Here is a 56,049-nt window from a genome sequence, read left to right as displayed (position 1 = left end):
CGCTCAGGCCAGGGCGCTGCCGGCCGCCGCCGCGGCAGCGGCCGCGTCCAGGGGGCCGAGCGAGCGGGCCTGCCAGCCGTTCGCGCCGCAGCGAAAGTGCAACGGGTGTGCATTGGCCAGAAGGGCTGCTTCCAGCGGCACCGACAGCAGCGCAGCCAGGACGTAGAGCGAACCGCCATGGGCCACGACCAGCACCGGCCCTTCTCCTTCGAGCGCGGCCCCCAGGGCCTCGCGCTTGCGGTCGATGAACTGGGCCAGCGTCTCCCCGCCTTCAGGGGCGCAGTCCCAGTCGATGTCGGCCGACGAGGTGCCGATCAGCGCGCCGAAATGCCGCTCGCGCAGCAGGGGCTGGGCCAGCGGTTCGAGCTTCAGCCTCGCGGCCACGGTCTGGGCCGTGTGCAGGGCGCGGCGCGCGTCGCTACAGACGATGCGGCGGATCGGCTCGCGCGCCAGCACCGCCGCGGCGGCCTCGGCCTGCTGCTCGCCCAGCGCCGACAGCGGCTCGTCGTAGCTCTGGAAGATGCGCAGGGCGTTGCGGGGCGTCTGCCCATGGCGCAGGAAATAGAACTCGCCGCATCGCGGCTGCAGCGGCCGCGCGCAAGCCAGTTCGATCAGGCGCTCCAGCCCGCGGGAGCGTGGGGGAGCCGTTGCGGCGCAAGCGAGGGCAGGCGTGTTCATGGAACCTTGATGGGAGGTGGAAGGCGGTTCAGCCGGGCTGCGCCGCGCGCGAGAGCACGCGCACCAGGTCCGACTGCGTGAGGATGCCGACGGCGCGGCCGTGGGCATCGACGATGGGCAGGTGGTGGTGGCCGGCTTCGGAAAAAAGCGGGATCAGCTCGACCACGCGCTGTTCGGGCCGGGCCGTGCTCACGGCGGCGCTCATCAGCTGGCCGACCACCTCGGGTTTGCGGCTGTGCGTGCGCCGGCTCGGCCGCAGCAGCACGCGCAGGCGCTGGCCCAGGCCCTCGACGCTGCGGTGCTCGCCCATCGAATGGCGCATGAAGTCGGCCAGCGTCACGATGCCGATCAGGCGGTCGGCGCGGTCGACCACGGGCAGCGCCTTGATGCGGTGCGTGCGCAGCAATTGCCAGGCTTGCGACAGCGGCGTGCCGAACTCGGCCTTGACCAGCGTGCGCGACATCACGTCTTCGCAGCGCAACTCGCCCAGCGTGCGGTGCCAGGCGGCCAGTTCGGCTTCGCGCAGCAGGCCTTCCAGGTCGTCGCGGCTGATGTCCAGCACCTGGTTGTAATGGGCCAGGGCGGCATCGAAGTCGGCACTCGTGAAGCGGCTCGCCGGCTGGCCCGGCGCGGGCGCGGCGGCGCGCTGCCGGTGCGGGTAGGCCCGGCCCGTGAGGCTGTTGTAGACCACGCCGGCCAGCACCAGCAGCAGCGAGTTGCCGAGCACGGGAAACAGCGCGAAATGTGGATCGCGCACCTGCATCAGCACGATCAGCAGCGCCGAGGCGCCGCCCGGCGGGTGCAGGCAGCGCAGCGCGAACATCAGGCTGATGGCCAGGCTCACCGCCGCCGCGGCCGCCAGCGCCGGGTCGGGGATCAGCGCCACGCAGGCCATGCCCACCAGCGCCGACAGCGTGTTGCCCCCGATCACCGACCAGGGCTGCGCCAGCGGGCTGGCCGGCACGGCGAAGACCAGCACGGCACTGGCACCCATGGGCGCGATGAGCCAGGCGACTTTGCCCATGTCCCCGGCCCGCGCGGCCAGGGCGTGGCTCAGCAGCGCGGTGAAGAACAGGCCCAGCCCGGCGCCCAGCGTGGCGCGCAGCCGCTCGCGCGTGTCCACGCGCAGCACGGCGGGCAGCAGCGACACGAAGGCTTCGCGCAGCCGTTGGAGTCGGGGGACGGAAGGGGAGGCCGGAGGAGGGCTCACGCGCAGGCAGGAAAGGGATCGCAATGCGCGGCCCGGGAGAAGCGAGGGCCGCGGCGGCATGCGCGCGGCAGCCCTTGGCGCACGAAGCCGGCACGAAGCCCTGGTGCGGCCCGGCCGCAAGCCGCCAGTCTAGGCCGTGCACCGTTCCCGTGCACGTGCGCGCGCGACAGACCCTACAGCTTGGGGATGCGCAGGGTCTTGCTGATCATCAGCGTGCCTGACAGGGCATAGAGCAGCGCCAGGGGATGCAGCGTCCACGGGCCCAGCAGCCAGCCGCCGCCCCACACTGCGTCGCCCAGCCGCCCCTGGGCCGCGGCCCAGGCCAGCAGGCCGACCAGGGCCACGCTGGTCGGGATGGGCGTGCCTTCGAAATACTTCACCTTGTCGCCGCCGGCAGAGAGCGTTTCGGCGGTGACGTTGAAGCGCGCGAGCCGGCTCACGCCGCAGCACACGAAATAGATCAGCAGCACGGCGTCCCAGCCGCCGCGCAGCCCGGCCGCGAAGCCCAGCGCCGCGGGCGCGACGCCGAAGGAGATCACGTCGGCCAGCGAGTCCAGCTCACGACCCAGCGGGGAAGAGTTCTGCCGCCAGCGCGCGATGCGCCCGTCCAGCACGTCGAAGACGAAGGCGGCCGGCGCCAGGGCGGCGGCCAGGTAGAAATGCCGCAGTTCGCCGCTCGCGACGAAGGCCATGGCCAGGAACACGGCGCCCACGCCGCAGGCGGCATTGCCGAGCGTGAAGAAGTCCGCGAGGTGGAACTCCCGGATCATCGTGAAATGGCGGCGCGGCGCGGGGGGCGAGGGGTCCGTGTGCGGCATGCAGGAATTGTGCAGGGGCGCGGGGGCGGCGGCTGTCATCGCAGGCCGCGTGGGCCTGCCGGCCGGCCCGCAGGCCCATTCCCGGCGCCGGGCGTCGAATGCGCGGCGCCGCGCTTCAGGCGGCCCGGGCGGGCGCCGGCCGCTGCCGCTGCGCCTCGTGCCCGCGCACCAGTCGGGCGAAGCGCGGCAGCAGGCTGGCCGATGCCGGTGTGTCGCCCACCTGCGGCGGCGCGGACGCATCGGCGCCGAGCCGGTCGACATAGGCTTGCATGGCCGCCGCGCTGAACTCGGGGTGGAATTGCACGCCCCAGGCCCGCGTGCCGACCCGGAACGCCTGGTGCGGCTCCCAGTCGTTGGCGGCCAGGGCGACGGCGCCGGGCGGCAGGCGCAGCGCGCTTTGGCGGTGGACCACCTGGACGGGGAAGCCGTCGGGCAGGGCGCCGAACAGCGCATCGCCGTGCGCCGCGGGCAGGCGGCGGACCTGCACCGTGCCCAGCTCCAGGCCCGTCGGGTGGTCGCCCGCCTTGCCGCCCAGCGCATCGGCCAGCAGCTGGTGGCCATAGCAGATGCCGAGCACGGGCACGCCGGCCGGCACGGCAACGCGCAGCCAGGCGGCCACCGCCTCGCTCCAGGCTGCGCGCTCGGTCACCATGGCATGCGAGCCGGTCATCACCACGCCGGCCACCTGCTGCGGATCGGGCAGCGCGTCGCCGCGCCGCGGGTCCAGCACGCGCAGCGGCAAGCCGGCGGCGGCCAGGCCGCGCGCGATCCAGTGCTCGAAATCGCCGAGCGCGCGCGCGGCCTCGGCCCAGGTATCGCCGAGCTTGAGGATCAGGAAGGAACGCGAAGACAGGTCGGCCGCGGATGCGCCGAAAGGAAGCGAGGAAGACATCCCGTGATGATGCCTTCTTCGCCGTCGTTGGCCGGACCCGCCGGTGATTGCGCACCGCGGCGGCCTGGCGCGACAGGGAGGGCGCCAGCGCGCCAGGCGAGCGCGCAACGGTGCGCGATCGCGCAGCCCGCCCCTCGCAGGCCGCGCGCGGGCGGCCTCAGCGCAGGCCGAAGAAGGAGAGGATGGCTGCGATGACGACGACCAGGCCAACGATGTAGATCACGGTATTCATGCTGAGTAGCTCCTAGCGAAACGAGTGCCCTCAGTGTGGGCCTACACCGGCCGGCGGACCCGTCGGAAGCGCGCCCCGGGCGCTGTAGGACGTGCAGGGCCGCAGGCAGCGGACGCAGCCGACCGGGCCGGGCCGCGTGCGCGCCGGCTCAGCGCGACGGAGCGGCCGGCGACGAAGGCGCGCCCGGGGCTGCCGATGCGGCCGCCTGCGCCGCGGCCTGCACGTGGGCAGCCACCTCATCCACGCAACGTTCCCGGGCCGCCGGCATGCGCGCGGCCGAATCCGGCCCTTCGGGAAACCAGCCCGGCTGGCTGCGCGCCGGTCGCGCGGCGGCCAGGGCCGCGACCAAGGCCCGGGCCGCCTCGGGCGGCAGCGCGGCGCGGCTGCCGTCGGTGCGCGCCGTGGCGCCGTGGCCGCGCTGCTCCAGCGCCAGCAGCAGGCGCAGTTGCCAGTCGGCCATCAGGTAGAGCGCCGGATCTTCGACCTGCAGCTCCCGCAGGCCCTGCCAGCGGCTCTGCAGGCGCCGGCCCAGCGGCCCCCAGCCCTGCGCCAGCGTGCCGCCGATCAGCCCGCCCAGCGCCATGCCGGCGCCCAGCGACAGCCCGGCGACGGCCAGGTCCGCCGCGGCGCCGACCGCCGCACCCACGGCCGCCCCCTGGCCCAGGCGCACGCCGGTCTGGCGCAGCGCCTCGGGATCGAACAGATCCATGCCTTCACGGCCCTGCAGCGCGGGCAGGGGGGCTTCGGCGGCGTCGCCGGCACGAAAGCCGTGCAGGGCCAGCAGTGCATCCACGGCGCGCTGGGCATGCGCATGGATCTGCGCGCGCAGCGCGGCGACCTGCGCATCGCGCTGCGCGGGCTGCTGCATCAGTGCCTCGGGCACGCGGCGGCGCAGGGCGGCGCCTTCGACCAGGCTGGCGGCCAGCACGCGGCAGGCAGCCTGGCGGCGCGCCTGGGCCTCGCGCGCCAGATGCGCGGCCACGTCACGCAGGGCTTCGCGGTGCGCGGGCAGCAGGGTGCCCAGGTCGTGGAACAGCTCGCGCTCCGCGCCGGTGAAGGGCGCGGCCGCGTCGAAGCGCACCACCGCGTGCAGCCCGGCGTCCGACAGCAGGGCGCGCCATGCCGCCTCGCGGCTCGCGCCATCGCGCACGAAGTTCAGCACCGGCATCACCGGCCGCGCGCAGGAGCCCAGCAGCTCCAACTCGGCGTGGTACTTGGGCAGCACGGGCTCGCGCGTGTCGATGACCAGGAAGGCCGCGTCCACCGCCAGCATCTGGCGCAGCACTTTCGCTTCCTGCTCGAACACGCCGTGCGCCTCGGGCCCGGCCAGGAAGGCGCGGATGCGCTCGGGCCGCGTCGCCCCGGGCAACTGCGCCACATGGGCGAGCAGCGTCACGGCATCCTCGAGGCCGGGCGTGTCGTAGAAGCGCACGGCCGCATGCGGGCGGCCCTGCGCGTCCTCGGTGCGCAGGTCGATGGCTTCCACATGCCGGGTGGTGCCGGGCCGCTCGGACACCTCGCCGAAGTCCGCGCGCCGCGTGAGTGTGCGCAGCAGCGAGGTCTTGCCCGCGTTGGTGTGGCCGACGACGGCGATGTGCAGGGTTTCGCGCATGGCGGGCAGTCCGGGGTTCAGGAGGCGTTCACGCGTGGGCCAGGGGATCGCGGCGCGCGTCGTCCCAGGCGACGAAGCTGTGCACCTCGGACAGGCCGAGGTCGGCGAGCCAGCGGCGCCAGCGTGCGGCGCCGGCCGGTTCGGCGGCCGCCTGCGCGCCCTCCGGGGTGTCCGCGGCCGGTGGTGCGCTGAGCCACAGGCGGCATTCGCCGCACACGGGCAGCAGCTCGCGCAGGAAGCGCTCGGTGCCGCGGTCGGGGCTGGAAGCGGCCGACACCGCCAGCAGCAGCAGGCGCGGGCGCAGCTCGGCCAGTTGCTGCAGCAGCTGCTGGCGTTCGGCGGCCGTGCCGGCGATGTGCGCCACCAGGTGCAGCGGCGCGGGCAGCGGCTGCGGCGGCCAGGGCTGCTCGGGCGGCAGCTCGAAGCCGACCACGGCCCAGCCGGCGCGGGTCTCGGCGGCCAGGCTGTGGCGCGCCAGGTCCCAGTCGTGGCGCACGGTGTCGGCGTCGACCACGGTGGCCGGCGCCAGGGCATCGAGCCGCGCGATCAGCTGGCGGTAGTAGGGCAGCGCCAGGTCGGGCCGCAGGCGCGGGCGGCGCCGGCGCCACACGGCGGCACAAAGGCCCAGGGCCAGCAGGCGGGGCAGCAGCCCGTACACCGCCACGCAGCCGATCAGCCACCAGGCCAGCTGGCGGTCGCGCGCCGTGTTCGCGGCAGCCTCGCCGCCGGCCTGCAGCAGCGCCGCATCGGGCACCGGCAAGCCCAGCCAGCCGGGCAGGCGGCCCAGGGCGTGCACCGCCCGGCCCAGGGTGTCGGGGGTGAGCAGCGTGCTTTCCCAGCCCAGCGTGTAGCGCCTGAAGCCGAGGGCGAAGAGCAGCGCGGCGATGGCCGCGACCAGGCTCACCGCCCACAGCGTGTGGCTGGCCAGTCCGCCGACCCAGGGCAGCAGCCGCGCGCGGGCCAGCAGCGCCAGGCCGCCCTGCAGCAGCGCCTGCGCCTCGGCGCCGCGGCCCAGCGCCAGCCGCGCCGTGAGCCAGGCCCAGAGCCGCGCCGCACCGCCCCCGCCGGCCGGGCCGGCGCCGGGCCACAGCAGCGCGATCAGCCACGCGAGGAAGGTGAGCGCGTGGGCGCCCAGCAGCGCCACCAGCGCGCCCAGCACGTTGATGCGGCGGTCCTGCACGTCGACCACCGCGCCGGCCAGCAGCGCGCCCGCGAGGCCCATGAGCAAGCCCACCAGCAGCAGGGCCCAGGGCGCGACGCGGCGCGCGCGCATCAGGCCGGCCTGCAGGCCCAGCCGCTCGCCGAGCACGGCGGCGCGGGTGGCGATCTGCGCGCCATGGCCGGCGCCGCCCGCGCCCGCGGCGCTGGCCTGGCGCATCGCGTCGTGGTCTTCGAGCGGGCCGCGGGCTTCGAGCACGCGCACCGCTTCGCTGAGCCAGGCCCGCGCCGCGGGGCCATTCAGCGCTTTGTCTTGCTCACGCCAGGGGCTGCTGCTCAATCTCTGCCTTCTCCGGGAAGGCCGGCTGCGGAACCACAGCCGGCCGCGGCGAATTATGGCGGCCCCTTCCGGCCGCCTCCGCCGGTCAGCCGGCCTGGATGTGGCGGCCGATCTCGGGCCAGCGCCGGTGCAGCCCCACCCAGGCCGCCAGGCCCACGCCCAGCATGCCCAGGCAGGTCAGTGCCATGGCCAGGGTGGAGTGCATGACCAGCGGTGCGATCACGCCCGCCACCAGGCCGTTGGCCGTGGCGCCGATCACGGCCTGCAGCGACGAGGCCATGCCGCGGCGCGCCGGGTGCAGGTCCAGCACCAGCAGCGTGACCACCGGCACCATCAGCGCCCAGCCGAAGGCGAAGAAGGCCAGCGGCCACAGCGCCCAGGCCCAGTGCGCGGCGAACAGCGCATGGGCCGCCACGTTGAGCACGGCGCTCAGCACCATGATCAGGAAGCCGTCGCGGATCTGGCGCTTGGGCGCCACCTTGCCGGCCAGCCGGCCGCTCGCCCACGAGCCCAGCATGATGCCGCCAATGTTGAGCACGAAGAACCAGAAGAACTGCGTGGGCGCCAGCCGCAGGTGCTCGCCCAGGAAGGCCGGCGCGGCCAGCACGTAGAGGAACATGCCGTTGAAGGGCACGCCGCTGGCCAGCGCCAGCAGCAGGAAGCGCGGGTCTGAGCATAGCTGCCAGTAGCCGCGCAGCAGGTGGCCGACCTGGAAGGGCTGGCGCTGGCTGGCGTGCAGCGTCTCGGGCAGCATCTTCCAGTTGAAGGCGAAGAGCAGGGCGCCCACGCCGACCAGGAACCAGAAGATGCTGTGCCAGCCCGCATGCACGAAAAGCAGCCCGCCGATGATGGGCGCGATGGCCGGGGCGATGCCGAAATAGATCGTCACCTGGCTCATCACCTTCTGCGCCTGGGAGGGCGGGAACATGTCGCGGATCACCGCGCGCGAGACCACGATGCCGGCGCCGGTCGACAGGCCCTGCAGCGCGCGCCAGGCGATCAGCTGCGTGGGTGTCTGCGCCACCGCGCAGCCGATGGAGGCCAGCGTGAACACCGCCAGCCCGACCAGGATCACCGGCCGGCGGCCGAAGCTGTCCGACAGCGCGCCGTGGAACAGGTTCATGAAGGCGAAGCCGAACAGGTAGGCCGACAGCGTCTGCTGCATCTGCACCGGCGTGGCGCCCGTGGACTGGGCGATGCCCGCGAAGGCGGGAATGTAGGTGTCGATGGAGAAGGGCCCCAGCATGCCCAGCAGCGCCAGCAGGACGGCCAGGGCCCAGCGCGGGGCTTGCCAGAGTTTGTCGGCGTCGGGATTCATGCAGGAAGGCGAAGGCGTGGGCGAAGCCGCCGAGCCTAGCAGAGGCCCGCGAAGCGCGCGCCGGTGCCGCCGCCGCCGCCACCTGGCTGGAGCCAAGAAAAAAAGCCGTCACTCCGCAAGGAGCGACGGCTGGTGCCGGGGGGGCGTTGCGCGCGTGGGCCGCGGGGGCGCGCGCAACGCCGGCCTGAGGCCTTACAGGCTGTCGATGAAGGAGCGCAGCTTGTCCGAGCGGCTCGGGTGCTTGAGCTTGCGCAGGGCCTTGGCCTCGATCTGGCGGATGCGCTCGCGGGTGACGTCGAACTGCTTGCCGACTTCCTCCAGCGTGTGGTCCGTGCTCATCTCGATGCCGAAGCGCATGCGCAGCACCTTGGCCTCGCGCGGCGTCAGCGAGTCGAGGATGTCCTTGACCACGTCGCGCAGGCCGGCCTGCATGGCCGCTTCGATCGGCGCCGTGTTGTTGGTGTCCTCGATGAAGTCGCCCAGGTGTGAATCGTCGTCGTCGCCGATCGGCGTTTCCATGGAGATCGGCTCCTTGGCGATCTTCATGATCTTGCGGATCTTGTCCTCGGGGATCTCCATGCGCTCGGCCAGGATGGACGCATCGGGCTCGAAGCCGAACTCCTGCAGGTGCTGGCGGCTGATGCGGTTCATCTTGTTGATCGTCTCGATCATGTGCACCGGGATGCGGATGGTGCGCGCCTGGTCGGCGATCGAGCGGGTGATGGCCTGGCGGATCCACCACGTGGCGTAGGTCGAGAACTTGTAGCCGCGGCGGTATTCGAACTTGTCGACCGCCTTCATCAGGCCGATGTTGCCTTCCTGGATCAGGTCCAGGAACTGCAGGCCGCGGTTGGTGTACTTCTTGGCGATGGAGATCACGAGGCGCAGGTTGGCCTCGATCATTTCCTTCTTGGCATCGCGCGACGAGGCCTCGCCCTGGTTCATGCGCTTGTTGATTTCCTTGAGCTCGGCCAGCGGCACCACCACCTGGGCCTGGATGTCCATCAGCTTTTGCTGCAGCTCCTGGATCGGCGGAATGTTGCGCTCCATCACGGCGCTCCAGGGCTTGCCGGCGGCGGCCTGCTTTTCCACCCACTTGAGGTTCAGCAGGTTGGAGGCAACCTTGTTGCCGTTCTTGTCCACGCCCGAGAAGTCGGCGATGAACTGCTCCTGCGGGTAGCCGCACTTGTCCACGATGATGCGGCGCAGCTCACGCTCCTTCTTGCGCACGTCGTCCACCGTCACGCGCAGCATGTCGCACAGCTTCTCGATGGTCTTGGCCGTGAAGCGGATGGTCATCAGCTCGTTGGACAGCGCTTCCTGCGTCTTCAGGTACGCGGGCGAGCCATAGCCTTCCTTGTCGTAGATCTTGTGGATCTTCTCGAACAGGTCGGCCATGCGGTCGAAGCGGGTGAGGGCCTCGTTCTTGAGCTCTTCCAGCTTCTTGGTCAGCGCCTTGGAGCCGCCGTTGCCGTCGTCATCGTCTTCCTCGTCGAACTCGTCGAAGTCTTCCTCGGCCACATAGTCGTCGGCCTCGTTGGGGTTCGAGAAGCCGTCGACGATGGTGGAGATGACCACCTTGCCCTCGCGGATCTCCTGCGCCATCTTGAGGATCTCGGCGATGGTCGCGGGCGAGGCCGAGATGGCATGCATCATGTCCATCAGGCCGCCTTCGATGCGCTTGGCGATCTCGATCTCGCCCTCGCGCGTGAGCAGCTCCACCGTGCCCATTTCGCGCATGTACATGCGCACGGGGTCGGTGGTGCGGCCGAATTCGCTGTCCACGGTGGACAGGGCGGCTTCGGCTTCTTCCTCGGCTTCCTCCACGGTGGCGGCCGTGGGCGTGACGTTGTTCTGGAACAGCGTCTCGGCGTCGGGCGTCTGCTCGTACACGGCCACGCCCAGGTCGTTGAGCATCGTGACCACGACTTCCATGGTCTCGGCGTCGACCAGCTTGTCGGGCAGGTGGTCGGAGATTTCGCCCTGGGTCAGGTAGCCGCGGGTCTTGCCCAGCGTGATCAGCACCTTCAGGCGCTGGCGGCGCTTGGCCATGTCCTCTTCGGACAGGACGGTCTCGTCCAGGCCGAATTCCTTCATCAAGGCGCGTTCCTTGGCCTTGCTGATCTTCATGCGCAGCGGCTTGGCCTTCTCCGGGGTGGCTTCGGCCGCCGCCGCAGGTTCTTCCTCGGCGAATTCGGCCTCGACGTCGGAGAAGTCCTCCTCCGGCTCCTTGTCCTCCTTGGCCTTGGGCTTGCGGCCGCGCTTGGCGGCCACGGCCGTGGCGCCTTCCTTTTCCGCGGCGGCAGCGGCCTTGGGCGGGCGGCCCGGCTTCTTCTTGGCAGGGGCGGCGGCCTTGGCGGCGGCGGCAGCGGCCTTCAGGAATTCATCGGCGGCATCGAGTTTCTTGGGCACGGTCTTAACGGTCTTTGCAGAAGAGGCGGGCGCGGTCCGGGTGGCCGCGTTCGCCGGGGTCTTGGTCGCCGCCGCAGCAGCAGCGGCTTTCCTCACGGGTTGATCTGCGGCCTTGGCGCTGGCTTTGGGGGCGGACTTGGCTGCTGGCTTCTTGGAACTGGGCATAAGACCTCATTGATCAAGAACGACGGACGAGCGGAATCACGGGCGCCCCTCCCGCACGGGGAAACCCTGCGGGGCGGCGCAAAGCAGGCAGAAACGGACACGGACGAAGGCGGGGCCTGCGGCCCGGCGGGGCCACGGGTCAGCCTTCGCAGCAAGATGGGCGGGCGAACATTTGGTGTGCGGTCCTTGCGGAGATCCCTCGAAACGAGGGTGCCCTGATCCTGTGTCGGGATGCTGCGTCCTGTGCTTGGACGCCGGGCGGGGCCGGAGGTGCCGCTGTCGCTCTTGCTGTTGGCGTAACAGGCAATTATAGCCGCGAGCGGACGTTTCAAGGGTGCGGCCCCCGAAGAGCGGCTCGAGCCGCCGCGCAGGGCGCGGGTCCGTTCACGCCTCAGGCGTCCGGGGCATGGCGGCGCAGGCGCAGGCGCAGCGCGACGCGCCGCTGTTCCAGGGCCTTGTAGCGCTCCAGCGCCTGCGGGTCGCTGCCCACCTGCGCCAGCGCCGCGTTCTGCTGCGCCTTGAGCGCCTCGTCGAGCATGAAGTCGAGCACGTTGTGCAGTTCCGCCCGCTGTTCGGCCTGCGGATCGCGCGCGTCGTCGCCGGGCTGCAGGGTGGCGGTGTGGGCCATGAGCTTGAGCGCCATGGCCTCGCATTCGTGGCCGCGCAGGCCTTCGCGCAGCGCCGCCCAGGGCTGCAGCCCCTGTTCGTGCACCTGGCTTTCGAACCAAGCGAAAAGCGTGCCGTGCGGCGCGGGCAGGCCGCACAGCAGTTCCTGCTGTTCGTGCGACAGGGCCTCCCACTCGGACGGGTTCGACAGCAGCAGCCGCACCGCCACGTCGGCCCGCGACAAGGGCTGCAGCCGGCCGCGCGGGCCGGGTGGCGGGCCGGAGGCGCCCTTGCGGCCCCATTTGCCGCCGCCGCGCTCGGCCCACCGGCCGCTGCCTGAGGCGCCCCAGCCGCCGCCCCGAGCTTCGCCCGAGCCGCTGCCGGGCGGACTCCAGGCTTCGCGCGCTTCCCAGGGCAAGTCCTCGGGGGAGGCATCCGCGCGCGGTGCCGGAGTGGGGGGGCGGCCGGCACGTGGGGGCGGGCTGCTTCCCCACAGGCCGCTCAGTTCCCGGCTGTCGAGCTGGATCAGTTCGGCGAACTCGGCCAGCATCTGGTGCTTGAGCGCGCCGGCAGGCAGGGCCGACCACAGCGGCCGCGCATGGCTGGCCAGCAGGGCGCGGCCCTCGGCCGTGTCCAGGTCGCAGCCCTCGCGCGCCACTTCGACCATGAAGCGCGACAGCGGCGTGGCCTCGGCCACGAAGCGCGCGAAGGCGGCTTCGCCATGCGCGCGGATGAAGCTGTCGGGGTCGTGCTCGGCCGGCAGGAACAGGAACTTGGCACTGCGCGTGTCGGTGGCGAAGGGCAGGGTGGCCTCGAGCGCCTTGCGCGCCGCGCGCCGGCCCGCGGCGTCGCCGTCGAAGCTGAACACCACGGCGTCCGTGAAGCGGAACAGCTTGCGCACATGGTCGGGCGTGCAGGCCGTGCCCAGCGTGGCCACCGCATTCGGAAAGCCCAGCTGCGCGAGCGCCACCACGTCCATGTAGCCTTCGGTGACCAGCGCATAGCCCTTGTCGCGCAGGGCCGCGCGGGCCTCGAACAGGCCGTACAGCTCCTGGCCCTTGCTGAACACCGGCGTCTCCGGCGAATTGAGGTACTTGGGCCCGGCACCGGAAGGTGACGTTCCGTCACGGTCGCCCAGCACGCGCCCGCCGAAGCCGATGCACTCGCCCTTGACGTTGCGGATGGGAAACATCACGCGGTCGCGGAAGCGGTCGTAGCGCTTGTCTTCGCCGTCCTCGCCCACGATCACGAGGCCGCTTTCGGCCAGCAGCGGGTCGGTGTAGTCCGGGAACACGCCCGCCAGCGTGCGCCAGCCTTCGGGCGCGTAGCCCAGGCCGAAGGCCCTGGCGGTCTCGCCCGACACGCCGCGGCCCTTGAAGTACGCGATGGCCCGGGGCGACTGGCGCAGCAGCTTGCGATACGCCTCGGCGGCCTTTTCGAGCACGTCGCTCAGCGTCGCCTGCTTCTCGCGCTGGGCCGCGGCACGCGCGCGCTCGGCGGGCGAGGCATCGTCCTCGGGCACCTGCAGCCCGTACTGGCCGGCCAGGTCGTGCACCGCCTCCACGAAGCCCATGCCACCATGCTCCATGAGGAAACCGATGGCGTTGCCGTGCGCCCCGCAGCCGAAGCAGTGGTAGAACTGCTTGGTCGGGCTGACCGAGAAGGAGGGCGACTTCTCCCCGTGGAAGGGGCACAGCCCCATGAAGTTGGCCCCGCCTTTCTTCAGCGGCACGTACCGGCCGACGATCTCGACGATGTCGGCGCGGGCGAGCAGTTCCTGGATGAAAGACTGGGGAATCGCCATGGCGGCGCAATGCAGGCGGAGGTCGGGCGGCGAAGGTCGGGAGGCCGGGCGGCAGCCGGGAAGGGGCGCATCATACGCAGGGCCCCGGCTGCGGTCGCAGGGCCAAGCCCCCGTCCCTGGGGCCGGCATGGCCGCGCCGCGCGCCCTCGCGCATCGGATACTGCGGCCCTTGCCGCTTCCGGCCTGCGGGCCCTTTCGCCTTCCGATGCCCGAGTCCCGTTCGTCCTTGGCCACCTCCCTGCACGCGTTCCTGCACGGACAACTCGCGCTCTGGCGGCATCCGCTGCGCTTCCTGTGGCAGGCGCTGCGCGAGTTCCGCGCCAAGCAGGGGCTGCTGCTGGCCGGGGCGGTGGCGTACTACGCGCTGCTGTCCATCGTGCCGCTGCTGATCCTGGCCGTGATCGCCCTGTCGCACGTGCTGCCGCAGGAACTGCTGCTGACCACCGTGGGCCGCTACCTGGGCTGGCTGCTGCCGGGGCAGTCGGGCGCCATCGTCGAGGAACTGTCGAACTTCCTGCAGCACCGCGACCTGCTGGGCCCGGTGCTGCTGGTGACGATGATCTTCTTCAGCTCGCTGGCCTTCACGGTGCTCGAAAGCGCCATGGCCGTGATCTTCCACCACCGTGCGCGCACGCATGGCCGCCATTTCCTGGTGTCGGCCGTGATGCCCTACCTCTACATCCTCTTCCTGTGCGTGGGCCTGCTGCTGGTCACGCTGGTGTCAGGCGCCTTGCAGGTGATCGGGCGCGAAAGCGTGGAGCTGTTCGGGCGCAGCTGGTCGCTGAGCGGCGTCTCGGGCGTGCTGCTGTACCTGCTGGGGCTGGGCGGCGAGGTGTTCCTGCTCACCTCGCTCTACCTCGTGATGCCGGTGGGCCGCCTGTCGCTGCGGCATGCGCTGATGGGCGGCATCACGGCCACCCTGCTGTGGGAAGTGACGCGGCGCGTGCTGGTCTGGTACTTCTCCACGCTGTCGCAGGTCAACGTGGTCTACGGCTCGCTCACCACGGCGATCGTGGTGCTGCTGAGCCTGGAGATCGCCGCCATGTTCCTGCTCTTCGGCGCCCAGGTCATCGCGCAGTACGAGCGGCTCGAGCGCAGCGCGACCACGGCCGCGACCGCGGCGCGCGCGCTGAAAAGCAGGCGGCGCTCCGACGGGCCCTGAGCCAGCGGCTTACTTCGGCGCCAGGCGGATCGCGCCGTCCAGGCGGATCACCTCGCCGTTGAGCATGTCGTTCTCGATGATGTGCTTGGCCAGCTTGGCATAGTCGGCCGGCGTGCCCAGGCGCGAGGGGAAGGGCACGCTGGCGGCCAGCGCGTCCTGCACCTCCTGCGGCATGCCGAAGAGCATGGGCGTGCCGAAGATGCCGGGCGCGATGGTCATGTTGCGGATGCCGTTGCGCGCCAGGTCGCGCGCGATGGGCAGCGTCATGCCGACCACGCCGCCCTTGCTGGCGCTGTACGCGGCCTGGCCGATCTGGCCGTCGTAGGCCGCGACCGAGGCGGTGGAGATCAGCACCCCGCGCTCGCCCGTGGGCTCGGGCTCGTTGGCCGACATGGCGGCCGCGGCCAGGCGGATCATGTTGAAGCTGCCCAGCAGGTTCACGCGCAGCGTCTTCTCGAAGGTGGCCAGCGCATGCGGGCCGTTCTTGCCCACGGTCTTCTCGGCCGGCGCGATGCCGGCGCAGTTGACCAGGCCCACCAGCTTGCCCAGCTTCTGGGCCGCCGCCACCACGGCCTGGCCGTCGGCCTCCTGGCTCACGTCGCATTTCACGAACACGCCGCCGATGGACTGGGCCACCGCTTCGCCCTTGTCGGCCTGCATGTCGGCGATCACGACCTTGGCGCCGTTCTCGGCCAGCATGCGCGCCGTGCCTTCGCCCAGGCCCGAAGCGCCGCCCGTGACGATGAATACCTTGCCTTGGATCTGCATCTTGCTGTCTCTCTCGCGTGATTGGAAAGCCGCGATGATAGAGAGGCAGGGTGCCCGGGCCGGCCTTCCCCGCCCCGGCCGGCGGAACAGGCGAAAAAAAGCCCCGTCACGGGGACGGGGCCTGAATTGGGTCCGGGGACCCAAGGAGACAACCGGAGGGCGGACGGTCCCACGGGCCGGCCGCCTGCAGGACGGCTCAGCGCTTGGCGGCGGCAGTCTTGGTGGCGCTCTTGGCGGCAGCCACGGCCTGCGATTGCACGGCGTTGAAGTTGGCTTCGGCCACGTCGGAAGCCTGCTTCACGGCCTTCTGCATGGATTCGTAGGCGTTGTTGGCGGCCGAAAGAGCGCTCTTGAACATGGCCACCGCTGTTTCGGAGCCGGCGGGCGCGTTCTTGGCGGCGCTGTCGACCAGGTTGGCGAAGCTTTGCTGAGCTTCGCTGGCCTTGGCTTCGAAAGCCTTGGAGAACTCGTTGCTCGTGCCCTGGGCGATTTCGAACAGGTGGCGGCTGTAGGCGGCGGTCTTCTCGGCCAGGGGCTGCATCAGGCTGGCTTGCAGGGCCAGCAACTCCTGCGCGTCCTTGGCGCTCAGCACGGCCTGGGCCGTTTCCGAAGCCTCGTTCAGGGCGGCCTTGGAGGCCGTCACGTTCAGTTCGATGATCTTCTCGACGCCTTCGAAGGCCTTGGTGGTCAGGCCGAAAAGGGCTTCGACGTTGGCCTTGTGGGCGGCGAGCAGTTGGTCAGCGGTCAGTGCCATGGAGAACTCCGTTCGAGGTAAAGGTTGCAGGGGTGCTGCACCAACGGGTTTGTTGCACTGCAGCATGGAAGGAAGTATAGGAAGCGCTGTGGACGCCCACAAGACATTTTTGTTGCGTTGCAGCATATTAGAGGTCGCAGCCTAGAAACGGCCGCGGCCCGCGGCCCGCGGCGCGCCCGGCGGTGTCGCGTGCGTGGCGGGGAGGCCGGGGCCGGCTGGCAGAATCCCGGCCCATGAGCAGCCGTCCTTCCCCCCAGGCCCGCAGCAGCTACCGGGCCTTTCGCGACATTCCCACCCGCTGGATGGACAACGACGTCTACGGCCACGTCAACAACGTCGTCTACTACAGCTGGTTCGACACGGCGGTGAACACGCTGCTGATCGAGGAGGGCGCGCTGGACATCCACGGCGGCCAGACCATCGGCTTCGTGGTCGAGACGCAGTGCAACTACTTTGCGCCGCTGGCCTTTCCGCAGGTGGTGCAGGCCGGCATCCGCGTCGCGCATGCCGGCAGTTCGAGCGTGCGCTACGAGATCGGCCTGTTCGCCCAGGGCAGCGACAGCGCGGCGGCACAAGGCCATTTCGTCCATGTGTACGTGGACCGCGCCACCCAGCGGCCCGTGCCGCTGCCGGCCGCCTTGCAGGCGGTGATCGGCAAACTGCGCGCCTGAGCCGGGCCGAAAAAAAGCGGCGCCCCTGGGGACGCCGCCCTGCCGTTCGGGCCCGAGCCCTTCACGCGGCACTTACTTCATCGCGCGCACTTCGGCCTTGCCCCGTGCTTCGGCGGCCTTGGCCTCCTTCTCGCAGGCGTTCTTGGCGTCGCCCTTCATGTCGTCGCACTTTTCCTTGGCGACTTCGTATTCCGCCTTGACCTTCTCTTCGGCCACCTTGCGCGCGGCCGCCGGGCTGGGCTTGTAGCTGTGCTCCAGTTCAGCCTTGGCGACGTTCTGCTTGCCCTTGGCTTCCTTCTCGCACACGTCCTTGGCGTTGTCCTTGAGCGCGTCGCACTGCGCCTTGGCGGCCTTGTAGTCGGCTTCGATGCGGTCGCTGGCCGCCTTGTATTCGTCGCGGGTCATCGCGTTGGCCTGCGTGGCCACGAGCAGGCCCGATGCGAGGGCCATCATCAGCAGTTGCTTCTTCATGATCTTTTCCTTGGGATGTTGTGTGAGGATGAGGGAAGGGGATGCACGAACGTGCCGGTCCGGGGCGGCGGCGCTCAGTACTTCTCGAACCACAGGGCCGCCGGCGTGCGGCCTTCCGCGTTCTCCCACTGCTGCACCTGCTTTTCCGCTTCGTCGCGGCTCACGCCATGGCGCTCCTGGATGCGGCCCAGCAGCTGGTCGCGCTTGCCAGCGATCACATCGAAGTCGTCGTCGGTGAGCTTGCCCCACTGCTCCTTGACCTTGCCCTTGAGCTGCTTCCAGTTGCCTTCGATGATGTCCTTGTTCATGCGAATCTCCTTGGGTTCCGTGATTCGGCGGCAGCGGGTTGCTGCACCGTGCCCCGAACTCTCGTGCGTGCCCGGTCTGCACACGGTAGGACGCTCGAAAAAGGGACCGTAGGCACAGGCCGACGGGGCCCGTGATAATGGCCCGGACACCGCCGCCATCCCGCCGAGACAAGCGCCCGCGCACCATGATCATCCAGAGCCTTCTTGATACCGACCTCTACAAGTTCACGATGATGCAGGTGGTGCTGCACCACTTTCCGGGCGCCAAGGTGGAGTACCGCTTCAAGTGCCGCAATCCCGGCGTGAACCTGGCGCGTTTCGCCAACGAGATCCGCGAGGAAGTGCGGGGCCTGTGCAACCTGCAGTTCAAGGAGGCCGAACTGGCCTACCTGCGTTCGCTGCGCTTCATCAAGAGCGACTTCGTCGACTTCCTGGGCCTTTTCCGCCTGAACGAGAAGTACATCGACATCACGCCCTTGCCTTCGGGCGAGATCGAGATCCACATCCGCGGGCCGTGGCTGCACACGATCCTGTTCGAGATCCCGGTGCTGGCGATCGTCAACGAGGTCTACTTCCGCAACACGCAGCCGCAGCCCGACCTGGCCGAGGGCCGCCGCCGGCTCGACACCAAGATCGCCGAGCTGCAGGCCGCCGGCCTGGAAGAGCTGAAGATCGCCGACTACGGCACGCGCCGCCGCTTCTCGCAGCAATGGCACGAGGAAGTGCTGCGCACCCTGAGCACGCGCCTGGGCGCCGTGGGCGTGGCCGGCAGCCCGAGCGAGCCCGACCGCATGCCGCAACTGGCCGGCACCAGCAACGTGCTGTATGCGATGAAGCTGGGCCTGATCCCGCTGGGCACCATGGCGCACGAATACCTGCAGGCCTGCCAGGCGCTGGGCCCTCGGCTGCGCGACAGCCAGATCTACGGCTTCGAGATGTGGGCGCGCGAATACCGCGGCGACCTGGGCATCGCGCTGTCCGACGTCTACGGCATGAGCGCCTTCCTGCGCGACTTCGACCTGTATTTCTGCAAGCTCTTCGACGGCGCGCGCCACGACAGCGGCGACCCCTTCCACTGGGGCGAGCGCATGATCGCCCATTACCACGCCAACCGCGTGGACCCGCTGACCAAGACGCTGATCTTCAGCGACGGCCTGACCATGCCGCGCACCATCGAGCTGTACCGCCAGTTCCGCGGCCGCTGCCAGCTGGCCTTCGGCATCGGCACCAACCTCACCAACGACCTGGGCTACGAGCCGCTGCAGATCGTGATCAAGATGATCCGCTGCAACGGCCAGCCGGTGGCCAAGCTGTCGGATACGCCCTCCAAGAACATGTGCGAGGACGAGAAGTACCTGGCCTATCTGCGCCAGGTGTTCGAGATTCCGGCCCCTGCGGCGGCCGCCGCAGGCTGAGGGGGCCGCATGCATCCGATCCGCGCGCGCGCGGCGCTGGCCGCGCTGCTGCTGGCGCTGCCGGCCATGGCCCAGGCGGCCGACTTCGACGGCGCCTCGCTCTCGCCCCTGTGGGCCGTTCCCTTCGCCGGCATCCTGCTGTCCATCGCGCTGATGCCGATGCTGGCGCCTGCCTTCTGGCACCACCATTTCGGCAAGGTGGCGGCGGGCTGGGCGCTGGCCTTTTTGCTGCCCTTCGCGGCGACCTTCGGTGTGCCGATGGCCGGCGCGCAGCTCGTGCACGCGCTCGTGGCCGAGTACATCCCCTTCATCATCCTGCTCACGGCCCTGTTCACGGTGGCGGGCGGCATCTACATCCGCGGCAACCTGCACGGCTCGCCGGCGCTCAACACGGGCCTGCTGGCCACGGGTGCCGTGCTGGCCAGCTTCATGGGCACCACGGGCGCGTCGATGCTGCTGATCCGACCGCTGATCCGCGCCAACGACAACCGCAGGCACAAGGCGCATGTGGTGGTCTTCTTCATCTTCATCGTCTCCAACATCGGCGGCTCGCTCACGCCGCTGGGCGATCCGCCGCTGTTCCTGGGCTTCCTCAAGGGCGTGAGCTTCGGCTGGACGGTGCAGCACCTTTGGATGGAAACCGGCTTCATGCTGGCAGCGCTGCTCGCCGTCTTCTACGTGCTGGACCGCTTCATCTTCAAGGAGGAGGGCGTGCTGCCCGTGGACCCGACGCCCGACACGCGCGGCATCGCCTTCGAGGGCGCGCACAACTTCTGGCTGCTGGGCGCCATCGTGGCGCTGGTGCTGATGAGCGGGCTGTGGAAGTCGGGCGTGTCCTTCGACGTGTACGGCACGCCGGTGGGCCTGCCGGGCCTGGTGCGCGACGCGGGCCTGGTCGGCGTCACCCTGCTGTCGCTGCGCATCACGTCGCGCGAGGTGCACGCCGCCAACCAGTTTAGCTGGGCGCCGATGGCCGAGGTGGCCAAGCTCTTCGCCGGCATCTTCCTGACCATCGTGCCGGTGATCGCGATGCTGCGCGCCGGCGCCAGCGGCCCCTTCGGCGCGGTGGTCTCCCTGGTCACGGGCCCGGACGGCGCGCCGCTGCCGGCCATGTACTTCTGGGCCACGGGCCTCTTGAGCTCCTTCCTGGACAACGCGCCCACCTACCTCGTGTTCTTCAACACCGCGGGCGGCGACCCGCAGGTGCTTATGACCGCGCTGGCGCCCACGCTGGCCGCCATCTCGGCCGGCGCCGTCTTCATGGGCGCCAACAGCTACATCGGCAACGCACCCAACCTCATGGTCAAGGCCATCGCCGAAGACCGCGGCGTGCGCATGCCCAGCTTCTTCGGCTACATGGCCTGGTCCTGTGCCGTCCTCGTGCCACTGTTCGTGGTGCTCACCTTCGTCTTCTTCCGCTGAACGCCAAACCATGACCCAGCCCCGGATCCTCGTTGCCCGCGCCGTCTTCCCCGAAACACTCGAGCGGCTTGCCCGGCATTTCGAAGTGGAATCCAACCAGAGCGACGAGAGCTGGGACCGCGCGCAGCTGATCCAGAAGCTGCAGGGCAAGGCCGGCGTGTTCACCACGGGCTCCGAGCGCATCGACGCCGAGCTGCTGGCCGCCTGCCCGCAACTGCGCATCTGCGCCAACATGGCGGTGGGCTACAACAACTTCGACGTCGAAGCCATGACCGCGCGCGGCGTGCTGGCCACCAACGCGCCCGACGTGCTGACCGAGACCACGGCCGACTTCGGTTTCGCGCTGCTCATGGCGACGGCCCGCCGCATCAGCGAGAGCGAGCATTTCCTGCGCGCCGGCCAGTGGAAGAAATGGAGCTACGACATGTTCGCGGGCGCCGAGGTGCATGGCAGCACGCTGGGCATCATCGGCATGGGCCGCATCGGGCAGGGCGTCGCCAAGCGCGGGGCGCATGGCTTCGGCATGAAGGTGGTCTATCACAACCGCTCGCGCCTTTCCCCCGAGCTGGAAGCCGAATGCAAGGCCCGCTACGTGGGCAAGGAAGAGCTGCTGAAGACCGCCGATCACGTGGTGCTGGTCGTGCCCTACACACCGGCCTCGCACCACACCATCGGCGCGGCCGAGCTGGCGCTGATGAAGCCCACCGCCACGCTGATCAACATCGCGCGCGGCGGCATCGTGGACGACGCGGCGCTGGCCGTGGCATTGAAGGAAAGGCGCATCGCCGCCGCGGGCCTGGACGTGTTCGAAGGCGAGCCGAAGGTCCACCCCGAACTGCTCACCGTGCCCAATGTCGTGCTCACGCCGCACATCGCCAGCGCCACCGTGCCCACGCGGCGCGCCATGGCGGACTTGGCGGCCGACAACCTGATCGGGTACCTGGTCAACGGCCAGCCGCTGACGCCGCTGAACCCCTCGGTCATCGGCGCGCGGTGACCCTGCCGCTGCTCTCGCCCGAAGGCTGGCTGCTGCTGGCCCTGGGCCTGGTCAATGGCGTGCTGCTGGTGGTGCTGCTGTTGCGCAGGCCGCCGGCGACCGGCACGGCGGCGATGGCGGCCGTGCTGGCCGCGGCCCTGGACAAGACCGAGCGCGGCCTGCGCCAGGAAGTGGCCGAGGCCGCCCGCGCCAGCCGGCAGGAAGGGGCGCAGCAGCTCGCCACCTTCCAGCAGGCGCTGCTGGCGCAGGGCGCCGAGACGGCCCGCACGCAGAACGCGCAGATTGACGCCTTCGCGCAGCAACTCGCACGCATGCAGGGCCAGCTGGGCGAGACGCTGAACACGCAGCTGCATGGGCTGACCGAGTCCAATGCGCGCCGGCTGGCCGAGGTGCGCGCCACCACCGAACAGCTTCTGGGGCAACTGCAGCAGACGCACGCCGGCAAGCTGGAAGAGGTGACGCTGTCCACCCAGGCCGCGCGGCGCGAACAGGCCGAAGGCCTGGCAGCCTTCCAGTCGGCGCTGGTGCAGCAGGGCACGCACGCGGCGCAGGCGCAGGCCGAGCGGCTGGACGCCTTCGCGCGGCAGATCGACGCGCTGCGCCAGTCGCTGGCCGAGGCGCTGCACACGCAGCTGCAGTCCTTGACCGAAACCAATGCCCGCCGCATCGCCGAGGTGCGCGCGACCATGGAGCAGCAACTGGCGCAGCTGCAGGCCAGCAACGCCGCCAAGCTCGACGAGATGCGTCAGGTGGTCGACGAGAAGCTGCAAAGCACGCTGGAAGCGCGCCTGGGCGAGAGCTTCCGCCAGGTGGCCGAGCGGCTGGAGCAGGTCTACAAGGGCCTGGGCGAGATGCAGACGCTGGCGCAGGGCGTGGGCGACCTCAAGCACCTGCTGACCAACGTGAAGACGCGCGGCATGTTCGGCGAGGCGCAGCTCGCCGCGCTGCTGGAGCATGTGCTGGCGCCCGAGCAGTATGCGGCCCAGGTCGTGACGCGGCCCGGCACGCGCAACCCGGTGGATTTCGCGATCCGCCTGCCCGGTCGCGCCGAAGACGGCCAGCCGGTCTGGCTGCCCATCGACGCCAAGTTCCCCAACGAGGACTACGAACGCCTGCTCGACGCGCAGCAGCGTGCCGACGCGGTGGCGGCGGAGGCCGCCGCGCGCGCCCTGGAGGCGCGCATCCGCCTGGAGGCGCGCGGCATTGCCGACAAGTACGTCGAGCCGCCACACACCACCGACTTCGCGATCCTGTTCCTGCCCACCGAAGGCCTGTATGCCGAAGTGCTGCGCCGGCCGGGCCTGATGGAAGCGCTGCAGCGCGAGCACCGCGTGACGCTGGCCGGCCCCACCACCTTGCTGGCCATGCTCAATTCGCTGCAGATGGGCTTTCGCACGCTGGCGCTGGAAAAGCGCAGCAGCGAGGTGTGGCAGGTGCTGGGCGCCGTGAAGTCCGAGTTCATGAAGTTCGGGAGCGTGCTGGCCGACGTGAAACGCCAGACGCAGACCGTGCTCAACACGCTGGACAAGGCGCAGACCCGCACCAACGTGCTGAACCGCCGGCTGCGCGAGGTGGAAGCATTGCCCGAAGGCGCGGCGAAGGGCCTGCTGCCGGGCCTGGACGCCGAGCCCGGCAGCACAGCGGACGACGACGCACCATGAGGGCCTGTCCGGAAGGCGCCCGCCTGTGCCGCCGCTGCGGCCGGCCGGGCCGGCGTCGCCTGGGGGCACGCGGGGGGCGGCCGTGAGCGGCGCCGAGCTGCTGCGCCTCATCGCGGCCCAGGTCTGTCTGCACGCCACCATGGCCGGCATGCGCCTGGCCGCGCCGCTGCTGGCGCTTCAGCAGGGCTACAGCGCGGCGGCGGTGGGCGTGCTGATCGCGCTGTTCGCGCTCACGCAGGTGTTCCTCGCATTGCCCGCCGGCCGTTTCGCCGACCGGCACGGGTTGAAGCGGCCGCTGGTGCTGTCGGTCGTCGCGGCCACGGCGGGCGCGGCCATCGCCCTGGCCTGGCCGGCGTTCCCGGTGCTGTGCGTGTCGGCGCTGCTCACGGGCGGGGCCACGGGCGCGACCGTGATCGCGCTGCAGCGGCACGTGGGCCGCGCGGCCACCGACCCGGGGCAGCTCAAGCGCGTGTTCAGCTGGCTGGCCATCGCGCCGGCGGCGGCGAACTTCCTCGGGCCCTTCGGCGCGGGCCTGCTGGTCGACCACGCGAGCATTCCTTTCGGCGGCGCCGCCGCCGACCTGCTGGCCTACCGCATCTGCTTCGCCGCCCTGGCCCTGCTGCCGCTGACCAGCTGGGCGCTGGTGCGGCGTGCGCGGGAGGAGCCGCGCAGCACACCGCCCGCGGGCGCCGGCCCCACGCGGGCGTGGGACCTGCTGCGCGAGCCGCTGTTCCGGCGCCTGCTGTTCGTGAACTGGCTGCAGTCCTCCAGTTGGGACGTGCATGCCTTCGTGCTGCCCGTGCTGGGCCACGACCGCGGCATGAGCGCGGCCGTGATTGGCACCATCCTCGGCGCGTTCGCCATCGCGGCGGCGGCCATCCGCATCCTGCTGCCGCTGCTGGCCTCGCGCACCACCGAGCGGGGCGTGATCTTCGTGTCCACCCTGGTCACGGCGGCCGTGTTCATGGTCTACCCGCTGCTGCACGCGCCCTGGCTCATGGGGCTGTGCTCGGTGGTGCTGGGCTTCTCGCTGGGCAGCGTGCAGCCCATGGTGATGAGCCTGCTGCACCAGATCACGCCGCACCACCGGCACGGCGAGGCGCTGGGCCTGCGGCTGATGACCATCAATGCGTCCAGCGTGGCCATGCCCATGCTCTTCGGCTCGCTGGGTGCGCTGATCGGCATCGCGGGCGTGTTCTGGGTGGTGGGCGGCACGGTGCTGCTGGGCTCGCGCGCCGTGTGGCGGCTGGGGCTGCCGGGCCGCTGAGCGGGGCGGCGCTCAGCAGCCGGCGCGGAACTGGGCGTCGCGCGCTTGCTTGCGGCGCTCGGCGATCCAGCCCTGCATGGCGGCACTGTTCGGCTGGCGGGCCATGGCGTCGTACTGCGCGACCTGCTCGCTCCAGCGGGCGCAGTTCTGGCGCGTGCCGGGGTTGCCGGCGCCGATCTCCCCCGCCGTGCCGGCTCCGCGCACCTGCATCTGCCGGCGCTGCGTGGCATAGCCCTGGCGGGTCTGCTGGTCGGCGATTTCCACCTGCTGCTCCCACGGCAGCCCGGCCGGCACCGACTCGATGCGCTCCACCAGGGCGTTTCTCTGGCGGCAATGCATCGAAGACCAGAAGCGGCCGCCCCCGTGGCTCACGCACAGGAAGACCTGGGCCGTGCCCGCACTGTCCAGGTTGCGCACGGCGGGCGACACGTCCACCAGCTGGCCGGCCCCGCACGGGGTGTCGCTGTAGCGGTTGCCACAGCGGTGCACCTCCTGCGCCTGCCCGGCAGCGCTGGTCAGCAAGAGCAGGGCAGCCATGGCGAGCGGACAGAGGAACAGCATGCGTGGATGCTAAGGCCGGATCGCGGCCGGCGGACAGCGCCCCTGCGCAGCGCCGTGGCCTCACGGGGGTGTGCCCGCCTGCGCCAGGTGATCGACCAGCAGCCGCGCCGCGGGCGAGAGCTGGTCCGCATGGCGAAAGCAGATGGCGAAGCGCCGCTGCGCCCAGGGCTCTTTCAGCGCGACGATGCGCACGCCCGCGCGATCCTCCGCGCGATTCCTCGCGTCATGGCCCGCGCCATGGCCCGAAGCCGCCGCGATCTGCCGCGGCACGATGGCCAGCCCCAGGCCCGCGCGCACGCAGCGCAGCGCGGCATCGAAGGTGGAGACCACGGCGCGGTAGTACAGCGGCTGGCCGATCACCGCCGCCGCACGCGCCAGCATCACATGCACGGCCGTGTTGGCGGGCAGCCCCACATGGTCGTGGGCCAGGGTCTGCGCGAAGCTGCAACTGCGCAGCCTGGCCAGCGGGTGCCCGGCCGGCACCACCACGGCCAGCTCGTCGCCGCGGTAGGGCCGCGTCTGCAGGCCGGCCAGGTCGGCCGCGTCCCAGCAGATGCCCACGGGCGCCAGCCCTTCGCGCAAGGCGCTCACCAGCGCGGCGCTGTTGCGCTCCTCGATGTCCACGCGGATCTGCGCGTGTTCCGGCAGGCTCAGGAAGGCGGCGATGTCGTCGGGCAGCGATTCGGTGATGGACGAGACCGAGGCCAGCACCCGCACCTGCCCCTTCACGCCGTGGCGGTAGGCCGACATGTCGCGCGCGATGCGGTCGGCCGTGGCCAGCATGGCGCGCGCATGCTCCAGCAGGATCTCGCCGGCCGCCGTGGGCACCACGCCGCGCCGGTGCCGCTCCAGCAGCGGCGCCTGCACTTGGGCTTCCAGCTGGGCCAGCCGCTTGCTGATGGCCGAGCCGCCGATGTGCTGCTGCTCGCCGGCGCGCGCGATGTTGCGCTGCTCGCAGGCCGCGACGAACAGGCGCAGGGTGGTCAGGTCCAGGTCGTGCATGGTCAGGAGTTCCATTTGGGAATCGCTGGGGCGAAAAATTATCGCTTCATGCGCGAAATCGGAATCCCTAAAGTTCAGCCCGTTCCCACGGAGACGACCATGAGCCTTCCTGCCTTTCCACGTCGGGTCACGATCCGCGAAGTCGGCCTGCGCGACGGCCTGCAGAGCATCGCCACCCTCGTGCCCACCGAGCGCAAGTTCGAATGGATCCGCGATGCCGTGGCGGCCGGCCAGCGCGAGATCGAAGTGGGATCCTTCGTGCCGCCCAGGCTCATGCCCCAATTGGCCGACACCGGGCAGGTGCTGGCCTTCGCCAAGACGCTGCCGGGTCTGCGCGCCTCGGTGCTGGTGCCCAACCTGCGTGGCGCCGAGCGCGCACTGGACGGCGATGCCGACCTCATGATCCTGCCGCTGTCGGCCAGCCATGCCCACAGCCTGGCCAACCTGCGCAAGACGCCCGACGACGTGGTGGCCGAGCTGGCGCGCATCCGCGCCGCGCGCGACGCTTCGGGCCGCAAGACCTTGATCGAAGGCGGTGTGGGCACGGCCTTCGGCTGCACGATCCAGGGCCGGGTCGAGGAAAGCGAAGTGCTGCGCCTGATGCAGGCCCTGCTCGATGCCGGCGCCGACCGCGTGAGCCTGGCCGATACGGTGGGCTATGCCGACCCGGGCGCGGTCCGCCGCCTGTTCGAGAAGGCACTGAAGATCGCGGGCGAGCGCTTCTGCTGTGGACACTTCCACGACACGCGCGGCCTGGCGCTGGTCAACGTGCATGCCGCGCTGCAACTGGGCGTGGACCGTTTCGACGCCTCGCTGGCTGGCATCGGCGGCTGCCCGCACGCGCCCGGCGCCAGCGGCAATGCGTCGACCGAAGACCTGGCCTTCATGCTGGCCGCCATGGGCGTGGACACTGGCCTGGACATCGAGGCACTGCTCGCGCTGCGCGCCAAGGTGGCGGGCTGGATCGACGGCGAGCCCACGCACGGTGCGCTGTGGCGCGCGGGCCTGCCCAAGACCTTCGTGGCACCGGCTGCGGTGGCTGCTGCCGCCTGAGCGGCGGCGTCACTGGCCTTCCAGGCTCCGGGGCGCTTCGCTCCGGGCCTTCCTCCTTCCTCCTTCCTCCTTCCTCCTGCATGGGCATGTCATGACGACCCAAGACTCCACGCTGCCGCTGGCCGGCATCCGCGTCCTCGAATTCACGCACATGGTGATGGGACCCACCTGCGGAATGATCCTCGCGGACCTGGGCGCTGACGTCATCAAGGTCGAGCCGCCCGGCGGCGACAAGACGCGCAAGCTGCCGGGCCTGGGCATTGGTTTCTTCCGCAGCTTCAACCGCAACAAGAAGAGCATCGTGCTCGACATCACGAGCGAGGAAGGCCGCGCGACGGCCGCCGAGCTGGCGGCCCGCTGCGACGTGGTGCTGGAGAACTTCCGCCCCGGCCTGATGAGCGAGCTGGGCCTGGACTACGCGACGCTGTCGCGCCGCGCGCCGCACCTGATCTATGTGAGCCACAAGGGCTTCCTGCCCGGCCCGTACGAGAAGCGCCTGGCGCTCGACGAGGTGGTGCAGATGATGGGCGGTCTGTCGTACATGACCGGGCCGCAGGGCCGGCCGCTGCGCGCCGGCACCAGCGTGAATGACATCATGGGCGGCATGTTCGGCGCCATCGGCGTGCTGGCTGCGCTGCGCGAGCGCGAGCGCACCGGCATCGGCCAGGAAGTGCAGAGCGCGCTGTTCGAGAACTGCGTCTTCCTGTCTTCGCAGCACATGCAGCAGTTCCTGATGACCGGCGAGCCGCCGCCGCCCATGCCGTCGCGCGTGTCGGCCTGGAGCGTGTACGACGTGTTCACGCTGGCCGAAGGCGAGCAGCTGTTCATCGGCGCCGTGAGCGACAAGCAGTTCAACACCCTGTGCCGCGTGCTGCAGCGCACCGACCTGCTGGATCGCCCCGAGTACGTGGACAACGCGGCGCGCGTGGCCGTGCGGCCGCAGCTGCTGGCCGAACTGGGCGGCATCCTCGCGCAGCACCGCATCGCCGATCTGGCACCGCAGCTGGAAGCGGCCGGCATTCCCTATGCGCCGATCTCGCGCCCCGAGCAGCTGGTGAACGACCCGCATCTGAAGCAGAGCGGCGGCCTGGTGCCCATGCAGACCGAGGACGGCGGCCGCACCGACGTCGTGCTGCTGCCGCTGACCTTGGGCGGGCGCCGCCCCGGCGTGCGCATGCCGCTGCCCCAGGTCGGCGAGCACACCGACGAGGTGCTGGCGGGACTGCCCAGCCGCCAGGCGGCGCAGGCGGTACAGGAGACCTGAAGAGGGCGCCTGCGTCGACTGACCCGAATCCCCACACGGACCCAACAGGAGACAAGAACCATGAACTTCCAGACTTTCCGCCGCCGCACCATGCTGGCGCTGGCCACGGCCGCACTGGCCAGCGGTTTCACGGCCCTCGTGCATGCGCAGAACCATGCCCCGCTGCGCGTGATCCTGCCCGTGGGCGCAGGCTCGGGCGTGGACGTGATCGTGCGTTCGGCCCAGACGGCGCTGTCGAAGGCGCTGGGCGGGCAAGCCGTGGTGATTGAGAACCTGCCGGGCGCCGGCGGCATCACCGGCACGCAGGCCCTGATCAAGGCCGCGCCCGATGGCAACACGATCGCCGTCGTCTCCAACAACCACGCCGTGAACCCGAGCGTGTTCAAGAAGCTGCCCTACGACAGCCTGGGCGATATCACGCCCATCACCATCGTCGGCGGCTCGCCCTTCGTGCTGGTGGTCAACCCGGCCAAGGTGACCGCGAAGAACGCCAAGGAGCTGCAGGCGGCCATGAAGGCCAAGCCCGGCGACTTCAACTACGCCTCGTCGGGCAACGGCACCATCATCCATCTGGCGGGCGAGCTGTTCGTGTCCGAAGCCGGCGTCAGCGCGCGCCACATCCCGTACAAGGGCATGGGCCCCATGATCACCGACATCATGGCCGGCCAGGTCGAGATGGGTGTGGCGGCCACGGCGGCGGTGCAGGGCCAGATCAAGGCGGGCTCTTTGCGGCCCATCGGCGTGATGGGCAAGGACCGCCTGGCTTCGCTGCCGGACGTGCCCACCATCGCCGAACAGGGCTTCCCCCACGTCGACATCGCGGGCTGGTTCGCTGCCGTGGGGCCCAAGGGTCTGCCCGCCGCGCAGGTCAAGCGCCTGCACGATGCCTTCGTGGCCGCCTTCAACGACCCCGAGGTCAAGGCCGGCTTCGCCAAGCGCGACGATTTCACGATCCTCGGCACGCCCGAGGAGGCGGCGCGTTTTCTCAAGAGCGAGCAGGAGCGCTACGCGGCGCTGGTCAGGAAGGCCAACGTGACGCTGGAGTAAGCCGGCTCGCTGTCACGCGCGCCCCCCTCGTCTTCCTATCCGCCCTGCGGGTCCAGCATGCTCTGCCGATTTGCCGGCACGCACCGCAGCGGGCTTCTTCGTCCCAGGTCGCCAGGTCGCGGCCGAGGTCGCGCGGACGGGCCAGGCCGACGCCACGGCCTTCAACCAGGGGCGGGAACGCGTGGGCTGAGCGGTGGCGGCGAGGCGCCGCGCCCGCCGGCCGCCGCGGCTCACTTGACCTGCTGCTTGCCCAGCTTGCGCGCCAGCGTGCGCCGGTGCATGCCCAGGCGGCGCGCGGTCTCGGAAATGTTGAAGCCGGTCTCGGCCAGGGTCTCGTGGATGCGCTCCCACTCCAGCGTCTTGATGGAGCTGGTGCGGTTGGTGAGCTCCACCTCGGTCGTGCCTTCGGCCATGCCGAAGGCGGCCTCGATGTCGTCGGTGTTGGAGGGCTTGGCCAGGTAGTGGCAGGCGCCCAGCTTGATGGCCTCGACCGCGGTGGCGATGCTGGCGAATCCCGTGAGCACCACGATCAGCATCGCGTCGTCATGCGCGTGCAGCGCCTGCACGCAGGCCAGGCCCGAGGCCTCGCCTGCGAGCTTGAGATCGACCACCGCATGCGTGGGCGCAAAGGTGCGCAATTGCGCCTGCAGTTCTTCCAGCCCGTTGGCCACGCGCACCGTGTAGCCGCGGCGCTCGAAGGAGCGCGCCAGCGTGCGCGCGAAGGCGCCGTCGTCCTCGACGATGAGCAGCTGCGGCGGTGCGGCGGGGGCGGCGGTGTCAGGCGTCATGGGCAATATCTTCGTCGGACAGCACGATCGCTGTCAGCGGCAGGGTGATTCGGACTTCGGCGCCGCCCTCCGGGCGGTTGCGCGCCGACACGCTGCCGCCCAGTGTGCGCGCCACGTTCACGACCAGGAACAGGCCGAGCCCGCCGCCCGGGCGGCCCTTGCTCGACTGGTACGGCTTGCCGAGCTGGTTCAGCATGGCCGGCGCGAAGCCCGGGCCTTCGTCCTGCACCGTGAGCACCAGCTGGTCCTCGGTGTGGGAGGCCTCCAGCGACTGCGCCTGCGGCGAAGCCTCGAAGGCGTTGTCCAGCACGTTGCCGATCATCTGCTTGAGCGCCGAGTCGGAGACCATGGGCAGGTCCTGGCCGAAGCGGTTGCTGTAACGCAGGCGGTTTTCGGGCCGGCGTGCGCGCCAGTCGCGCACCACCTCGTCGAGGAAGGTGCAGACCGTGGTCTCGGCGGAGTTCTCGCCGCGCGCCTCGCCGGCCGACAGCAGGATGCCGCTCACGATGGACTTGCAACGCGCCACCTGCGCCTGCATCTCGGCCACGTCCTCGGCCAGTTCGGGCTCGGAGCTGAAATGCGGCAGGTGCTGCCAGTCGCCCAGGATCACGGCCAGCGTGGACAGCGGCGTGCCCAGCTCGTGCGCCGCGCCCGAGGCCAGCAGGCCCATGCGCACGATGTGTTCCTCTTCCGCGGCACGCTGGCGCAGCGCGGCCAGGCGCGTGTCGCGCTCGCGCAGGTTGGCGACGATGCGGGTGATGAAGGTCACCAGCAGCGTGGCGTTGAGCGCGAAGCACACCAGCAGGCCCAGCATGTAGGGGCTGGCCAGCCCGCGCGGCGTGTGGTTTTGCAGCGGCAGCGGCTGGCCGAAGATGGCCAGGCCCGCGAAGCACAGCGACGTGACACCGACCAGCGTCCAGGTGGCCCAGGCGGGCAGCAGCACCGCCGCCAGGATCACCTGCAGCAGGTACAGGAAGACGAAAGGGTTGGCCGCGCCGCCGCTCAGGTAGAGCTGGGCCGTGAGCATGCCCACGTCCACGAGCAGCGCGAACAGCAGTTCGGCACTGGTCACGGGCCGCCGGGTGCGCCAGCGCAGCAGGCTCAGGGCGTTGAACGCCACCAGCGCGGCCAGCACGGCCAGCATTTGCTGCACCGGGATGGCGATGCCGAAGCCGTAGTGCACGACCTCGATGGTGACGATCTGGCCGAAGACGGCGATCCAGCGCAGCTGGATCAGCTGCTGCAGGTTCTTGAGGCCCGTGACGGCATCGAGGCCGGAGGCGGCCTGGGTGGCCTGCACCGTCGCGGCGGGCGTTCGGGTGTCAGAAGGAGCCATGGCGGGCAGCAGAGGGCATGTGTCGCCTCGCCTTCTTCAGGGCGCGTCGGACCGGGCCGCGCCGCGGGTCCGGTGCGAGGGCTCGTGGCGCCAGATGTAGACGGTGCCCGCCAGCACCATCAGCGCCAGCGCATACCAGGTGATGGCGTAGACCAGATGGCTGTTGGGGAAGCGGATCACCGTCATGCCGCCCGCGGGCCAGGCGTTGGCGGCGCGGCCGGGCGTGTCGTCGGCATCGATGAAGTAGGGCGCCACCTGCGCCGCAGGCAGGCCGCGTGCCGCGGCGATGGCGGAGACGTCGCGCGAGAACCAGCGGTCGCCGGCCGGGTCATTGCTGCGCAGGAAGCCGCCCTTGGGCTCGCTGATGCGCAGCAGGCCTTCAACGCGCACCGTCCCCTCCGGGGCGGCCAGGCCGCGCTGCACGGGGTCGCGCGCGGGCGGCGGCACGAAGCCGCGGTTGACGATCACCACGCTGCCGTCGTCCTGCTGCAGCGGCGTGAGCACCCAGAAGCCGCTGCCGAGCGCCGTGGTGGCCTGCACCAGCGCTTCCTTGTCGTGCAGGTAGCGGCCCCGCAGCGCGATGCGCAGGTATTCGTGCGAGGCCGGCGTGACGGCGGGCCATTGCGCGGCAGGCGGCGCAGGCACGGGCGCCGCGTGCACGCGCGCATCCACGCGCGCGATGAGGTCGCGCTTCCAGGCCAGGCGCTGCACCTGCCAGGTGCCCAGTGAAACGAACAGCACCATGAGCAAGGCCGCACCGACCGCCAACACGCTCAGGCGCAGCGTGCGGCGGGGAGTGCGGCCTGCCGTGCCGGAGCGTGCTTCCGGCATGGGCGTCAGGAGCCCATCGTGGAGTGCAGATGCGTGGGCATCATGTTGGTGTTCATGTGGAACATCACCCACAGCGTGCCCGCGATGGCGATGGCCACGAACACGATGGTGAAGATGGTGGACAGCAGGGTCCAGCCGCCTTCCACCTTGCCGTTCATGTGCAGGAAGAAGACCATGTGGACCACGATCTGCACCACGGCCAGGCCGCCCAGCACCAGCACGGCGGTGGTGCGGTCGGTGATGACGTTGGCCATGACCAGCCAGAAGGGGATGGCCGTCAGGATCACGGACAGCACGAAGCCGATCACGTATTCCTTCAGGCTGCTGTGCGGGCCCACGTCATGGTCGTCGTGGTGGTCGCCATGGGCGTCATGGTGACCGTGGTGTGCGTGCGTGTCGTGCGAAGCGTGCGTGCTCATCACAGCACTCCCATCAGGTAGACAAAGGTGAAGACGCCGATCCAGACCACGTCCAGGAAGTGCCAGAACATGGACAGGCACATCAGGCGGCGCTTGTTCTCGCGGATCAGGCCGTGCTTGCCGATCTGGATCATCAGCACCACCAGCCAGATCAGGCCGAAGGTGACGTGCAGGCCGTGGGTGCCGACCAGCGTGAAGAAGGCCGACATGGCGGCGCTGCTCTGCGGCGTGGCGCCGACGTGGATCAGGTGGTGAAACTCGTAGAGCTCCACGGCCAGGAAGGCCAGGCCGAACAGGCCCGTGACGGCCAGCCACAGCAGCGTGCCGGCCTTGTCGTTCAGCTGCTTGCGCAGCATGGCGAAGCCGAAGGTGATGGACGACAGCAGCAGGAAGGCCGTGTTGATGGCCACCAGCTTGAGATCGAACAGCTCGGCGCCGCCGGGACCGCCGGCGTAGCTGCGGCCCAGCACGCCGTAGGTGGCGAACAGCGCGGCGAAGATGAGGCAGTCGCTCATCAGGTAGAGCCAGAAGCCCAGCGCGGTGCCGTTCTCCGGATGCGGTTCGTGCGCGAGGTGGTACTCGCGCGCCGGGGTGCCGGCGGCGCCGGCGGGGTGAGCAATGGAAGTCATGTCAGCGTGGGCTCAAGCGTGCTGTGCCAGCAGTTGGGTGCGTGCGTTTTCCGTGGCGATCACTTCGGACGCCGGGATGTGGTAGTCGCGCTTGTAGTTGAAGGTGTGGATGATCGAGCCGATCACGATGGCCGCAAAGGACGCGACGGCCAGCGGCCACATGTGCCAGATCAGCGCGAAGCCCCAGACCAGCGACAGCACGGACAGCACCACGCCGGCGCCGGTGTTCAGCGGCATGTGGATGGCCTGGAAGCCTTCCAGCGGACGCTGGTAGCCATGGCGCTTCATGTCCCACCAGGCGTCGATGTCATGCACCACGGGCGTGAACGCGAAGTTGTAGGCCGGCGGCGGCGAGGAGGTCGCCCATTCCAGCGTGCGGCCGCCCCACGGGTCGCCCGTGTGGTCGCGCAGCTGGTCGCGCCGGAGGTAGCTCACGAAGATGCAGATCAGGAAGCTGGCAATGCCGATGGCGACCAGCACGGCGCCGAAGAGGGCGATCTGGAACCAGATCTGCAGCGAGGGGTCCTCGAAGTGGCTGACGCGGCGCGTCACGCCCATCAGGCCCAGCACGTACAGCGGCGTGAAGGCGAACCAGTAGCCGGCCAGCCAGAACCAGAAGGACATCTTGCCCCAGAAGCTGTCGAGCTTGTAGCCGAAAGCCTTCGGGTACCAGTAGGTCATGGCGGCGAACAGGCCGAACACCACGCCGCCGATGATCACGTTGTGGAAGTGGGCGATCAGGAACAGCGAGTTGTGCAGCACGAAGTCGGCCGGCGGCACGGCCAGCAGCACGCCCGTCATGCCGCCCACCACGAAGGTGACCATGAAGCCCACGGTCCACAGCATCGGCACTTCGAACTTGATGCGGCCGCGGTACATGGTGAACAGCCAGTTGAAGATCTTCGCACCCGTGGGGATCGAGATGATCATGGTCGTGATGCCGAAGAAGGCGTTCACGCTGGCGCCCGAGCCCATGGTGAAGAAGTGGTGCAGCCAGACGATGTACGACAGGATGGTGATGCACACCGTGGCGTAGACCATCGAGGTGTAGCCGAACAGGCGCTTGCGGCTGAAGGTGGCCACGACTTCCGAGAAGATGCCGAAGGCGGGCAGCACCAGGATGTAGACCTCGGGGTGCCCCCAGATCCAGATCAGGTTCACGTACAGCATGGGGTTGCCGCCCAGCGTGTTCGTGAAGAAGTTCGTGCCGACGTAGCGGTCCAGCGACATCAGCACCAGCGCGGCCGTGAGCACGGGGAAGGAGGCCACGATCAGCGCGTTGGTGCACAGCGAGGTCCACACGAAGACGGGCATCTTCATCAGGTCCATGCCGGGCGCGCGCATCTTGACGATGGTGACCAGCAGGTTGATGCCCGAGAGTGTGGTGCCCACCCCCGCGATCTGCAGCGCCCAGATGTAGTAGTCCAGGCCCACGCCGGGGTTCTGGTGGCCCAGGTTCGACAGCGCCAGCCAGCCCGAGGTGGAGAACTCGCCCAGGAACAGCGAGACCATCACCAGCACGGCGCCGGCCGTGGTCATCCAGAAGCTGAAGTTGTTCAGGAAGGGGAAGGCCACGTCGCGCGCGCCGATCTGCAGCGGCACGAGGTAGTTCATCAGGCCCGTGACCAGCGGCATCGCCACGAAGAAGATCATGATCACGCCGTGGGCGGTGAAAATCTGGTCGTAGTGGTGCGGCGGCAAATAGCCCATGTTGTCGCCGAAGGCCATGGCCTGGTGCAGGCGCATCATGATGGCGTCGGCGAAGCCGCGCAGCAGCATCACGATGCCCAGCACCATGTACATGATGCCGATCTTCTTGTGGTCGATGCTGCAGAACCAGTCGCGCCACAGCGGGCCCCAGAGCCGGAACTTGGTGATCACGCCCAGCAGGGCCAGGCCGCCGAGCACCACGGCGATGAAGGTGGCGAGCACGATGGGCTCGTGCGCCATCGGGATCGAATCCCAGGTGATGCGCCCGAGCAGCCAGTGGGCTTCGGTCGGCGCAGAAGTGTGTTGAGCTACGGACATGGGGGTCACTCGATAAGGGTCTCGGGCGTGCAGATCGACTGCGCGGCAGCCGTGTTCAGCGCGCGTTCGGTGTGGTGTGCCCGGTTGCGCATGGCGTCCTTGGCCATGACTTCATGCATGCAGGGCTGGCCGTCTTCGACGCACAGGTTCAGCACGCGGTTGTAGAGGCCTTGCTCCACGCTGGCGAAGCGCGCCACGGGGTTGCGTTCGCTGGGCTTGGCCAGTTCGCGGTAGGCGTCGCGCGTGAGCGGCTGGCCTTCGGTCCTGGCCTGGGCGATCCACTTGTCGAAGTCCTCGTTCGACAGGCCCTTGAACTTGAAATTCATGCCCGAGAAGCCCGCGCCGCTGTAGTGCGAGGACATGCCCTTGTATTCGCCGGGCTTGTTGATCACGGCGTTCAGCTCGGTCTGCATGCCGGGCATGGTGTAGATCATGCCGGCCAGGTCGGGGATGTAGAACGCGTTCATCGTGTGGCTGGAAGTCAGCTTGAACAGGATGGGGCGGTCCACCGGGGCGGCCACTTCATTGACGGTGGCGATGCCCTGTTCGGGGTAGAAAAACAGCCACTTCCAGTCCAGCGACACCACCTGCACTTCCAGCGGCTTCACGCCTTCCGGGATCGGCTGGCCGGCCGCGATGCGGTCCAGCGGGCGGTACGGGTCCAGCTTGTGCGTGGTGATCCAGGTCAGCGCGCCCAGCGCGATGATGATGACCAGCGGCGCCGACCAGATCACCAGCTCCAGCTTGGTGGAGTGGTGCCAGTCGGGCGCGTATTCCTCGTCCGAATGCTTGCTGTTCTGGCGGTAGCGCCAGGCAAACAGCAGCGTCAGGAAGATCACCGGCACGATGATCAGCAGCATGAGAACGGTGGCGATGACGACCAGCCTGCCTTGCTGGGCGGCGACGTCGCCGGCGGGGTTGAGCACGACGAGCTCGCTGCAGCCGGCCATCAGGGCGGCAGAGGCGAGCAACAGCGGTGCGCGGAGGAGGTTCAGAGGGCGCATAGAGCGAGGGGTGAGGATCGACCGCGTGCACCCGGTGAAAACCCGGTTTGCACAAAGTGCAGGAAATGTAACGCCAGCACCGTCCTGAATCGATTGGACGTTTTGTCCCATGTCCACCCGAAGCGGCCCTGGGCAGGATATATAGTGTTCCGCAGCGACCCTTTTGCGGCCAGCCCATCGCAATACGAGGAGAGATTGAACGATGTCGAGCATCAGCTACGCTGCCCCCCACGGCGCCTCCCTGGATCCCCATGGCGCGCGGGCGCCGGAGAGCGAACACCATGTCGCTCCCGGCGACATCGCCGTCGGCGTGGTCATCGGTCGCACTTCCGAGTACTTCGATTTCTTCGTCTTCGGCATTGCCGCGGTGCTGGTCTTCCCGGCGGTGTTCTTTCCGCTGGAGCAGCGCCTGAACGGCACGCTGTGGTCCTTCGCGATCTTCGCGCTGGCCTTCATCGCCCGGCCGGTGGGCACGGTGCTGTCCATGGCCATCCAGCGGCGCTGGGGCCGGGCCACCAAGCTCACCCTGGCGCTCTTCCTGCTGGGCAGCTGCACGGCCGGCATGGCCTTCCTGCCGGGCTACCAGAGCCTCGGCATGGTCGCCGTCTGGCTGCTGGCGCTGTTCCGCCTGGGCCAGGGGCTGGCGCTCGGCGCTTCGTGGGACGGGCTGCCTTCGCTGCTCGCGATGAATGCGCCCGAAGGCCGCCGCGGCTTCTACTCGATGGTGGGCCAGCTGGGCGCGCCCGTGGGCTTCATCCTGGCCAGCGCCCTGTTCGCCTACCTGTACGCCAGCCTGTCGCCGGAGGACTTCCTCGACTGGGGCTGGCGCTATCCCTTCTTCGTCGCCTTCGCCATCAACGTCGTGGCCCTGTTCGCGCGGCTGCGCCTGGTGGCGGCGCAGGAGTACGAGGACCTGCTGACCCAGCGTGAACTGGAGCCCGTGAGCACGCGCGAGCTGCTGGGCAACCAGGGCTACAACGTGTTCATCGGCGCCTTCGCCGCGCTGGCCAGCTATGCGCTGTTCCACCTGGTGACGGTGTTCCCGCTGTCCTGGATCCAGCTGTTCTCGCAGCAGTCCATCACCGGCTTCCTGCTGATCCAGATCGTGGGGGGCTTCCTGTGCGCGGGCGCCATCGTCGCCTCGGGCTGGCTGGCCGACCGCTATGGCCGCCGCCGCACCCTGGGCACCCTGGCCGCCATGATCGCCGTGTTCAGCGGCTTCGCCCCCACGCTGCTGGACGGCGGCAACCTGGGCCAGGACGTGTTCATCCTGCTGGGCTTCGTGCTGCTGGGCCTGTCCTATGGCCAGGCGTCGGGCACGGTCACCTCCAACTTCGCGCCGCGCTACCGCTACACCGGCGCGGCGCTCACCTCCGACATCGCCTGGCTGGTGGGGGCCGCTTTCGCGCCGCTGGTGGCGCTGGGGCTGTCGGCCCATTTCGGGCTGGGCTACGTCAGCGTCTACCTGCTTTCGGGCGCGGCCTGCACGCTGGCGGCGCTCATGCTGAACCGCGCGCTGGAGACGCGGGACGACTGATCCACTTCCTGGGCAGGCTCCCCGCCGGCCCCGGCCGCTGCATGTCGCGGCGCCGGGGCCGCGGCATTCCAGGGGCCGCAGGCGCGCCGGGGCTCAGCCTGCGCGCTGCCGCACCAGCTCTTCGGCCAGCGCGCGCACGCTCAGCGGCGCGCTGCCTTCGGCCTTGTTGTTGATGCAGACATAGGCCGGGTGCCCGGCGGCGGCCGTCGCGCCGGCCACGCGTGCCAGGAAGCCGCGCGTCTCGGGGTCGGGGTCCACCAGCCGGTCGAAGGGTTCGTACAGGCCCTTGGCGCCTTCGTAGCCGTACGCGCCGTGGCGCCGGTGCAGGTTCCAGCGGCACACCAGCGGGCCGGGCCACAGTGCGCGCAGCAGGGGCAGCTGCTGCGCGATCGGCGGCAGCCGCGGATGCAGGCCCAGGCCGTAGGTGGCGCCGCATGCGCGCAGCACGCGCACGAAATCGGGCGTGAGCCAGGCCGCATCCCGCACTTCCACCGCCACCACGGCGTCGGGCGCCGCAGGCCGCAGCGGCAGCAGGGCCTGCAGCAGCGCGCGCAGCCGCTGCAGCAGGCCGTCGACGTCGCCCAGCAAGCCGGCCGGCAGCGGGCTGATCTGGAACACCAGCGCGCCCAGCCGCTCGCCCAGGCCTTCCAGCGCCGGGCGCACGAAGGTGTCGATGGCCAGGGCCGGGTCCAGGAAGGCCGGGTTGGGCTGCATGCCCCGCCCATCCTCGTCGCGCACCAGGGCATCGCAGACCAGGCTGGGCCCTTTCACCACGAAGCGGAAGCCGGGCGGCACTTGTGCCGCGTAGTGGGCGTACTGGCTGGCCGTGAGCGGCCGGTAGAAGGCGCGGTCCAGGCTGACGCAGCGCAGGAGCGGATGCTGCGCATAGGCGGCCAGCCCCTGCCTGGAGAGCGTGGGCTGCGCATGCGCGCCTTCCCACACCAGGCCCTGCCAGCCCGGGAAATGCCAGGACGAGGTGCCCAGGTGCAGGCGCGGCGGCAGGCGCTCGGCCAGCGCCGCGGCGGCCGGGTCGGCCTGGGCGGGCGCGACCGGCGTGGCGCGGGGCCGGCGCGTGCGCGGCGGGGCCGGCACGGCCGGCGCTGCGGGCGCTGCGGGCGAGGGCGCCGGTGCCTCGGCGGGCAGCGGCAGCGGATCGTCGAACAGAGAATCCTGGCGGGCGTTCGGAAGGGAAGAGGGCATGGCTGCACGCCATTGTGGAGCGCCGGCTGCGGCCCCGGCGCGTGGCCGACAATTCGGCGATGGTCCCTCCTTCGTCTTCCGCCGCGCCCGCGTCGGCCGCGCCGCCCGACGATGTGCACTGGATGCGCCTTGCGCTGGCGCAGGCGCAGGCCGCCGCCGAGGCCGGCGAGGTGCCCGTCGGCGCGGTGGTCGTGCGCCAGGGGCAGCTGCTGGCCACCGGCCGCAACAACCCGGTGGCCGCGCATGATCCGAGCGGCCATGCCGAGATCAACGCCTTGCGCGCGGCGGCCGCGGCGCTGGGCAACTACCGGCTCGAGGGCTGCGAGCTGTTCGTGACGCTGGAGCCTTGCCCCATGTGCGCCGGCGCCTTGCTGCAGGCGCGGCTGGCGCGCGTGGTGTTCGGCGCGGCCGACCCGCGCACCGGCGCGGCCGGCTCCGTGGTGGACCTGTTCGCGCAGCCGGCCCTGAACCACCACACCCGCGTGCGCGGCGGCGTGCTGGGGGAGGCATGCGCGCGGCCGCTGCAGGCCTTCTTCCGGGCCCGGCGTGCACAGGCCCGCGCGCTGGCGCAGCCGCTGCGCGACGACGCGCTGCGAACGCCGGCCGCGCGCTTCGAGGCCTATCCGCCCCCTGCCGCCTTGCAGTGGACCGCCGAGCTGCCGGCGCTGGCCGGCCTGCGCCTGGCCTGGCTGGACAACGGACAGCCGGCGGGGCCCGGGGCGCCGGCGCTGCTGGGCCTGCACGGGCCCGGCCAGTGGGGCGAGCTGTACCGCGCCCTGTGGCCGCTGGCGGGCGGACGCCGCCTGCTCGTGCCCGACCTGATCGGCCATGGCCGCAGCGACAAGCCGAAGAAGGGCACGCTCCTGTCGCCGGCCTGGCATGCGCAGGTGCTGGACGAATGGCTGCGGGCCCTGGCGGTCGGCGCGGTCGAGGTCGTGGCGCCGCCTTCCATGGCCGCCGTGGTCCACGCGCTGGCCGAGCGCTCGGGGCGCGCCGCGCCCTGGCTGCCGCTGCCGCCGGATGCCTGGCGCGACGGGCCCGCGCCCGCCTGGCTGGACGCGCCCTTCCCCGACGCCGGCCACCGCGCCGCGCTGCGCGCCTGGGGCCCGGCGCAGCCGGCGGCGACGGTGCAGCTCACGCCCGAGGGCCTGGCCGCCCTGGCGCAGGCGCTCGGCGCGCCCGCGCCGCGCTGAGCGCCCGCGCTGCGATGGGATACTGCCGCCCGTGAACAGCAAGAACATCTACATCTATTCCCCCTCCGGCGCGGTGCGCGACAAGGCGGCCTTCCGCCGCGGCGTGGCGCGCCTCCAGGCGCTGGGCCACGACGTGCACATCGACGAGGCGGCGCTCAAGAGCCACCAGCGCTTCGCGGGCGACGACGAGACGCGGCTGGCCGCCATCTCGCGCGCAGCCGCCAGCGGGGCCGATGTGGCACTGATCTCCCGCGGCGGCTACGGCCTCACGCGCATCCTGGACCGCCTGCCGTACAAGGCCATCGCCCGGGCCGTGGACCGGGGCACGGCCTTCGTGGGCCTGAGCGATTTCACGGCCTTCCAGCTGGCCGTGCTGGCCAGGACCGGCGCCGTCACCTGGGCCGGGCCGGCCCTGGGCGAGGACTTCGGGGCCGAAGCCGGCCCCGACGACATCATGGAAGCCTGCTTCGACGACCTGCTGCATGGCCAGGGCGAGGGCACCGGCTGGCGCCTGCCCGCGCGCGACGCCGAGGTGGCCCTCAAGCCCGTACGTGGCGCCACGCTGTGGGGCGGCAACCTGTGCGTGCTGAGCAGCCTGCTCGGCACGCCGTACTTCCCGCAGATCGACAAGGGCGTGCTCTTCCTCGAGGACGTGGGCGAGCACCCGTACCGCCTGGAGCGCATGCTGGAGCAGTTGCGCCTGGCTGGCGTGCTGGGCCGCCAGCGGGCCATCGTGCTGGGCCAGTTCACCAATTTCCGCGCCGTGCCGCACGACCGCGGCTTCAAGCTACAGACCGTCGTCGACCGCCTGCGCACCCAGCTCAAGGTGCCGCTGCTCACCGGCCTGCCTTTCGGCCACGTGCCGACCAAGGTGCTGCTGCCCGTGGGCGCGACCGTGGAAATGGCCCGGCAGGAGCGCGAGGTGTTCATGGTCTGGGGCCATGCCGCGGCTGCCGGGCATGCGCACGGCCACGGCCCTGCCCATGGCCACGAGCACGGCCATGGCCACGGGCACTCGCATTGAACTGAACAAGGAAGCAGCACCGCGCCGCCTGGCGGCGAACCGGCCTGCGGGCTCCGCCCCCCGCCGCACCCGCGGCGTGGCCGCTGCATGAGCGCGGCCGCGATGCCGATCAGGACGGCACCCGAGGCCGGGCCGGCGCGGCCGTCAGGGCGGCCGGCAGCAGGCCCTTGAACAGCGCATGCAGCGGTTCCACGGCGTCGCGGGCGGCCACCTCGCCATGCACCTCGCTCAGCGCGGCCATCAGGTCCTGGCGCAGGTACCAGAGGCTTTCCATTTCATCCGCGTAGCGGATGCGCTCGGCCACGCGGTAGAAGGCGGCGCCCTCGTGGCGCGCCAGCAACTGCAGCATCCGGGCCCGCACGCGCTCCATGCCCAGCCGGTCACGCTCGCTCGTCGCTTCGGCGGCCCGGCCAAAGGCAAGAAGACGTAACAAACTGCTGCGCGAAACCATGGTGCCGGAGACGGAGTAAATGTTTTTGAATGTTTCTCACGATAAGTCCCCCATTCGACAGCGGCAAGTCGGACGTGCGAATTTCTTGTGTCAGAACAACACTCTGGCTCGTTTTTCGCCGAGGCCGGCGCAGAATGGATACCTTGGTTCTAGGTCTGCCAAGCTGTTGCCAATACCGCAAATGCATGACCGGGCTGCGACGGCGGCGCGGCGCGACCGGCCTTGCGGGCGTTGCGCGCAATCAACACCACAAACGCGTTTGCAATAATCAATCCAAAGGGCGCGCGCACGGGAATGACCACCACAGTTGTCTTTGCAGACCTCACCGGCAGCACGCGGGTCTTCGAAGCCATGGGCAACGCGCGCGCGACCGACACGGTCACGCAGATCACCCAGTGGGTGGGCCGCGTGTGCGAGGCGCACCGTGGCCGCGTGGTCAAGCTCCTGGGCGATGGCGTGCTGGCCGTGTTCCCCGGCGGCCCCGGCGCCGTGGCGGCCGTGCAGGAACTGCAGCGCGGCCATGCCAAGCGGCTGCAGTCCTGGCCGTTGGCGCTGCGCATGGAACTGCAGATCGGCGTGGCCAGCGGCGAAGTGGTGGAGGTCGACGGCGACACCTACGGCGATGCGGTCAACGTGGCCTCGCGCCTGAGCGACCTGGCCGGGCCACGGCAGATCTGGGCCACCGAGACCGTGATCGCCCAGTTGCACGAAGGGCATGCCGAGCACCGCAACCTGGGCGCCATCCACATCCGCGGGCGGCAGGACGCGCCTGTGGTCTATTGCATCGACTGGCAGGAAGAAGCCAGCGAACTGCTGACCCGGCCTTCACCGCTGCTGACGCTGCCCGCCGCGGCGCCGGATTCGGATTTCGGCCAGATCGAGCTGGCCTGGCTGGACATGCGTTCCCTGTTCGGCGTCGGGCAGCTGCCCATCCACCTGGGCCGCGTGGGCGACGTCGATTTCGTGGTGAACGACCCCCGCGTGTCGCGCATGCACGCGCGGCTGGAGTCGCGCAACGGGCGCTGCGTGCTGGTGGACGTCAGCACCTACGGCACGTGGGTGCGCCTGCATGCCGGCGACGGAGGCACCGACACCGAGATCGCCCTGCGGCGTGAGGAATGCGTGCTGCACGGCAGCGGCGAGATCGCCTTGGGCGCACCGCTCAGCGACTTCACCGCGCCCACCATCCGCTTCAAGCTGGGCGGCGGCAGCCTCCTGCTGTCGCGCGCCGGGCCGCCCGCATGGCAACGCTGAAGCGGTACTCGCGGGCGGTCGAAGGCCGGCCCTTCGGCATGGGCGCGAGGCGGCGATCTCGACAGAATGAGAATATTTCTCGTTTGTTGGATACTCGGGTTTTCACGACATCCGCATCCAGGCCTTGCCCATGACTGCTTCCAGCACCCGCATCGAACGCGACACCTTCGGTCCCATCGACGTGCCGGCCGACAAGCTGTGGGGTGCGCAGACCCAGCGCTCGCTGCAGAACTTCGACATCTCGGGCGAGCGCCAGCCGCGCGAGATCATCCGGGCGCTGGCCCAGGTCAAGCGGGCCTCGGCCACCGTCAACCATGCGCTGGGCCTGCTCGACGCGAAGAAAAAGGACGCCATCGTCGCCGCCGCGCAGGAAATCATCGAGGGCAAGCACCCCGACGAATTCCCGCTGGTGGTCTGGCAGACCGGCTCGGGCACGCAGACCAACATGAACCTCAACGAGGTCATCGCCAACCGCGCCAGCGAGCTGCTGGGCGGCGAGCGCGGCGAGGGCCGGCTGGTGCACCCCAACGACGACGTGAACAAAAGCCAGTCGTCCAACGACGTGTTCCCCACGGCCTCCCACGTGGCGGCCGTCGACGCGCTGACGAACAAGCTGCTGCCCGCGATCGACCTGCTGAAGAACACGCTGGCCGACAAGGCCCATGCCTTCGACCACATCGTCAAGATCGGCCGCACGCACCTGCAGGACGCCACGCCGCTCACGCTGGGCCAGGAGATCTCGGGCTGGGTGGCGCAGCTGGCACACGGCAAGAAGCATGTGGAGGCCGCGCTGCCGCACCTGTACGAACTGGCGCTCGGCGGCACGGCCGTGGGCACGGGCCTGAACGCGCCCAAGGGCTATGCCGAGGGCGTGGCGAAGGAACTGGCCGCGATCACCGGACTGCCCTTCGTCACGGCACCCAACAAGTTCGAGGCACTGGCCTCGCAGGACGCGCTGGTGCACGCCCACGGCGCGCTCAAGACCCTGGCCGCCAGCATGAACAAGATCGCCAACGACGTGCGCTGGCTGGCCAGCGGCCCGCGCAGCGGCATCGGCGAGTTGAGCATCCCCGAGAACGAGCCCGGTTCTTCCATCATGCCGGGCAAGGTCAACCCGACGCAGAGCGAGGCCGTGACCATGCTCGCGGCCCAGGTGTTCGGCAACGACGTGGCCATCAACATCGGCGGCGCCTCGGGCAACTTCGAGCTCAACGTGTTCCGCCCGGTCGTGGCGCACAACTTCCTGCAGAGCGTGCGCCTCTTGGCCGACGGCATGGTCAGCTTCAACAACAACTGCGCGGTCGGCATCGAGCCCAACCTCGAGCGCATCGACCACCTGGTCCAGCAGTCGCTGATGCTGGTCACCGCGCTGAACCCGCACATCGGCTACGACAAGGCCGCCGCCATCGCCAAGAAGGGCCACAAGGAAGGGCTGAGCCTGCGCGATGCGGCCATCGCCTCGGGCTACGTCACCGCCGAGCAGTTCGACCAGTGGGTGGTGGCCGGGAACATGGTCGGCCGCTGAGGCACCGCCGACGCCGAAGCAGAAAAGGGGCCCCGCGGCCCCTTTTTCGTGCCGGTTCCGCTTCCGGGTCAGGCCACCAAGCCGGCCTCGCGCGCGGGCGGGATCGCATAGGTGCCCGTCGCATGCGCGATGGGCTCGTCCTGGCCTTCGGAGTACAGGAAGACCTCGCCGATGGCCAGCGTGCGGCCCACCTTGAGCAGGCGGCACACGCCGACGATGTCACGGTCGGCCGCCGGCTTGCGCAGGAAGTTGGTGTTCAGGCTGGTGGTCACGGCCAGCGGCACGATGCCGATCTCGCCGAGCAGCGCGACGTAGAGCGCCACGTCGGCCACCGCCATCATGGTCGGCCCCGAGACCGTGCCGCCGGGCCGCAGGTCGGCCACGCTGATGGGCTTGCGCACCGTGGCGCCGCGCTCGCCCACGCGCTCCACGCGGCAGTCGTTCTGCGGGAATTCGCGGCGCAGGAAGGCGTTCAGTTCGTCACGGTCGGGGCGGGGCGTCTCGGCAGAGGTCATGAAGCAAGGTCCTGGCAGGAAAGGCGCCCCGGCCGCGCGGCCAGGGACGCAGGTGCCGCGCCCGGGGCGCGGCCACTCTCAGCGGATGTTGGCGTCCGCGACGGCCAGCGCCGTCATGTTGAGCACCCGGCGCATCGTGGCCGACGAGGTCAGCACATGGGCCGGCTTGGAGGCGCCCAGCATGATCGGGCCCACCGTGACCCCGCCCGCGCCCGTCATCTTGAGCACGTTGTAGAGGATGTTGGCCGAGTCGATGTTCGGGCAGATCAGCAGGTTGGCCTCGCCGCTGAGCGTGGTCTCGGGCATGGCCGTGCGGCGGATGTCCTCGCTCAAGGCCGAATCGCCGTGCATCTCGCCGTCGCATTCGACGTCCGGCGCCATCTGCTTGAACAGCTCCGCCGCCAGGCGCATCTTGCGCGCCGAAGCCCGCTCCGAGCTGCCGAAGTTGGAATGCGAGAGGAAGGCCACCTTCGGCGGCAGGCCGAAGCGGCGCACCTCCTCGGCCGCCATCACGGCGATGTGCGCGAGCAGCTCGGCGCTCGGGTCTTCGTTGACGTGCGTGTCGGCGATGAAGAGCGTGCCGCGGTCCAGTGTCAGCGCGTTGAGCGCGGCGAAGCCCGGCGCGCTGCGCTTGCTGCCCAGCAGCTGGTCGAGGATCTTCAGGTGGCTGTCGAAGCGGCCGACCAGGCCGCACAGCATCGCGTCGGCATCGCCCAGGTGCACCATCAGCGCAGCGATGGTGGTGTTGGAGCGCCGCACCATCGCCTTGGCGGCTTCGGGCGTGATGCCGCGGCGGCCCATGAGCTTGTGGTAGGCCTCCCAGTACGTGCGAAAGCGCGGATCGTTCTCGGGGTCGACGATCTCCGCTTCCTCGCCCAGGCGCAGGCGCAGGCCGGCCTTCTTCACGCGCATCTGGATGATCTCGGGGCGGCCGATGAGGATCGGGAAGGCGATCCCCTCGTCGACGGCCAGTTGCGCGGCGCGCAGCACGCGGTCGTCCTCCCCTTCGGCGTAGGCCACGCGCTTCTTCGCCGCGATCTTGGCGGCGCTGAAGACGGGGCGCATGAACATGCCGGTCTGGTAGACGAAGCGCGTGAGCTGCTGGCGGTACGCGTCCATGTCCTCGATCGGCCGCGTGGCCACGCCGGAGGCGGCCGCCGCCTTGGCGACGGCGGGCGCGATGCGCAGGATCAGGCGCGAATCGAAGGGCTTGGGAATGATGTAGTCGGGGCCGAAGACCAGTTCCTGGCCCGCGTAGGCGGTGGCCACTTCCTCGCTGATGTCGGCCTTGGTCAGGTCGGCAATCTCGCGCACGCAGGCCAGCTTCATCTCTTCCGTGATCTTGGTCGCGCCGCAATCGAGCGCGCCGCGGAAGATGTAGGGGAAGCACAGCACGTTGTTGACCTGGTTCGGATAGTCCGAGCGGCCCGTGGCGATGATGCAGTCCGGCCGCACGGCCTTGGCCAGCTCGGGGCGGATCTCGGGCTCGGGGTTGGCCAGCGCCAGGATGATGGGGCTGGGGCCCATGGTCTTGACCATCTCGGCCGTCAGCACGCCGGGGGCCGAGCAACCCAGGAACACGTCGGCATCCTTGACCACGTCGGCCAGTGCGCGCGCGCCGGTGTCGGGCTGCGCGTAGCGCGCCTTCGATTCGTCGAAGCCGCCCGCGCGGCCTTCGTAGATCAGGCCCTTGGAATCGCAGGCGAAGATGTTGGCCGTCTTTGCGCCCAGACCGACCATCACGTCGAGGCAGGCGATGGCCGCGGCGCCCGCGCCCGAGACGGCGATCTTCACGTCTTCGATCTTCTTGCCCACCAGTTCCAGGCCGTTGAGCAGCGCCGCGGCCGAGATGATGGCCGTGCCGTGCTGGTCGTCGTGGAAGACCGGAATGTTCATGCGCTCGCGCAGCTTCTTCTCGATGTAGAAGCACTCGGGCGCCTTGATGTCCTCGAGGTTGATGCCGCCCAGCGTGGGCTCCAGCGCCGCGATGATGTCGACCAGCTTGTCGGGGTCGCGCTCGGCCAGTTCGATGTCGAACACGTCGATGCCGGCGAACTTCTTGAACAGGCACCCCTTGCCTTCCATCACGGGCTTGCCGGCCAGCGGGCCGATGTCGCCCAGGCCCAGCACGGCGGTGCCGTTGGTCACTACGCCCACCAGGTTGCCGCGCGCCGTGAATTCGGCGGCCTTGCTCGGGTCGGCCTGGATGTCCAGGCAGGGATAGGCCACGCCGGGCGAATAGGCCAGCGACAGGTCGCGCTGGTTGACCAGCGGCTTGGTGGGAGTGACGGCGATCTTGCCGCGCACGCCGGCGCGGTGGTATTCGCGCGCAGCATCGCGCAGGGCTTGTTCAGCGGGGGAGAGCGTGTGGCTCATGAGGCCTTCCTTCGAGAGTCGTTCAGTCCGACGAGAGAGGCCGAGGCTACCCCAAAGCCGCAGGCGAAGTCCCTCGTGGAACTACGAAACGCAGCGCGACCTCGCATTGATCCATGCATGGAACAGAAGGCGCGCCGGCTTGCACCGCGGCACGCACTCCTGTCCGCATCCGCGCACTTCAGGCGCGCATCAGGTGTGCATCAGGCGGCTTCCGGCGCGACCGGGTGATTGGCCAAGGCTTCCAGGGCCCGCACGAGGGCCGAGTGGTCCAGCTGCCCATGCCCTTGCGCATTGCAGGCATTCATGAGCTGCGCCGCGCCCGCGGTCTGCGGCAGCGCCACGCCCAGGGCGCGCGCGCTCTGCATTGCGAGGTTCAGGTCCTTCTGGTGCAGGGCGATGCGAAAGCCGGGCGCGAAGCTGCGCTGGATCATGCGCTCGCCATGCACTTCGAGAATGCGCGAAGACGCGAAGCCGCCCATCAGTGCCTGTCGCACCTTGGCGGGGTCCGCCCCGGCCTTGCTCGCGAAGACCAGCGCCTCGCCCACGGCAGCGATGTTGAGCGCGACGATGATCTGGTTCGCCACCTTGGTGGTCTGGCCGTCGCCGTTGCCGCCGACCAGGGTCACGTTCTTGCCCATGAGGTCGAACAGCGGCTTCACCCGCTCGAAGACGGCGGGCTCGCCGCCCACCATGATCGTGAGGCTCGCGGCCTTGGCGCCCACCTCGCCGCCGGAGACCGGCGCGTCGAGGTAGTCGCAACCCAGGGCGCGGATGCGGCGCGCGAAGTCCTTGGTGGCGATCGGGTCGATGGAGCTGCAGTCCACCACCGTCTTGCCGGCGCTCAGGCCCTGCGCCACGCCGTTGTCGCCGAAGAGCACGGCCTCCACGTCGGGCGTGTCGGGGACCATGAGGAAGACGATGTCGGCGCGTTCGGCCACGCCCTTGCCATGGGTGCAGACCGTGGCACCGCTTTCGGCCAGCGCGGGCGGCACGCGGCCGTGCGTGTGGACGAAGAGGGTGTGGCCGGCGTTCAGCAGGTGGGTGGCCATGGGCGTGCCCATGATGCCGAGGCCGATGAAGCCGATCTTGAGGGCTGAGGTGCTCATGTGCGGGATGCTCCTGAATTCGAAAAGTGAGGGAGTCTTGGGGCGGGGCCGTGTCAGGCGCGACGGGTCAGCGCTTCGCGCCAGCCCAGGCCGTCCTCGGTGCGGCCGCGCGGCTTGTATTCGCAGCCGATCCAGCCGTCATAGCCGATGGCGTCGATGTGCTCGAACAGCCAGGCATAGTTGAGTTCGCCCGTGCCGGGCTCGCCGCGGCCGGGGTTGTCGGCCAGCTGGATGTGGCCGATGCGCGGCAGGTGCTGCGCCAGTGTCCGGCCGATCTCGCCTTCGGTGCGCTGGGCGTGGTAGATGTCGTACTGGATGCGCAGATTGGGCGAGTCCACCGCATCGAGCAGCGCGAGCGCCTGATCGGTGCGGTGCAGGAAGAAGCCGGGAATGTCGAAGTGGTTGATGGGCTCGACCAGCAGCTCGATGCCTTCTTTCTGCAGGGCCTGCGCGGCGAAGCGCAGGTTCTCCACCAGCGTGGCTTGCGCCTGCTCGGCGCTCACGCCGGCCGGCTGCCTGCCGGCCAGGCAGTTCACGCGCGGGCAGTCCAGCGCGGCGGCGTAGGCGATCGCCTGCGTCACGCCTTCGCGGAACTCGGCCACGCGCTCCGGGTCGCAGGCGATGCCGCGTTCGCCGGCCTCCCAGTCGCCCGCCGGCAGGTTGTGCAGCACCTGGCGCAGGCCGTTGGCACGCAGCCGGGCCAGCAACTCATGCCGCTCGTAGGCATATGGAAAGAGGTACTCGACGGCCTGGAAGCCGGCGCGCGCGGCGGCCTCGAAGCGGTCCAGGAAGGCATGCTCGGTGAAGAGCATCGTGAGGTTGGCGGCAAAGCGGGGCATGGGTGGAACTCCTCAATCCAGAAGGGCGGCGGCAATGGAGGTGGGCGCGTCCGCCACGGTGTCGGCCAGCGGCTCGAACTCGTGGATGGCATCGATCTCGGTGCCCATGGCGATGTTGGTCACGCGCTCCAGCATCACTTCGATGACGACCGGCACCTGGTGCTGCGCCATCAGCGCTTCGGCCTGGCGGATGGCCGGCGTCATCTCTTCCTGGCGCGTCACGCGCAGCGCCTTGCAGCCCAGCCCTTCCACCACCTTGCGATGGTCCACGCCATAGCTGCGCTCCAGGCCCGCGTCGGCATCGGCGTTGATGTTCTCGAAGGCCAGCTGCACGCAGTAGTCCATGTCGAAGCCGCGCTGTGCCTGGCGGATCAGGCCCAGGTAGCTGTTGTTCACCACGATGTGGATGTAGGGCAGCTTGAACTGCGCGCCCACGGCCAGCTCCTCGATCATGAACTGGAAGTCGTAGTCGCCCGAGAGCGCGACGATGCGGCGCGTGGGATCGGCCGCGCGCACGCCCAGCGCGGCCGGAATGGTCCAGCCCAGCGGACCGGCCTGGCCGCAGTTGATCCAGTGGCGCGGCCGGTAGACGTGCAGGAACTGCGCGGCCGCGATCTGCGACAGGCCGATGGTGCTCACGTAGCAGGTGTCGCGGCTGAAGTTGTTGTTCATGCACTGGTACACGCGCTGCGGCTTCATCGGCACGTCGGCGAAGTGGGTCTTGCGCAGCATCGTCTTCTTGCGTGCCTGGCATTCGGCGGCCCAGGCGCTGCGGTCGGGCAGCCGGCCGTCGGCCTTCATGGCCTCGGCCACGTCCACGAAGAGCGCGAGCGCGGCCTTCGCGTCGGAGACGATGCCGAAGTCGGGCGTGAACACGCGGCCGATCTGCGTGGGCTCGATGTCCACGTGCACGAAGGTGCGGCCCTTGGTGTAGACGTCGACCGAGCCCGTGTGCCGGTTGGCCCAGCGGTTGCCGATGCCCAGCACGAAGTCGCTGGCCAGCATCGTGGCGTTGCCATAGCGGTGGCTGGTCTGCAGGCCGCACATGCCGGCCATCAGCGGGTGGTCGTCGGCGATGCTGCCCCAGCCCATCAGCGTGGGAATCACGGGCACGCCGGTCAGCTCGGCAAAGCGCACCAGCAGGTCGCTCGCATCGGCATTGATGACGCCGCCACCGGCCACGATCAGCGGGCGCTCGGCGGCGTTGAGCAGGGCGAGGGCCTTCTCGACCTGGGCGCGCGTCGCTTCCGGCTTGTAGGGCTTGAGCGGCTCATAGGTGTCGATGTCGAACTCGATCTGCGCCATCTGCACGTCGAAGGGCAGGTCGATCAGCACCGGGCCCGGTCGGCCCGAGCGCATCAGGTGAAAGGCCTGCTGGAAGACCTGCGGCACCTGGCCCGGCTCACGCACGGTGACCGACCACTTGGTGACCGGCTTGGAGATGGACTCGATGTCCACCGCTTGGAAATCCTCCTTGTAGAGCCGGGCGCGCGGCGCCTGGCCGGTGATGCACAGGATCGGGATCGAATCGGCCCAGGCCGAATACAGCCCGGTGATCATGTCGGTGCCTGCGGGGCCCGAGGTGCCGATGCACACGCCGATGTTGCCCGCGGCGGCGCGCGTGTAGCCCTCGGCCATGTGCGAGGCGCCTTCCACATGCCGCGCGAGGATGTGCTGGATCTCGCCGCTTTGCCGCAAGGCGGCGTAGAGAGGATTGATTGCGGCGCCCGGCACGCCGAAGGCCTGGGTCACGCCTTCCTTCTGCATCACGAGCACGGCAGCCTGGGCTGCGGTCATTTGGGCCATCTGGGGTTCTCCTGGTGATGGCCACGACTTTAGGAAGGGGCTCGCCAACCGGGAACGACCGCGCGGGCCATAAGATCTATTCCGTGGCGGAATGGCCGGTGCGCGAGGGGCGGGCCGCGTTCGGGCCACGGACCTGGAGGAGACATGGATCGGCTGCAGGCCATGGAGATGTTCGTGCGCGTGGTGGAAACCGGCAGCTTCTCGCGCGCCGCGCGCGACCTGGGCAGCACGCAGCCCACCGTGACCAAGCAGGTGGCCGCCACCGAAGCGCGGCTCAAGGTGCGGCTGCTCAACCGCAACACGCGCGGCGTGAGCCTGACCGAGGCCGGCGCCCTCTACTACGAGAAATGCAAGGCCATCGTGCGCGAGGTGGAAGAGGCCGACAGCGTGGTGCGCGGGCGCCAGGCCGAGCCGCAGGGCCTGCTGCGCGTGGGCACCTCGGTCGCCTTCGGCCGCCGCGTGATCGTGCCGCTGGCGCTGGAGTACATGAAGCGCCACCCGCAACTGCGGCTGGACCTGAGCTTCGAGGACCGGTACGTGGACCTGGTCGCGCAGGGCATCGACGTCGCGATCCGCATGGGGCAACTGGCCGATTCCTCGCTGGGCGCGCGCTTCCTGGGCGTCAATCCGTGGGCGATGGTGGCGTCGCCGGCTTATCTCAAGAAGCACGGCACGCCGAAGCAGGCGCGCGACCTGTCGGGCCATGCGGCCCTCATCTACAGCAGCGTGGTGGGCGACGACGTGTGGCGCCTGCGCGGGCCGCAGGGCGCGCCGCTGAGTGTGCCGGTGTCGGGGCGCTTCCGCTCCAACAACCTGTCGGCCGTGCTGGCCGCCGCGCGCGCGGGGATGGGCATCGCGCTCATGCCGCGCTACGTGGCGCACGAATCGCTGGCGAGCGGCCGCGTGGTGGAAGTGCTGGGCGGCCACGCGATGGTGGAGCAGGAGATCCACGCCGTCTTCCCCTCGCCGCAGCTGGTGCCGGCCAAGGTGACGGCCTTCATGGCCTTCCTGCACGAGCATTTCGCGGGTGAATGGTGGGGCCGCTGAGCCGCCGCCTTCCGGTGAGGGGCCGGGCCGCCCGCCGTGCAGGCCCTACCATCGGCGCTTTGCGTTCGATGGCGAAGGGCGATCAACGATGCACGGCTTGCATCTGACGGCGGACCTCTACGACTGCCAGTGCGCACCGCCGCTGCTGGTCAGCGAGGCGGCGCTGGCGCCGCTGTGCCGCACGCACACACAGGCCGCCGGGCTCACCGTGGTGGGCGAGAAGTGGTTCAGCTTCCCGTCGCAGAACGGCCGGCCGGGCGGCGTGACCGGCACGCTGCTGCTGGCCGAGTCGCACCTGGCCGTCCACACCTGGCCCGAGCTGGGCCATGTGACGCTGGACGTGTACGTGTGCAACTACGCGGCCGACAACACGCAGCGGGCCGAGCAGCTCATGCACGCGCTGGTGGCGGCCTTCGCGCCGCAGCGCCGGCAGGTGAACCGGCTGCTGCGCGGCGCGCTGGACGCTTCGGCCACCGCCCCGCGGTGAACCGGCCGCTCAATGCGGCGGCGCCTGCGCGTCGTCGTGCTCGGGCGACACCGGGTCGCTGAACAGCGACCACACCGCCATGAACAGGGCCGCGATCACCGGCCCGATCACGAAGCCGTTGATGCCGAACAGCGCCATGCCGCCGATGGTGGAGATCAGCACCACGTAGTCGGGCATCTGCGTGTCCTTGCCCACCAGCAGCGGGCGCAGGATGTTGTCGACCAGGCCGATGACGAACACGCCGACGAAGCTCAGGATCAGGCCCTTGGCGATGGCGCCGGTGGCCAGGAAGTACACCGCCACCGGGGCCCAGATCAGCGCCGCACCCACCGCGGGCAGCAGCGACAGGAAAGCCATCACCACGCCCCACAGCAGCGCGCCCTGCACGCCCAGCAGCGCGAAGGCCACGCCGCCCAGCGTGCCCTGCACCGCGGCGACCACCACGTTGCCTTTCACGGTGGCGCGGATCACGGTGGTGAACTTGTTGAGCAGGTAGTGCGTGTGGCCGCGCGCCAGCGGCACCGACTCGCGCACCTTGCGCGACAGCGAGGCGCCGTCGCGCAGCAGGAAGAACAGCAGGTACAGCATCACGAAGAAGCCGATGACGAAGTCGAAGGTGTTCTGCCCGATGTTCAGCGCCTGCTGCGCGATGACCTGGCTGCCCTGCGCAGCGCCTTCCGACAGCTTGGCCATCAGCGCCTCGAAGTTGCCCAGGCCGAAGCGGTCCAGGATGCCCATCAGCCAGTCGGGCAAGGCGGCGACGATCTGCTGGAAGTAGGCGACGAAGCTCAGCTCCCCCGAGCGGATGCGTTGCGTGAGTGCCACCACGTCGCTGACCAGCGTGGCGGCGATCATGGTCAGCGGCAGGATCACGATCACCAGCACGATGGTCAGCGTGGCCAGCGCCGCCAGCGTGGGCCGCTTCTTGCCGAAGGCCTGCAGCAAGCGCTTGTAGAGCGGCGTGAACAGGATGGCCAGCGCCACGCCCCAGAGCACGGCCCCGAAGAAGGGCTGCAGGATCCAGAAGAAGGCTGCCGTGACGGCCACGAGCAGCAACAGGAAGAAGCCGCGCTGGACTTGGGGTGTGTTCATGATGGTCGGCACTGTAGCCGACGCCGGTGCCGGCGCGCGCAAAGGAACCCACGGCGCCTGTAGGCGCCGGGCGGCGGCTGGCGACGGACGAGCGGCCGCGCCCAGGCGCCCGGGACCTGAACCGGGCGCCGGCCCCGGGCCGGGCAGGGCGGGCTTCAGTGCGCCTCGGCCTGCCGCGCGGCCGCGATCATGGCGGCTTCGTCGTGCCGCGTGCCGTTCAGGAAGATGTTGAGCAGCACCGCCGAGATCGAGGTCAGCAGGATGCCCGACTCGATCAGCGCATGCAGGCCATGCGGCATCCACTGCTTGAAGTTGGGCGCCAGCAGCGGAATCATGCCGATGCCGATGGACACGGCCACGATCATGGCGTTGTGGCGGTTGCCTTTGAAGTCCACGTTGCCCAGGATGCGGATGCCGGTGGCCAGCACCATGCCGAACATCACGATGCCGGCGCCGCCCAGCACCACGGTGGGCAGCGATTCGACCAGCGCCGCCATCTTGGGCAGCAGGCCCAGCACGATCAGGATCACGCCGCCGGCCACGCAGACGAAGCGGCTCTTCACCCCGGTCACGGCCACCAGGCCCACGTTCTGCGAGAAGCTGGTGTACGGGAAGGTGTTGAAGATGCCGCCGATCAGCGTGCCCAGGCCGTCGGTGCGCAGGCCGCGCGCCAGATCCTGCTGGTTCACCTTGCGTTCGGTCATCTCGCCCAGCGCGAGGAACATGCCGGTCGATTCGATCATCACCACGATCATCACCAGCGTCATGGTCAGGATCAGCAACGGATCGAACTTGGGCATGCCGAAGTGGAAGGGCAGCACCACGTCCACCCAGGCCGCGTTGCCCACCTTCTCGAAGGTCATCAGGCCCATGGCGGCGGCCGCGATGCCGCCGATCACGATGCCCAGCAGCACCGAGATGTTGGCCACGAAGCCCTTGGCGAACTTGACGATCAGCAGGATGGACACCAGCACCAGGGCCGAGATGCCCACGCCCGTCAGGTCGGCGTACTTGGGGTTGGGCATCGTGGGCAGGATGGCCAGGCCCTGGGGCACGGGCGGCAGCGTGGAGCCGGGCGCCGTCAGGCTGGCCAGCCACTTGGCATGCACCGGGTCCACCACGTTGGGCGCCGTGGGCCCGACCGGGTTGCCGAAGATCCAGTTGATGCCCACGCGCATGAGCGTGATGCCGATCACCGCGATGATGGTGCCCGTGACCACGGGCGGGAAGAAGCGCAGCATGCGGCTGATCAGCGGCGCGATCAGGATCGAGATGATGCCCGCCCCGATGATGGAGCCGAACAGCAGCTGGGCCCCGGCCTGGCCCGGGTTGGCGTTGGCAATGGCCACCATGGGCGCCACCGACGCGAAGGTCACGCCCATCATCACGGGCAGCCGGATACCGAACCATTGCGTGGCGCCCAGCGCCTGGATCAGCGTGACGATGCCGCAGCAGAACAGGTCGGCGCTGATCAGCAGCGCCACCTCGTCGGGGCTGAGCTTGAGGGCGCGGCCGACGATCAGCGGCACGGCCACGGCGCCGGCGTACATGACCAGCACGTGCTGCAGGCCGAGGGCCGAAAGCTTGCCCAGGGGCAGGTGCTGGTCGACCGGATGGATGCCGGACGAAGCGGCCGGAGTGGGGGTGTTCATGCGCTGTCTCCTTGCAGGATGCGGCGCAAGAATAGGAGCCGGGCCTGCATCGAAAAAGGCGCACAATCCAATAAATCAATCGTCTTTCACGATCAAAGAGGGACTTTTCCCTTGAGCATGAAGTCCTCTCTGCCCGAACTCAGGGTTTTCCTGGCCTTGGCGGAAAGCGGCCACTTCACGCGGGCCGCGGATCGCCTGGGCATGTCCCAGTCCTCGCTGAGCGCGGCGCTGGGCAAGCTGGAGCGGCTGCTGGGCACGCGCCTGTTCGACCGCCACACGCGCGCCTGCCGCCTCACCGACGCGGGCATGGCCCTGCTGCCCGCGGCCCAGCGCCTGGTGGCCGACTGGGAACACCTGGTGGCCGATGCCCAGGACTTCGGCCGCAACGCGCGTGGCCGCGTGAGCGTGGCCGCGCCCAACGCGCAATGCGCGCTGCTGCTGCCGCCCGTGGTGCGGGCCTTCAGCGAACGCTACCCCGGCGTGCGCGTGCAGCTGCACGACGTGCCCGAGCACGAGGTGCACGCGCTGGTGCGCAGCGGCGCGGCCGACCTCGGCATCGCCACCCAGACCGACGCGCGCAGCGACCTGGTCGCCACGCCGCTCTATGCCGACCAGTTCATCGCCGTGATGGCGCCCGAGTCCCCGCTCGCCGCACGCCGCACGCTGGAGTGGCAGCAGGTGGCGCGCCAGCCCGTCATCGGCTACCTGCCGGGCAACCCCGTGCGCAGCCTGCTGGAGGAAAAGCTGGCCGAGCGCGGCATCCGGCTGAACTACGCCTTCGAGATCGCGCTGCCCTGGACCATGATGGGCCTGGCACGCGAAGGCCTGGGCGTGGCCGTCGT

Annotated in this window: 50 protein-coding genes (1 of these 50 cut by a window edge); 18 read left to right on the top strand and 32 right to left on the bottom strand. The window is 70.0% G+C overall.

The window, feature by feature from the left end; all coding sequences use genetic code 11:
- Positions 1 to 3: 3 nt before the first annotated feature.
- From LG388_RS24360 to dnaG, 9 genes are all read right to left on the bottom strand, one after another.
- Positions 4 to 678 carry a histidine phosphatase family protein gene (locus tag LG388_RS24360; protein WP_225785128.1) on the bottom strand — a complete coding sequence of 225 codons (675 nt, stop codon included), beginning with the start codon at positions 676 to 678 and terminating at the stop codon, positions 4 to 6.
- A gap of 28 nt (positions 679 to 706) precedes the next feature.
- Complete coding sequence (locus LG388_RS24355; protein ID WP_225785127.1) at positions 707 to 1,888, bottom strand: HPP family protein; 1,182 nt, start codon at positions 1,886 to 1,888, stop codon at positions 707 to 709.
- A 173-nt stretch (positions 1,889 to 2,061) separates the two neighbouring features.
- Positions 2,062 to 2,706 carry a phosphatidylcholine/phosphatidylserine synthase gene (locus LG388_RS24350; protein ID WP_225785126.1) on the bottom strand — a complete coding sequence of 215 codons (645 nt, stop codon included), beginning with the start codon at positions 2,704 to 2,706 and terminating at the stop codon, positions 2,062 to 2,064.
- 115 nt (positions 2,707 to 2,821) lie between these two features.
- On the bottom strand, positions 2,822 to 3,598 hold the full coding sequence (locus LG388_RS24345; protein WP_225785125.1) for a glutamine amidotransferase: 777 nt from the start codon (positions 3,596 to 3,598) through the stop codon (positions 2,822 to 2,824).
- 380 nt (positions 3,599 to 3,978) lie between these two features.
- The gene (locus LG388_RS24340) at positions 3,979 to 5,442 is read right to left on the bottom strand and encodes a GTPase/DUF3482 domain-containing protein (RefSeq protein ID WP_225785124.1); all 1,464 of its coding nucleotides are present in this window, start codon (positions 5,440 to 5,442) and stop codon (positions 3,979 to 3,981) included.
- Between the two features lie 28 nt (positions 5,443 to 5,470).
- Entirely contained in the window at positions 5,471 to 6,940 is a 1,470-nt protein-coding gene (locus tag LG388_RS24335; RefSeq protein WP_225785123.1) for a DUF2868 domain-containing protein, read from the bottom strand.
- A gap of 85 nt (positions 6,941 to 7,025) precedes the next feature.
- Entirely contained in the window at positions 7,026 to 8,258 is a 1,233-nt protein-coding gene (locus LG388_RS24330) for a multidrug effflux MFS transporter (protein WP_225785122.1), read from the bottom strand.
- 192 nt (positions 8,259 to 8,450) lie between these two features.
- Positions 8,451 to 10,835, bottom strand: coding sequence for an RNA polymerase sigma factor RpoD (rpoD, locus tag LG388_RS24325; protein ID WP_225785121.1), 2,385 nt, complete (start codon positions 10,833 to 10,835; stop codon positions 8,451 to 8,453).
- Between the two features lie 391 nt (positions 10,836 to 11,226).
- Positions 11,227 to 13,245: a DNA primase gene (gene dnaG / locus LG388_RS24320; protein ID WP_225785120.1), complete on the bottom strand. Its 2,019-nt coding sequence runs from the start codon at positions 13,243 to 13,245 to the stop codon at positions 11,227 to 11,229.
- A gap of 205 nt (positions 13,246 to 13,450) precedes the next feature.
- Here dnaG and LG388_RS24315 point away from each other — a divergent pair, with 205 nt between their 5' ends.
- The gene (locus LG388_RS24315; RefSeq protein WP_225785119.1) at positions 13,451 to 14,407 is read left to right on the top strand and encodes a YihY/virulence factor BrkB family protein; all 957 of its coding nucleotides are present in this window, start codon (positions 13,451 to 13,453) and stop codon (positions 14,405 to 14,407) included.
- A 9-nt stretch (positions 14,408 to 14,416) separates the two neighbouring features.
- Here the strand turns inward: LG388_RS24315 and LG388_RS24310 are convergent, their stop codons facing one another.
- Complete coding sequence (locus LG388_RS24310; RefSeq protein WP_225785118.1) at positions 14,417 to 15,175, bottom strand: 3-hydroxyacyl-CoA dehydrogenase; 759 nt, start codon at positions 15,173 to 15,175, stop codon at positions 14,417 to 14,419.
- 196 nt (positions 15,176 to 15,371) lie between these two features.
- Complete coding sequence (locus LG388_RS24305; RefSeq protein WP_225785117.1) at positions 15,372 to 15,929, bottom strand: phasin family protein; 558 nt, start codon at positions 15,927 to 15,929, stop codon at positions 15,372 to 15,374.
- Between the two features lie 233 nt (positions 15,930 to 16,162).
- Between LG388_RS24305 and LG388_RS24300 the strand changes: the two genes are divergently transcribed.
- A complete protein-coding gene (locus LG388_RS24300; protein WP_225785116.1) occupies positions 16,163 to 16,600 on the top strand; it encodes a thioesterase family protein in 438 nt (145 codons plus the stop codon).
- A 72-nt stretch (positions 16,601 to 16,672) separates the two neighbouring features.
- Here LG388_RS24300 and LG388_RS24295 read toward each other — a convergent pair whose 3' ends face one another.
- Both LG388_RS24295 and LG388_RS24290 read right to left on the bottom strand, forming a co-directional pair.
- The gene (locus LG388_RS24295; protein WP_225785115.1) at positions 16,673 to 17,071 is read right to left on the bottom strand and encodes a hypothetical protein; all 399 of its coding nucleotides are present in this window, start codon (positions 17,069 to 17,071) and stop codon (positions 16,673 to 16,675) included.
- Positions 17,072 to 17,145: 74 nt separating this feature from the next.
- The gene (locus LG388_RS24290) at positions 17,146 to 17,379 is read right to left on the bottom strand and encodes a CsbD family protein (RefSeq protein WP_225785114.1); all 234 of its coding nucleotides are present in this window, start codon (positions 17,377 to 17,379) and stop codon (positions 17,146 to 17,148) included.
- A gap of 185 nt (positions 17,380 to 17,564) precedes the next feature.
- On the opposite strand from LG388_RS24290, the gene pncB reads away from it, so the two are divergent.
- The 5 genes from pncB (at position 17,565) to LG388_RS24265 (ending at position 24,141) form a co-directional block, all read left to right on the top strand.
- Complete coding sequence (pncB, locus tag LG388_RS24285) at positions 17,565 to 18,794, top strand: nicotinate phosphoribosyltransferase (protein ID WP_225785113.1); 1,230 nt, start codon at positions 17,565 to 17,567, stop codon at positions 18,792 to 18,794.
- A gap of 9 nt (positions 18,795 to 18,803) precedes the next feature.
- A complete protein-coding gene (locus LG388_RS24280) occupies positions 18,804 to 20,216 on the top strand; it encodes a sodium:proton antiporter (protein ID WP_225785112.1) in 1,413 nt (470 codons plus the stop codon).
- A 10-nt stretch (positions 20,217 to 20,226) separates the two neighbouring features.
- Positions 20,227 to 21,213, top strand: coding sequence for a D-glycerate dehydrogenase (locus LG388_RS24275; protein WP_225785111.1), 987 nt, complete (start codon positions 20,227 to 20,229; stop codon positions 21,211 to 21,213).
- A 311-nt stretch (positions 21,214 to 21,524) separates the two neighbouring features.
- Complete coding sequence (gene rmuC, locus LG388_RS24270; RefSeq protein WP_370630236.1) at positions 21,525 to 22,874, top strand: DNA recombination protein RmuC; 1,350 nt, start codon at positions 21,525 to 21,527, stop codon at positions 22,872 to 22,874.
- A gap of 82 nt (positions 22,875 to 22,956) precedes the next feature.
- On the top strand, positions 22,957 to 24,141 hold the full coding sequence (locus LG388_RS24265) for an MFS transporter (protein WP_225785110.1): 1,185 nt from the start codon (positions 22,957 to 22,959) through the stop codon (positions 24,139 to 24,141).
- A 12-nt stretch (positions 24,142 to 24,153) separates the two neighbouring features.
- Here LG388_RS24265 and LG388_RS24260 read toward each other — a convergent pair whose 3' ends face one another.
- Together LG388_RS24260 and LG388_RS24255 are read right to left on the bottom strand one after the other, a co-directional pair.
- Positions 24,154 to 24,702: a hypothetical protein gene (locus LG388_RS24260; RefSeq protein WP_225785109.1), complete on the bottom strand. Its 549-nt coding sequence runs from the start codon at positions 24,700 to 24,702 to the stop codon at positions 24,154 to 24,156.
- Positions 24,703 to 24,762: 60 nt separating this feature from the next.
- A complete protein-coding gene (locus tag LG388_RS24255; RefSeq protein ID WP_225785195.1) occupies positions 24,763 to 25,704 on the bottom strand; it encodes a LysR family transcriptional regulator in 942 nt (313 codons plus the stop codon).
- 99 nt (positions 25,705 to 25,803) lie between these two features.
- On the opposite strand from LG388_RS24255, the gene LG388_RS24250 reads away from it, so the two are divergent.
- The 3 genes from LG388_RS24250 to LG388_RS24240 all read left to right on the top strand — a co-directional run bounded on the left by LG388_RS24250 (position 25,804) and on the right by LG388_RS24240 (position 29,068).
- Positions 25,804 to 26,757 carry a hydroxymethylglutaryl-CoA lyase gene (locus tag LG388_RS24250; RefSeq protein WP_225785108.1) on the top strand — a complete coding sequence of 318 codons (954 nt, stop codon included), beginning with the start codon at positions 25,804 to 25,806 and terminating at the stop codon, positions 26,755 to 26,757.
- A gap of 91 nt (positions 26,758 to 26,848) precedes the next feature.
- A complete protein-coding gene (locus LG388_RS24245) occupies positions 26,849 to 28,021 on the top strand; it encodes a CaiB/BaiF CoA-transferase family protein (RefSeq protein WP_225785107.1) in 1,173 nt (390 codons plus the stop codon).
- Positions 28,022 to 28,081: 60 nt separating this feature from the next.
- On the top strand, positions 28,082 to 29,068 hold the full coding sequence (locus LG388_RS24240; protein WP_225785106.1) for a tripartite tricarboxylate transporter substrate binding protein: 987 nt from the start codon (positions 28,082 to 28,084) through the stop codon (positions 29,066 to 29,068).
- Between the two features lie 230 nt (positions 29,069 to 29,298).
- Here the strand turns inward: LG388_RS24240 and LG388_RS24235 are convergent, their stop codons facing one another.
- The 7 genes from LG388_RS24235 to cyoA are packed head-to-tail and all read right to left on the bottom strand — an operon-like array spanning position 29,299 to position 36,103.
- On the bottom strand, positions 29,299 to 29,856 hold the full coding sequence (locus tag LG388_RS24235) for a response regulator transcription factor (protein WP_225785105.1): 558 nt from the start codon (positions 29,854 to 29,856) through the stop codon (positions 29,299 to 29,301).
- Entirely contained in the window at positions 29,846 to 31,192 is a 1,347-nt protein-coding gene (locus tag LG388_RS24230; protein ID WP_225785104.1) for an ATP-binding protein, read from the bottom strand. Before LG388_RS24230 ends, LG388_RS24235 begins: the two co-directional genes overlap by 11 nt.
- A gap of 36 nt (positions 31,193 to 31,228) precedes the next feature.
- Complete coding sequence (locus tag LG388_RS24225; RefSeq protein WP_370630233.1) at positions 31,229 to 32,023, bottom strand: SURF1 family protein; 795 nt, start codon at positions 32,021 to 32,023, stop codon at positions 31,229 to 31,231.
- A 5-nt stretch (positions 32,024 to 32,028) separates the two neighbouring features.
- On the bottom strand, positions 32,029 to 32,442 hold the full coding sequence (gene cyoD / locus LG388_RS24220) for a cytochrome o ubiquinol oxidase subunit IV (protein ID WP_225785103.1): 414 nt from the start codon (positions 32,440 to 32,442) through the stop codon (positions 32,029 to 32,031).
- Positions 32,442 to 33,071, bottom strand: a complete 630-nt coding sequence (gene cyoC / locus LG388_RS24215; protein ID WP_225785102.1) for a cytochrome o ubiquinol oxidase subunit III — start codon at positions 33,069 to 33,071, stop codon at positions 32,442 to 32,444. Before cyoC ends, cyoD begins: the two co-directional genes overlap by 1 nt.
- A 12-nt stretch (positions 33,072 to 33,083) precedes the next feature.
- The gene (cyoB, locus tag LG388_RS24210) at positions 33,084 to 35,099 is read right to left on the bottom strand and encodes a cytochrome o ubiquinol oxidase subunit I (RefSeq protein ID WP_225785101.1); all 2,016 of its coding nucleotides are present in this window, start codon (positions 35,097 to 35,099) and stop codon (positions 33,084 to 33,086) included.
- Between the two features lie 5 nt (positions 35,100 to 35,104).
- Complete coding sequence (gene cyoA / locus LG388_RS24205) at positions 35,105 to 36,103, bottom strand: ubiquinol oxidase subunit II (protein WP_225785100.1); 999 nt, start codon at positions 36,101 to 36,103, stop codon at positions 35,105 to 35,107.
- A 202-nt stretch (positions 36,104 to 36,305) separates the two neighbouring features.
- Here cyoA and LG388_RS24200 point away from each other — a divergent pair, with 202 nt between their 5' ends.
- Positions 36,306 to 37,640, top strand: coding sequence for an MFS transporter (locus LG388_RS24200; RefSeq protein WP_225785099.1), 1,335 nt, complete (start codon positions 36,306 to 36,308; stop codon positions 37,638 to 37,640).
- 93 nt (positions 37,641 to 37,733) lie between these two features.
- Here the strand turns inward: LG388_RS24200 and LG388_RS24195 are convergent, their stop codons facing one another.
- Positions 37,734 to 38,840 carry a DUF72 domain-containing protein gene (locus LG388_RS24195; RefSeq protein WP_225785098.1) on the bottom strand — a complete coding sequence of 369 codons (1,107 nt, stop codon included), beginning with the start codon at positions 38,838 to 38,840 and terminating at the stop codon, positions 37,734 to 37,736.
- 59 nt (positions 38,841 to 38,899) lie between these two features.
- On the opposite strand from LG388_RS24195, the gene tadA reads away from it, so the two are divergent.
- Positions 38,900 to 40,033, top strand: a complete 1,134-nt coding sequence (tadA, locus tag LG388_RS24190) for a tRNA adenosine(34) deaminase TadA (protein ID WP_225785097.1) — start codon at positions 38,900 to 38,902, stop codon at positions 40,031 to 40,033.
- A gap of 31 nt (positions 40,034 to 40,064) precedes the next feature.
- Positions 40,065 to 41,057 (top strand): LD-carboxypeptidase, encoded by a 993-nt coding sequence (locus LG388_RS24185; RefSeq protein ID WP_225785096.1) that lies wholly within the window; start codon positions 40,065 to 40,067, stop codon positions 41,055 to 41,057.
- A 109-nt stretch (positions 41,058 to 41,166) separates the two neighbouring features.
- Here LG388_RS24185 and LG388_RS24180 read toward each other — a convergent pair whose 3' ends face one another.
- Together LG388_RS24180 and LG388_RS24175 are read right to left on the bottom strand one after the other, a co-directional pair.
- The gene (locus LG388_RS24180; RefSeq protein ID WP_225785095.1) at positions 41,167 to 41,508 is read right to left on the bottom strand and encodes a hypothetical protein; all 342 of its coding nucleotides are present in this window, start codon (positions 41,506 to 41,508) and stop codon (positions 41,167 to 41,169) included.
- 149 nt (positions 41,509 to 41,657) lie between these two features.
- Positions 41,658 to 41,810 carry a hypothetical protein gene (locus tag LG388_RS24175; RefSeq protein WP_225785094.1) on the bottom strand — a complete coding sequence of 51 codons (153 nt, stop codon included), beginning with the start codon at positions 41,808 to 41,810 and terminating at the stop codon, positions 41,658 to 41,660.
- On the opposite strand from LG388_RS24175, the gene LG388_RS24170 reads away from it, so the two are divergent.
- Positions 41,803 to 42,762 (top strand): adenylate/guanylate cyclase domain-containing protein, encoded by a 960-nt coding sequence (locus LG388_RS24170; RefSeq protein ID WP_225785093.1) that lies wholly within the window; start codon positions 41,803 to 41,805, stop codon positions 42,760 to 42,762. The genes LG388_RS24175 and LG388_RS24170 overlap by 8 nt on opposite strands.
- 130 nt (positions 42,763 to 42,892) lie before the next feature.
- Entirely contained in the window at positions 42,893 to 44,287 is a 1,395-nt protein-coding gene (fumC, locus tag LG388_RS24165) for a class II fumarate hydratase (RefSeq protein ID WP_225785092.1), read from the top strand.
- Between the two features lie 68 nt (positions 44,288 to 44,355).
- Here the strand turns inward: fumC and LG388_RS24160 are convergent, their stop codons facing one another.
- The 5 genes from LG388_RS24160 to gcl all read right to left on the bottom strand — a co-directional run bounded on the left by LG388_RS24160 (position 44,356) and on the right by gcl (position 50,929).
- Positions 44,356 to 44,802: a PaaI family thioesterase gene (locus LG388_RS24160; RefSeq protein WP_225785091.1), complete on the bottom strand. Its 447-nt coding sequence runs from the start codon at positions 44,800 to 44,802 to the stop codon at positions 44,356 to 44,358.
- A gap of 78 nt (positions 44,803 to 44,880) precedes the next feature.
- Positions 44,881 to 47,178 carry an NADP-dependent malic enzyme gene (locus tag LG388_RS24155; RefSeq protein ID WP_225785090.1) on the bottom strand — a complete coding sequence of 766 codons (2,298 nt, stop codon included), beginning with the start codon at positions 47,176 to 47,178 and terminating at the stop codon, positions 44,881 to 44,883.
- A 200-nt stretch (positions 47,179 to 47,378) separates the two neighbouring features.
- Positions 47,379 to 48,284 carry a 2-hydroxy-3-oxopropionate reductase gene (glxR, locus tag LG388_RS24150; RefSeq protein WP_225785089.1) on the bottom strand — a complete coding sequence of 302 codons (906 nt, stop codon included), beginning with the start codon at positions 48,282 to 48,284 and terminating at the stop codon, positions 47,379 to 47,381.
- A 53-nt stretch (positions 48,285 to 48,337) separates the two neighbouring features.
- Positions 48,338 to 49,123, bottom strand: coding sequence for a hydroxypyruvate isomerase (hyi, locus tag LG388_RS24145; protein ID WP_225785088.1), 786 nt, complete (start codon positions 49,121 to 49,123; stop codon positions 48,338 to 48,340).
- A gap of 12 nt (positions 49,124 to 49,135) precedes the next feature.
- The gene (gene gcl / locus LG388_RS24140; RefSeq protein WP_225785087.1) at positions 49,136 to 50,929 is read right to left on the bottom strand and encodes a glyoxylate carboligase; all 1,794 of its coding nucleotides are present in this window, start codon (positions 50,927 to 50,929) and stop codon (positions 49,136 to 49,138) included.
- 144 nt (positions 50,930 to 51,073) lie between these two features.
- On the opposite strand from gcl, the gene LG388_RS24135 reads away from it, so the two are divergent.
- On the top strand, positions 51,074 to 51,976 hold the full coding sequence (locus tag LG388_RS24135) for a LysR family transcriptional regulator (RefSeq protein ID WP_225785086.1): 903 nt from the start codon (positions 51,074 to 51,076) through the stop codon (positions 51,974 to 51,976).
- An 88-nt stretch (positions 51,977 to 52,064) separates the two neighbouring features.
- Complete coding sequence (gene speD, locus LG388_RS24130; protein WP_225785085.1) at positions 52,065 to 52,463, top strand: adenosylmethionine decarboxylase; 399 nt, start codon at positions 52,065 to 52,067, stop codon at positions 52,461 to 52,463.
- A 9-nt stretch (positions 52,464 to 52,472) separates the two neighbouring features.
- Here speD and LG388_RS24125 read toward each other — a convergent pair whose 3' ends face one another.
- Together LG388_RS24125 and LG388_RS24120 are read right to left on the bottom strand one after the other, a co-directional pair.
- On the bottom strand, positions 52,473 to 53,555 hold the full coding sequence (locus LG388_RS24125; RefSeq protein WP_225785084.1) for an AI-2E family transporter: 1,083 nt from the start codon (positions 53,553 to 53,555) through the stop codon (positions 52,473 to 52,475).
- Positions 53,556 to 53,710: 155 nt separating this feature from the next.
- Positions 53,711 to 55,207: a nucleobase:cation symporter-2 family protein gene (locus LG388_RS24120; protein WP_225785083.1), complete on the bottom strand. Its 1,497-nt coding sequence runs from the start codon at positions 55,205 to 55,207 to the stop codon at positions 53,711 to 53,713.
- 117 nt (positions 55,208 to 55,324) lie between these two features.
- On the opposite strand from LG388_RS24120, the gene LG388_RS24115 reads away from it, so the two are divergent.
- On the top strand, positions 55,325 to 56,049 hold the 5' portion of the coding sequence (locus tag LG388_RS24115; protein WP_225785193.1) for a LysR family transcriptional regulator. 172 nt of this gene lie beyond the right edge of the window; the window shows 725 of its 897 coding nt (coding positions 1-725); its start codon is at positions 55,325 to 55,327; its stop codon lies beyond the right edge, outside the window.

Source organism: Xenophilus sp. Marseille-Q4582 (assembly GCF_916700565.1).
Classification (GTDB): Bacteria; Pseudomonadota; Gammaproteobacteria; order Burkholderiales; family Burkholderiaceae_C; genus Xenophilus.
Note: the sequence above shows the minus strand (reverse complement) of the source record. Positions and strands in the feature narration are given on the sequence as shown.

Coding starts and splice junctions, on each gene's coding strand:
- LG388_RS24360 (WP_225785128.1), bottom strand. CDS start 678: ATGAACACGCCTGCCCTCGCTTGCGCCGCAACGGCTCCCCCACGCTCC.
- LG388_RS24350 (WP_225785126.1), bottom strand. CDS start 2,706: ATGCCGCACACGGACCCCTCGCCCCCCGCGCCGCGCCGCCATTTCACG.
- LG388_RS24345 (WP_225785125.1), bottom strand. CDS start 3,598: ATGTCTTCCTCGCTTCCTTTCGGCGCATCCGCGGCCGACCTGTCTTCG.
- LG388_RS24340 (WP_225785124.1), bottom strand. CDS start 5,442: ATGCGCGAAACCCTGCACATCGCCGTCGTCGGCCACACCAACGCGGGC.
- LG388_RS24330 (WP_225785122.1), bottom strand. CDS start 8,258: ATGAATCCCGACGCCGACAAACTCTGGCAAGCCCCGCGCTGGGCCCTG.
- rpoD (WP_225785121.1), bottom strand. CDS start 10,835: ATGCCCAGTTCCAAGAAGCCAGCAGCCAAGTCCGCCCCCAAAGCCAGC.
- dnaG (WP_225785120.1), bottom strand. CDS start 13,245: ATGGCGATTCCCCAGTCTTTCATCCAGGAACTGCTCGCCCGCGCCGAC.
- LG388_RS24315 (WP_225785119.1), top strand. CDS start 13,451: ATGCCCGAGTCCCGTTCGTCCTTGGCCACCTCCCTGCACGCGTTCCTG.
- LG388_RS24310 (WP_225785118.1), bottom strand. CDS start 15,175: ATGCAGATCCAAGGCAAGGTATTCATCGTCACGGGCGGCGCTTCGGGC.
- LG388_RS24305 (WP_225785117.1), bottom strand. CDS start 15,929: ATGGCACTGACCGCTGACCAACTGCTCGCCGCCCACAAGGCCAACGTC.
- LG388_RS24300 (WP_225785116.1), top strand. CDS start 16,163: ATGAGCAGCCGTCCTTCCCCCCAGGCCCGCAGCAGCTACCGGGCCTTT.
- LG388_RS24295 (WP_225785115.1), bottom strand. CDS start 17,071: ATGAAGAAGCAACTGCTGATGATGGCCCTCGCATCGGGCCTGCTCGTG.
- LG388_RS24290 (WP_225785114.1), bottom strand. CDS start 17,379: ATGAACAAGGACATCATCGAAGGCAACTGGAAGCAGCTCAAGGGCAAG.
- pncB (WP_225785113.1), top strand. CDS start 17,565: ATGATCATCCAGAGCCTTCTTGATACCGACCTCTACAAGTTCACGATG.
- LG388_RS24280 (WP_225785112.1), top strand. CDS start 18,804: ATGCATCCGATCCGCGCGCGCGCGGCGCTGGCCGCGCTGCTGCTGGCG.
- LG388_RS24275 (WP_225785111.1), top strand. CDS start 20,227: ATGACCCAGCCCCGGATCCTCGTTGCCCGCGCCGTCTTCCCCGAAACA.
- rmuC (WP_370630236.1), top strand. CDS start 21,525: ATGCAGGGCCAGCTGGGCGAGACGCTGAACACGCAGCTGCATGGGCTG.
- LG388_RS24260 (WP_225785109.1), bottom strand. CDS start 24,702: ATGCTGTTCCTCTGTCCGCTCGCCATGGCTGCCCTGCTCTTGCTGACC.
- LG388_RS24255 (WP_225785195.1), bottom strand. CDS start 25,704: ATGCACGACCTGGACCTGACCACCCTGCGCCTGTTCGTCGCGGCCTGC.
- LG388_RS24250 (WP_225785108.1), top strand. CDS start 25,804: ATGAGCCTTCCTGCCTTTCCACGTCGGGTCACGATCCGCGAAGTCGGC.
- LG388_RS24245 (WP_225785107.1), top strand. CDS start 26,849: ATGACGACCCAAGACTCCACGCTGCCGCTGGCCGGCATCCGCGTCCTC.
- LG388_RS24240 (WP_225785106.1), top strand. CDS start 28,082: ATGAACTTCCAGACTTTCCGCCGCCGCACCATGCTGGCGCTGGCCACG.
- LG388_RS24235 (WP_225785105.1), bottom strand. CDS start 29,856: ATGACGCCTGACACCGCCGCCCCCGCCGCACCGCCGCAGCTGCTCATC.
- LG388_RS24230 (WP_225785104.1), bottom strand. CDS start 31,192: ATGGCTCCTTCTGACACCCGAACGCCCGCCGCGACGGTGCAGGCCACC.
- LG388_RS24225 (WP_370630233.1), bottom strand. CDS start 32,023: ATGCCGGAAGCACGCTCCGGCACGGCAGGCCGCACTCCCCGCCGCACG.
- cyoD (WP_225785103.1), bottom strand. CDS start 32,442: ATGAGCACGCACGCTTCGCACGACACGCACGCACACCACGGTCACCAT.
- cyoC (WP_225785102.1), bottom strand. CDS start 33,071: ATGACTTCCATTGCTCACCCCGCCGGCGCCGCCGGCACCCCGGCGCGC.
- cyoB (WP_225785101.1), bottom strand. CDS start 35,099: ATGTCCGTAGCTCAACACACTTCTGCGCCGACCGAAGCCCACTGGCTG.
- cyoA (WP_225785100.1), bottom strand. CDS start 36,103: ATGCGCCCTCTGAACCTCCTCCGCGCACCGCTGTTGCTCGCCTCTGCC.
- LG388_RS24200 (WP_225785099.1), top strand. CDS start 36,306: ATGTCGAGCATCAGCTACGCTGCCCCCCACGGCGCCTCCCTGGATCCC.
- LG388_RS24195 (WP_225785098.1), bottom strand. CDS start 38,840: ATGCCCTCTTCCCTTCCGAACGCCCGCCAGGATTCTCTGTTCGACGAT.
- tadA (WP_225785097.1), top strand. CDS start 38,900: ATGGTCCCTCCTTCGTCTTCCGCCGCGCCCGCGTCGGCCGCGCCGCCC.
- LG388_RS24180 (WP_225785095.1), bottom strand. CDS start 41,508: ATGGTTTCGCGCAGCAGTTTGTTACGTCTTCTTGCCTTTGGCCGGGCC.
- LG388_RS24170 (WP_225785093.1), top strand. CDS start 41,803: ATGACCACCACAGTTGTCTTTGCAGACCTCACCGGCAGCACGCGGGTC.
- fumC (WP_225785092.1), top strand. CDS start 42,893: ATGACTGCTTCCAGCACCCGCATCGAACGCGACACCTTCGGTCCCATC.
- LG388_RS24160 (WP_225785091.1), bottom strand. CDS start 44,802: ATGACCTCTGCCGAGACGCCCCGCCCCGACCGTGACGAACTGAACGCC.
- LG388_RS24155 (WP_225785090.1), bottom strand. CDS start 47,178: ATGAGCCACACGCTCTCCCCCGCTGAACAAGCCCTGCGCGATGCTGCG.
- glxR (WP_225785089.1), bottom strand. CDS start 48,284: ATGAGCACCTCAGCCCTCAAGATCGGCTTCATCGGCCTCGGCATCATG.
- hyi (WP_225785088.1), bottom strand. CDS start 49,123: ATGCCCCGCTTTGCCGCCAACCTCACGATGCTCTTCACCGAGCATGCC.
- gcl (WP_225785087.1), bottom strand. CDS start 50,929: ATGGCCCAAATGACCGCAGCCCAGGCTGCCGTGCTCGTGATGCAGAAG.
- LG388_RS24135 (WP_225785086.1), top strand. CDS start 51,074: ATGGATCGGCTGCAGGCCATGGAGATGTTCGTGCGCGTGGTGGAAACC.
- speD (WP_225785085.1), top strand. CDS start 52,065: ATGCACGGCTTGCATCTGACGGCGGACCTCTACGACTGCCAGTGCGCA.
- LG388_RS24125 (WP_225785084.1), bottom strand. CDS start 53,555: ATGAACACACCCCAAGTCCAGCGCGGCTTCTTCCTGTTGCTGCTCGTG.
- LG388_RS24120 (WP_225785083.1), bottom strand. CDS start 55,207: ATGAACACCCCCACTCCGGCCGCTTCGTCCGGCATCCATCCGGTCGAC.